Source organism: Variovorax gracilis (assembly GCF_030317115.1).
GTDB lineage: Bacteria > Pseudomonadota > Gammaproteobacteria > Burkholderiales > Burkholderiaceae_C > Variovorax > Variovorax gracilis.
Genome location: NZ_JASZYF010000003.1, coordinates 334,675 through 390,226, shown reverse-complemented (window position 1 = coordinate 390,226; position 55,552 = coordinate 334,675). Strand labels below are relative to the sequence as shown.

Annotated in this window: 54 protein-coding genes, 1 tRNA gene and 1 riboswitch (2 of these 56 running past the window's edge); of the genes, 34 read left to right on the top strand and 21 right to left on the bottom strand. The window is 66.3% G+C overall.

The window, feature by feature from the left end; translation table 11 throughout:
* On the bottom strand, positions 1 to 1,245 hold the 5' portion of the coding sequence (locus tag QTH97_RS09795; RefSeq protein ID WP_286567924.1) for a peptide chain release factor 3. Its footprint begins 384 nt before the window's first position; 1,245 of the gene's 1,629 nt are visible here — the first part of the coding sequence; its start codon is at positions 1,243 to 1,245; its stop codon lies off the left edge, out of view.
* A gap of 101 nt (positions 1,246 to 1,346) precedes the next feature.
* A complete protein-coding gene (locus tag QTH97_RS09790) occupies positions 1,347 to 1,994 on the bottom strand; it encodes a hypothetical protein (RefSeq protein WP_286567923.1) in 648 nt (215 codons plus the stop codon).
* A gap of 102 nt (positions 1,995 to 2,096) precedes the next feature.
* A riboswitch (S-adenosyl-L-homocysteine riboswitch) is annotated at positions 2,097 to 2,166 on the top strand.
* A 63-nt stretch (positions 2,167 to 2,229) separates the two neighbouring features.
* Here QTH97_RS09790 and ahcY point away from each other — a divergent pair.
* Genes ahcY through QTH97_RS09770 form a run of 4 tightly spaced genes read left to right on the top strand, consistent with a single transcriptional unit; the run spans position 2,230 to position 5,967 of the window.
* Positions 2,230 to 3,666 carry an adenosylhomocysteinase gene (ahcY, locus tag QTH97_RS09785; protein WP_286567922.1) on the top strand — a complete coding sequence of 479 codons (1,437 nt, stop codon included), beginning with the start codon at positions 2,230 to 2,232 and terminating at the stop codon, positions 3,664 to 3,666.
* An 18-nt stretch (positions 3,667 to 3,684) separates the two neighbouring features.
* Complete coding sequence (locus tag QTH97_RS09780) at positions 3,685 to 4,482, top strand: TlyA family RNA methyltransferase (protein ID WP_286567921.1); 798 nt, start codon at positions 3,685 to 3,687, stop codon at positions 4,480 to 4,482.
* Entirely contained in the window at positions 4,460 to 5,293 is an 834-nt protein-coding gene (gene metF / locus QTH97_RS09775) for a methylenetetrahydrofolate reductase [NAD(P)H] (RefSeq protein ID WP_286567920.1), read from the top strand. Before QTH97_RS09780 ends, metF begins: the two co-directional genes overlap by 23 nt.
* Positions 5,290 to 5,967, top strand: a complete 678-nt coding sequence (locus tag QTH97_RS09770) for a septal ring lytic transglycosylase RlpA family protein (RefSeq protein WP_286567919.1) — start codon at positions 5,290 to 5,292, stop codon at positions 5,965 to 5,967. Before metF ends, QTH97_RS09770 begins: the two co-directional genes overlap by 4 nt.
* A 132-nt stretch (positions 5,968 to 6,099) precedes the next feature.
* Here the strand turns inward: QTH97_RS09770 and QTH97_RS09765 are convergent, their stop codons facing one another.
* Positions 6,100 to 7,056: a 23S rRNA (adenine(2030)-N(6))-methyltransferase RlmJ gene (locus QTH97_RS09765; protein WP_286567918.1), complete on the bottom strand. Its 957-nt coding sequence runs from the start codon at positions 7,054 to 7,056 to the stop codon at positions 6,100 to 6,102.
* 194 nt (positions 7,057 to 7,250) lie between these two features.
* Between QTH97_RS09765 and rplM the strand changes: the two genes are divergently transcribed.
* The 4 genes from rplM to mdtD all read left to right on the top strand — a co-directional run bounded on the left by rplM (position 7,251) and on the right by mdtD (position 10,063).
* The gene (rplM, locus tag QTH97_RS09760; RefSeq protein ID WP_028249522.1) at positions 7,251 to 7,682 is read left to right on the top strand and encodes a 50S ribosomal protein L13; all 432 of its coding nucleotides are present in this window, start codon (positions 7,251 to 7,253) and stop codon (positions 7,680 to 7,682) included.
* A 12-nt stretch (positions 7,683 to 7,694) separates the two neighbouring features.
* The gene (gene rpsI, locus QTH97_RS09755) at positions 7,695 to 8,087 is read left to right on the top strand and encodes a 30S ribosomal protein S9 (RefSeq protein WP_093109516.1); all 393 of its coding nucleotides are present in this window, start codon (positions 7,695 to 7,697) and stop codon (positions 8,085 to 8,087) included.
* Positions 8,088 to 8,203: 116 nt separating this feature from the next.
* Positions 8,204 to 8,569 (top strand): iron-sulfur cluster insertion protein ErpA, encoded by a 366-nt coding sequence (gene erpA, locus QTH97_RS09750; RefSeq protein WP_007827949.1) that lies wholly within the window; start codon positions 8,204 to 8,206, stop codon positions 8,567 to 8,569.
* A 75-nt stretch (positions 8,570 to 8,644) separates the two neighbouring features.
* The gene (gene mdtD, locus QTH97_RS09745) at positions 8,645 to 10,063 is read left to right on the top strand and encodes a multidrug transporter subunit MdtD (protein ID WP_286567917.1); all 1,419 of its coding nucleotides are present in this window, start codon (positions 8,645 to 8,647) and stop codon (positions 10,061 to 10,063) included.
* A 36-nt stretch (positions 10,064 to 10,099) separates the two neighbouring features.
* Here the strand turns inward: mdtD and QTH97_RS09740 are convergent, their stop codons facing one another.
* Positions 10,100 to 11,212, bottom strand: coding sequence for an anhydro-N-acetylmuramic acid kinase (locus QTH97_RS09740; protein WP_286567916.1), 1,113 nt, complete (start codon positions 11,210 to 11,212; stop codon positions 10,100 to 10,102).
* 46 nt (positions 11,213 to 11,258) lie between these two features.
* Entirely contained in the window at positions 11,259 to 12,608 is a 1,350-nt protein-coding gene (locus QTH97_RS09735; protein WP_286567915.1) for a M23 family metallopeptidase, read from the bottom strand.
* Positions 12,609 to 12,767: 159 nt separating this feature from the next.
* On the opposite strand from QTH97_RS09735, the gene tyrS reads away from it, so the two are divergent.
* Positions 12,768 to 14,000: a tyrosine--tRNA ligase gene (tyrS, locus tag QTH97_RS09730; RefSeq protein ID WP_286567914.1), complete on the top strand. Its 1,233-nt coding sequence runs from the start codon at positions 12,768 to 12,770 to the stop codon at positions 13,998 to 14,000.
* A gap of 62 nt (positions 14,001 to 14,062) precedes the next feature.
* Here the strand turns inward: tyrS and QTH97_RS09725 are convergent, their stop codons facing one another.
* Both QTH97_RS09725 and QTH97_RS09720 read right to left on the bottom strand, forming a co-directional pair.
* A complete protein-coding gene (locus tag QTH97_RS09725) occupies positions 14,063 to 14,668 on the bottom strand; it encodes an OmpA family protein (RefSeq protein ID WP_286567969.1) in 606 nt (201 codons plus the stop codon).
* On the bottom strand, positions 14,668 to 15,162 hold the full coding sequence (locus tag QTH97_RS09720) for a FecR family protein (protein WP_286567913.1): 495 nt from the start codon (positions 15,160 to 15,162) through the stop codon (positions 14,668 to 14,670). Before QTH97_RS09720 ends, QTH97_RS09725 begins: the two co-directional genes overlap by 1 nt.
* Before the next feature lie 134 nt (positions 15,163 to 15,296).
* On the opposite strand from QTH97_RS09720, the gene QTH97_RS09715 reads away from it, so the two are divergent.
* Positions 15,297 to 16,217 (top strand): cation diffusion facilitator family transporter, encoded by a 921-nt coding sequence (locus QTH97_RS09715; RefSeq protein WP_286567912.1) that lies wholly within the window; start codon positions 15,297 to 15,299, stop codon positions 16,215 to 16,217.
* Entirely contained in the window at positions 16,214 to 16,657 is a 444-nt protein-coding gene (gene dtd / locus QTH97_RS09710) for a D-aminoacyl-tRNA deacylase (protein WP_286567911.1), read from the top strand. The genes QTH97_RS09715 and dtd overlap by 4 nt, the downstream gene beginning before the upstream one ends.
* A 12-nt stretch (positions 16,658 to 16,669) precedes the next feature.
* On the opposite strand, the gene ybeY is transcribed toward dtd, so the two are convergent.
* Both ybeY and QTH97_RS09700 read right to left on the bottom strand, forming a co-directional pair.
* Positions 16,670 to 17,122: an rRNA maturation RNase YbeY gene (ybeY, locus tag QTH97_RS09705; RefSeq protein WP_286567910.1), complete on the bottom strand. Its 453-nt coding sequence runs from the start codon at positions 17,120 to 17,122 to the stop codon at positions 16,670 to 16,672.
* 102 nt (positions 17,123 to 17,224) lie between these two features.
* Positions 17,225 to 18,166 (bottom strand): PhoH family protein, encoded by a 942-nt coding sequence (locus tag QTH97_RS09700; RefSeq protein WP_286567909.1) that lies wholly within the window; start codon positions 18,164 to 18,166, stop codon positions 17,225 to 17,227.
* Between the two features lie 33 nt (positions 18,167 to 18,199).
* Between QTH97_RS09700 and ruvA the strand changes: the two genes are divergently transcribed.
* Positions 18,200 to 18,772, top strand: a complete 573-nt coding sequence (gene ruvA / locus QTH97_RS09695; protein WP_286567908.1) for a Holliday junction branch migration protein RuvA — start codon at positions 18,200 to 18,202, stop codon at positions 18,770 to 18,772.
* Positions 18,773 to 18,782: 10 nt separating this feature from the next.
* Here ruvA and QTH97_RS09690 read toward each other — a convergent pair whose 3' ends face one another.
* Positions 18,783 to 19,217: a hypothetical protein gene (locus QTH97_RS09690; RefSeq protein WP_286567907.1), complete on the bottom strand. Its 435-nt coding sequence runs from the start codon at positions 19,215 to 19,217 to the stop codon at positions 18,783 to 18,785.
* 89 nt (positions 19,218 to 19,306) lie between these two features.
* Between QTH97_RS09690 and ruvB the strand changes: the two genes are divergently transcribed.
* On the top strand, positions 19,307 to 20,362 hold the full coding sequence (gene ruvB / locus QTH97_RS09685; RefSeq protein ID WP_286567906.1) for a Holliday junction branch migration DNA helicase RuvB: 1,056 nt from the start codon (positions 19,307 to 19,309) through the stop codon (positions 20,360 to 20,362).
* On the opposite strand, the gene QTH97_RS09680 is transcribed toward ruvB, so the two are convergent.
* Entirely contained in the window at positions 20,359 to 22,086 is a 1,728-nt protein-coding gene (locus tag QTH97_RS09680) for a lysoplasmalogenase family protein (protein WP_286567905.1), read from the bottom strand. The two genes, ruvB and QTH97_RS09680, sit on opposite strands and share 4 nt — an antisense overlap.
* A gap of 137 nt (positions 22,087 to 22,223) precedes the next feature.
* Between QTH97_RS09680 and QTH97_RS09675 the strand changes: the two genes are divergently transcribed.
* From QTH97_RS09675 to QTH97_RS09665, 3 genes are all read left to right on the top strand, one after another.
* The gene (locus QTH97_RS09675; protein WP_286567904.1) at positions 22,224 to 23,102 is read left to right on the top strand and encodes a UDP-2,3-diacylglucosamine diphosphatase; all 879 of its coding nucleotides are present in this window, start codon (positions 22,224 to 22,226) and stop codon (positions 23,100 to 23,102) included.
* On the top strand, positions 23,099 to 24,304 hold the full coding sequence (locus QTH97_RS09670; protein WP_286567903.1) for a glycosyltransferase: 1,206 nt from the start codon (positions 23,099 to 23,101) through the stop codon (positions 24,302 to 24,304). Before QTH97_RS09675 ends, QTH97_RS09670 begins: the two co-directional genes overlap by 4 nt.
* 107 nt (positions 24,305 to 24,411) lie before the next feature.
* Complete coding sequence (locus QTH97_RS09665) at positions 24,412 to 24,618, top strand: hypothetical protein (RefSeq protein ID WP_286567902.1); 207 nt, start codon at positions 24,412 to 24,414, stop codon at positions 24,616 to 24,618.
* 64 nt (positions 24,619 to 24,682) lie between these two features.
* Here the strand turns inward: QTH97_RS09665 and QTH97_RS09660 are convergent.
* A tRNA-Met gene (locus QTH97_RS09660) sits at positions 24,683 to 24,759 on the bottom strand.
* A gap of 169 nt (positions 24,760 to 24,928) precedes the next feature.
* On the opposite strand from QTH97_RS09660, the gene QTH97_RS09655 reads away from it, so the two are divergent.
* The gene (locus QTH97_RS09655; RefSeq protein ID WP_286567901.1) at positions 24,929 to 26,815 is read left to right on the top strand and encodes an RNA polymerase sigma factor; all 1,887 of its coding nucleotides are present in this window, start codon (positions 24,929 to 24,931) and stop codon (positions 26,813 to 26,815) included.
* Between the two features lie 16 nt (positions 26,816 to 26,831).
* Here the strand turns inward: QTH97_RS09655 and QTH97_RS09650 are convergent, their stop codons facing one another.
* Genes QTH97_RS09650 through QTH97_RS09635 form a run of 4 tightly spaced genes read right to left on the bottom strand, consistent with a single transcriptional unit; the run spans position 26,832 to position 31,331 of the window.
* Positions 26,832 to 27,611 (bottom strand): enoyl-CoA hydratase, encoded by a 780-nt coding sequence (locus QTH97_RS09650; RefSeq protein ID WP_286567900.1) that lies wholly within the window; start codon positions 27,609 to 27,611, stop codon positions 26,832 to 26,834.
* Positions 27,612 to 27,652: 41 nt separating this feature from the next.
* Positions 27,653 to 29,446, bottom strand: a complete 1,794-nt coding sequence (locus QTH97_RS09645) for a M61 family metallopeptidase (RefSeq protein WP_286567899.1) — start codon at positions 29,444 to 29,446, stop codon at positions 27,653 to 27,655.
* The gene (locus QTH97_RS09640) at positions 29,446 to 30,168 is read right to left on the bottom strand and encodes a DsbC family protein (RefSeq protein ID WP_286567898.1); all 723 of its coding nucleotides are present in this window, start codon (positions 30,166 to 30,168) and stop codon (positions 29,446 to 29,448) included. The genes QTH97_RS09645 and QTH97_RS09640 overlap by 1 nt, the downstream gene beginning before the upstream one ends.
* Positions 30,169 to 30,185: 17 nt before the next feature.
* A complete protein-coding gene (locus QTH97_RS09635; protein WP_286567897.1) occupies positions 30,186 to 31,331 on the bottom strand; it encodes an FAD-dependent monooxygenase in 1,146 nt (381 codons plus the stop codon).
* A gap of 74 nt (positions 31,332 to 31,405) precedes the next feature.
* Between QTH97_RS09635 and QTH97_RS09630 the strand changes: the two genes are divergently transcribed.
* From QTH97_RS09630 to QTH97_RS09620, 3 genes are all read left to right on the top strand, one after another.
* Positions 31,406 to 32,287 carry an MOSC domain-containing protein gene (locus QTH97_RS09630; protein WP_286567896.1) on the top strand — a complete coding sequence of 294 codons (882 nt, stop codon included), beginning with the start codon at positions 31,406 to 31,408 and terminating at the stop codon, positions 32,285 to 32,287.
* A gap of 81 nt (positions 32,288 to 32,368) precedes the next feature.
* Positions 32,369 to 33,460, top strand: coding sequence for a redox-regulated ATPase YchF (ychF, locus tag QTH97_RS09625; protein ID WP_286567895.1), 1,092 nt, complete (start codon positions 32,369 to 32,371; stop codon positions 33,458 to 33,460).
* A gap of 22 nt (positions 33,461 to 33,482) precedes the next feature.
* Positions 33,483 to 34,157, top strand: a complete 675-nt coding sequence (locus QTH97_RS09620) for a glutathione S-transferase (protein ID WP_286567894.1) — start codon at positions 33,483 to 33,485, stop codon at positions 34,155 to 34,157.
* Positions 34,158 to 34,163: 6 nt separating this feature from the next.
* Here QTH97_RS09620 and QTH97_RS09615 read toward each other — a convergent pair whose 3' ends face one another.
* Complete coding sequence (locus tag QTH97_RS09615; RefSeq protein WP_286567893.1) at positions 34,164 to 34,637, bottom strand: YqaA family protein; 474 nt, start codon at positions 34,635 to 34,637, stop codon at positions 34,164 to 34,166.
* A 181-nt stretch (positions 34,638 to 34,818) separates the two neighbouring features.
* On the opposite strand from QTH97_RS09615, the gene dusB reads away from it, so the two are divergent.
* The 3 genes from dusB to purH are packed head-to-tail and all read left to right on the top strand — an operon-like array spanning position 34,819 to position 37,723.
* Positions 34,819 to 35,874, top strand: a complete 1,056-nt coding sequence (gene dusB, locus QTH97_RS09610; RefSeq protein WP_286567892.1) for a tRNA dihydrouridine synthase DusB — start codon at positions 34,819 to 34,821, stop codon at positions 35,872 to 35,874.
* A gap of 34 nt (positions 35,875 to 35,908) precedes the next feature.
* Positions 35,909 to 36,145 (top strand): Fis family transcriptional regulator, encoded by a 237-nt coding sequence (locus QTH97_RS09605; protein ID WP_068683508.1) that lies wholly within the window; start codon positions 35,909 to 35,911, stop codon positions 36,143 to 36,145.
* Positions 36,146 to 36,151: 6 nt separating this feature from the next.
* Positions 36,152 to 37,723: a bifunctional phosphoribosylaminoimidazolecarboxamide formyltransferase/IMP cyclohydrolase gene (purH, locus tag QTH97_RS09600; RefSeq protein WP_286567891.1), complete on the top strand. Its 1,572-nt coding sequence runs from the start codon at positions 36,152 to 36,154 to the stop codon at positions 37,721 to 37,723.
* Between the two features lie 124 nt (positions 37,724 to 37,847).
* Here the strand turns inward: purH and QTH97_RS09595 are convergent, their stop codons facing one another.
* The 3 genes from QTH97_RS09595 to thiD form a co-directional block, all read right to left on the bottom strand.
* Positions 37,848 to 38,318: a hypothetical protein gene (locus QTH97_RS09595; RefSeq protein ID WP_286567890.1), complete on the bottom strand. Its 471-nt coding sequence runs from the start codon at positions 38,316 to 38,318 to the stop codon at positions 37,848 to 37,850.
* Between the two features lie 5 nt (positions 38,319 to 38,323).
* Entirely contained in the window at positions 38,324 to 39,613 is a 1,290-nt protein-coding gene (gene hemL / locus QTH97_RS09590) for a glutamate-1-semialdehyde 2,1-aminomutase (protein WP_286567889.1), read from the bottom strand.
* A 123-nt stretch (positions 39,614 to 39,736) separates the two neighbouring features.
* Positions 39,737 to 40,699, bottom strand: a complete 963-nt coding sequence (gene thiD / locus QTH97_RS09585) for a bifunctional hydroxymethylpyrimidine kinase/phosphomethylpyrimidine kinase (protein WP_286567968.1) — start codon at positions 40,697 to 40,699, stop codon at positions 39,737 to 39,739.
* 110 nt (positions 40,700 to 40,809) lie between these two features.
* On the opposite strand from thiD, the gene QTH97_RS09580 reads away from it, so the two are divergent.
* The 6 genes from QTH97_RS09580 to QTH97_RS09555 all read left to right on the top strand — a co-directional run bounded on the left by QTH97_RS09580 (position 40,810) and on the right by QTH97_RS09555 (position 50,943).
* Entirely contained in the window at positions 40,810 to 40,980 is a 171-nt protein-coding gene (locus QTH97_RS09580; protein WP_081781356.1) for a rubredoxin, read from the top strand.
* Between the two features lie 78 nt (positions 40,981 to 41,058).
* Complete coding sequence (locus tag QTH97_RS09575) at positions 41,059 to 41,454, top strand: response regulator (protein ID WP_286567888.1); 396 nt, start codon at positions 41,059 to 41,061, stop codon at positions 41,452 to 41,454.
* Positions 41,455 to 41,820 (top strand): response regulator transcription factor, encoded by a 366-nt coding sequence (locus QTH97_RS09570; protein ID WP_286567887.1) that lies wholly within the window; start codon positions 41,455 to 41,457, stop codon positions 41,818 to 41,820.
* A gap of 22 nt (positions 41,821 to 41,842) precedes the next feature.
* A complete protein-coding gene (locus QTH97_RS09565) occupies positions 41,843 to 42,376 on the top strand; it encodes a chemotaxis protein CheW (RefSeq protein WP_286567886.1) in 534 nt (177 codons plus the stop codon).
* Between the two features lie 172 nt (positions 42,377 to 42,548).
* Positions 42,549 to 44,750, top strand: coding sequence for a methyl-accepting chemotaxis protein (locus tag QTH97_RS09560; protein WP_444813410.1), 2,202 nt, complete (start codon positions 42,549 to 42,551; stop codon positions 44,748 to 44,750).
* A 16-nt stretch (positions 44,751 to 44,766) separates the two neighbouring features.
* A complete protein-coding gene (locus QTH97_RS09555) occupies positions 44,767 to 50,943 on the top strand; it encodes a hybrid sensor histidine kinase/response regulator (RefSeq protein ID WP_286567884.1) in 6,177 nt (2,058 codons plus the stop codon).
* A gap of 47 nt (positions 50,944 to 50,990) precedes the next feature.
* Here QTH97_RS09555 and QTH97_RS09550 read toward each other — a convergent pair whose 3' ends face one another.
* A complete protein-coding gene (locus tag QTH97_RS09550; RefSeq protein ID WP_286567883.1) occupies positions 50,991 to 52,475 on the bottom strand; it encodes a cryptochrome/photolyase family protein in 1,485 nt (494 codons plus the stop codon).
* On the opposite strand from QTH97_RS09550, the gene QTH97_RS09545 reads away from it, so the two are divergent.
* The 5 genes from QTH97_RS09545 to QTH97_RS09525 form a co-directional block, all read left to right on the top strand.
* Complete coding sequence (locus QTH97_RS09545; RefSeq protein ID WP_286567882.1) at positions 52,474 to 53,073, top strand: YqgE/AlgH family protein; 600 nt, start codon at positions 52,474 to 52,476, stop codon at positions 53,071 to 53,073. The genes QTH97_RS09550 and QTH97_RS09545 overlap by 2 nt on opposite strands.
* Positions 53,070 to 53,504 (top strand): Holliday junction resolvase RuvX, encoded by a 435-nt coding sequence (ruvX, locus tag QTH97_RS09540; protein ID WP_286567881.1) that lies wholly within the window; start codon positions 53,070 to 53,072, stop codon positions 53,502 to 53,504. Before QTH97_RS09545 ends, ruvX begins: the two co-directional genes overlap by 4 nt.
* A complete protein-coding gene (gene pyrR / locus QTH97_RS09535) occupies positions 53,501 to 53,998 on the top strand; it encodes a bifunctional pyr operon transcriptional regulator/uracil phosphoribosyltransferase PyrR (protein ID WP_286567880.1) in 498 nt (165 codons plus the stop codon). The genes ruvX and pyrR overlap by 4 nt, the downstream gene beginning before the upstream one ends.
* Positions 53,999 to 54,083: 85 nt before the next feature.
* Positions 54,084 to 55,046: an aspartate carbamoyltransferase catalytic subunit gene (locus QTH97_RS09530; protein WP_286567879.1), complete on the top strand. Its 963-nt coding sequence runs from the start codon at positions 54,084 to 54,086 to the stop codon at positions 55,044 to 55,046.
* A protein-coding gene (locus QTH97_RS09525; RefSeq protein ID WP_286567878.1) for a dihydroorotase crosses the window boundary here: on the top strand, positions 55,043 to 55,552 show its beginning. It continues 765 nt past the right edge of the window; only the first 510 of its 1,275 coding nucleotides appear in the window; its start codon is at positions 55,043 to 55,045; the stop codon falls past the right edge of the window. The genes QTH97_RS09530 and QTH97_RS09525 overlap by 4 nt, the downstream gene beginning before the upstream one ends.

Sequence of the window (55,552 nt, the reverse complement as noted above, 5' to 3'; positions counted from 1 at the left end):
TTGCTTGGTGCGCAGCGGATTCTTGAGGATCACCGTCATGAACAGCTCGGGCGCGAAGAAAGGCAGGCCGGTAAATTGCAGCGACGCACCGTCCGTGATGGTGTCGCCCAGTTGGACGCCGCCGTGTGTGGTGAAGCCGACGATATCGCCCGCATAGGCTTCCTCCACCGCTTCGCGGCGCTGGCTCATGAAGGTCACCACGCTGGTCGGGCGCAGTTCCTTGGCCGTGCGCTGCACCTTGAGCCTCATGCCCGGCGTGTAGCGGCCGGAGGCCATGCGCACGAAGGCGATGCGGTCGCGGTGGTTGGCGTCCATGTTGGCCTGCACCTTGAACACCACGCCAGCGAAGTCCTTGTCGTCGGGCTGGATTTCCCTGACCACCGGCTGCCGGTTGACCAGCGTGGTGCTGACGCGCGGCTGCGGCGGCGGGGCGAGGTCGACCAGCGCGTCGAGCACTTCCATCACCCCGAAGTTGTTGACGCCCGAGCCGAAGAACACGGGCGTCTGCTTGCCGGCGAGGAATGCCTCGCGGTCCCACGTCGGGGATGCGCCGGTGGCGAGCTCCATGCTCTCCATCGCGGTGTCGAATTCACGGCCGAAGCGTTTCTGCAGCGTGTCGCTGTCGGCGAGCGGAATGGTCTCGAAATCCTGCGGCAGGCGTTCACTGCCCGATTCGAAGACCGTCATCGCCTGCGTGCGCAGGTTCACGATGCCGCCGAAGGTCTTGCCCTGGCCTACGGGCCAGGTCATCGGCACGCAGGGCATGCCCAGCTCGCGCTCGATCTCGTCGAGCAGTTCGAGCGGCTCGCGCACTTCGCGGTCCATCTTGTTGACGAAGGTGATGATCGGCGTGTCGCGCTGGCGGCAGACCTCGATCAGGCGGCGCGTCTGGGCTTCGACACCGTTGGCCGCGTCGATCACCATGAGCGCGGAGTCGACCGCGGTGAGCACGCGGTAGGTGTCTTCGGAGAAGTCCTTGTGGCCGGGCGTGTCGAGCAGGTTGATGACGTGGTCGCGGTAGACCATCTGCATCACCGAGGAGGCGACCGAGATGCCGCGCTGCTTTTCGATTTCCATCCAGTCGGAAGTCGCGTGGCGCGAGGCCTTGCGCGCCTTGACCGAGCCGGCGATCTGGATCGCGCCGGAGAACAGGAGCAGTTTTTCCGTCAGCGTGGTCTTGCCTGCGTCAGGGTGGGAAATGATCGCGAAAGTGCGGCGGCGGCGGGTTTCGGAGGCGAATGTCATGGGGGTGAACGCGGTGCGCGCTCACGGGCGCGGGCTGCTGGAGGCAAAACCCACGATTTTAGCGTTTTGCCCCTTCCGAGTGGGCCGCGCGACCTTCTCGCTCACATGGGCGGGGTGAATCCGTTGCGGCCGACCAGCAGGCTCGAAGCGGTGGGCCTGCCGTCCTTGAGCTGTGCGGTGACGACGACTTTCGCACCCTGGACCACCAGCGCCGACTGGTCGTCATTGCCGGGCTTGAAGGTGACGATCGGCGTGCCGCGCGGGACGATCACCGTCTTTTCGCCGTCCTTGTACTTGAGCACCAGCTTCTGGCCGCCCGGCACCGAGGCCGGCGCCGCAGACAGTGCGGAGACCGTGGCGTTGGTCATCGTGCCGTTGGGCATGTAGTCCCAGGGTCGGAAGCCCTCGCCGGTGCCGCGCATGGCTTCGGGAAACACCAGGACTTCGACCGCGCGCTGGGTGCCGTCGGGCTGCGGCATCGAGCCGGCGCCGACGAAGCTGTTGGGCTTGATGGCCGCGACGGTCACCGGGAGCACCTCGATGACGCGCATGTCGGCGGGGCGCACCAGGGTGACGACTTCCCCGCTGCGGTCCTTGACGGTCAGCGACTTTGCATCGGCGTGCACGATGACGCCGCGCACGCGCACGTTCTGGGCCGCCGGGGCGGCCGGGGTCTGCGCGGGGACGGCCATCGGCAAGACGGCCGACGCGATCACGAGGGATGTGGCAAGGGCTCTGGCTTTGAACATGTCGTAACGCCTTGACGGGCGGTGTTGGAGTGAGCGTTGCAGTCTAGGGCGAGAGGAGAAAGGCTGTTGGCGACATGCATGCCGTCCGGCGCTAAAATCCGGGGTTCCGAGGAGCGTTGCAGCGCCGACAGGCGTGAGGCTCGGACCACCATCGCAACCACGCTCACCCGCTGTTCTCGCGGTGAGTCCCTTCCCCGAACGCAGTGGCATCTTTCAAACTTGCTTTGGAGCCAACATGAGCGCTGTTCTCAAATCCCCCGTTTCCACCGCCGACCAGGCCATCGCCGACCTGACCCTTGCCGCCTGGGGCCGCAAGGAAATCCGCATTGCCGAAACCGAAATGCCCGGCCTGATGGCGATCCGCGAGGAATTCGCCAAGAGCCAGCCGCTCAAGGGCGCGCGCATCACCGGCTCGCTGCACATGACGATCCAGACGGCGGTGCTGATCGAGACGCTGCAGGCGCTGGGCGCCACCGTGCGCTGGGCCTCGTGCAACATCTTCTCGACCCAGGACCATGCTGCCGCCGCCATCGCCGCGGCCGGAACGCCCGTGTTCGCAATCAAGGGCGAGTCGCTGGAAGACTACTGGGACTACACCCACCGCATCTTCGACTTCGGCGCCAAGGGCTCGGCCGGCGAAGGCCCGAACATGATCCTGGACGACGGCGGCGATGCCACGCTGCTGATGCACCTGGGGCAGCGCGCCGAGAAGGACCAGAGCGTCCTCGCCAACCCGACCAGCGATGAAGAGCGCATCCTGTACGCCGCGATCAAGGCCAAGCTGGCCGTCGACGCGACCTGGTACACCCGCAAGTCGGCCGAGATCATCGGCGTGACCGAAGAAACCACCACCGGCGTGCACCGCCTGAACGAAATGAGCGCCAAGGGAACGCTGCTGTTCCGCGCCATCAACGTCAACGACTCGGTCACCAAGAGCAAGTTCGACAACCTGTACGGCTGCCGCGAATCGCTGGTGGATGGCATCAAGCGCGCCACCGACGTCATGATCGCCGGCAAGGTCGCGTGCGTGGCCGGCTACGGCGACGTGGGCAAGGGCTCGGCCCAGGCCCTGCGCGCACTGAGCGCCCAGGTGTGGGTCACCGAGATCGACCCCATCAATGCCCTGCAGGCCGCGATGGAAGGCTACAAGGTCGTGACCATGGAATACGCCGCGGACAAGGCCGACATCTTCGTGACCACCACCGGCAACCGCGATGTCATCCGCCACGAGCACATGGCCGCGATGAAGGACCAGGCCATCGTCTGCAACATCGGTCACTTCGACAACGAGATCGCGGTCGCCTCGATCGAGAAGTACGAATGGGAAGAGATCAAGCCGCAGGTCGACCACATCACCTTCCCGGACGGCAAGAAGATCATCCTGCTGGCCAAGGGCCGTCTCGTGAACCTGGGCTGCGGCACGGGCCATCCGAGCTTCGTGATGTCGTCTTCCTTCGCGAACCAGACCATCGCCCAGATCGAGCTGTTCACCAAGCCCGATGCCTACCAGGCCGGCAAGGTCTACGTGCTGCCCAAGCACCTCGACGAGAAGGTCGCTCGCCTGCACCTGAAGAAGGTCGGCGCCATGCTGACCGAGCTGACCGACGCCCAGGCCGCCTACATCGGCGTGGACAAGAACGGCCCGTACAAGCCGGACACCTACCGCTACTGATGGCGCGGGCGTAGCGTCTTGCGCGCCGATCAATTGCTTGTCGAACGCGGCCTCGCTGCGTCGCGCTCGCAAGCCGTCCGGCTGATTGCCGGCGGTTTGCGTTGGCGCGACGGAACGGCCTGGCGCGTGGTCAACAAGAACCGCGACGAGGTGCCGGAAACGGCCGAACTGGAATTGCTCGACGCTGCCGAGGCGCGCTTTGTCTCGCGGGGCGGGCTCAAGCTCGAAGGTGCGCTGGCCGCGGTCGGGGTCGACCCGCGCGGGCGGCGATGCCTCGACGTGGGCCAGTCGACCGGCGGCTTTACCGATTGCCTGCTGCAGCAGGGCGCCGAGCACGTGGTCGGCGTCGACGTGGGCCACGGCCAGTTGCATCAGCGCGTGCGCGACGATGCGCGCGTGACCGCCGTCGAGGGCGTCAACGCCCGCACGCTGAGTCCCGATGCCTGGGCAGACCAGTCGCCGGACGACTTGGATTTCGGGTTGATCGTGGGCGATCTCTCGTTCATTTCGCTCACGCTGGTGCTGCCGGCGCTGGTGCCTTTGCTGGCGCCGGGCGGCGACCTGCTGATGCTGGTCAAGCCGCAGTTCGAGTTGCAGCCCGGGCAGGTCGGCAAGGGCGGCATCGTGCGCGACCCCGCGTTGTACGCGGTCGTCGAGCAGCGGCTGCGTGACGCCTGCGCGGCGCTCGGACTGGGTGTGCAGCGCTGGCTCGACAGCCCGATCGCGGGTGGCGATGGCAACCGCGAGTTTTTCATTCATGCCGTTCATGGGGACGGCGAACCAGGAGCCGGCCGTGCGCCTACCGCTCAGCTTTGAATTCTTTCCGCCCAAGACGCCCGAAGGCGCGTCCAAGCTGCGTGCCGTGCGGCAGCAGCTCTATGCGCAAGTCCCCGAGTTCTGCTCGGTGACCTACGGCGCAGGGGGCTCGACGCATGACGGCACCTTTGGCACCGTTCGCGAGATCCTGGGCGAAGGAGTCGCCGCCGCCTGCCACTTCTCGTGCATCGGCGCGACCAGGGCAACGGTGCGCGAACAACTCGCCGAACTGAAGGCCATGGGTGTCGATCGCCTCGTCGCGTTGCGGGGTGATCTGCCGAGCGGCTATGGGATCGGCGGCGAATTCCTTTACGCCAGCGATCTTGTCGGCTTCATCCGCCAGGAGACCGGCCGCGATTTCCATATCGAGGTGGCCTGCTATCCCGAAGTGCATCCGCAGGCGCGCTCGCCCGAGGCCGACTTGCAGGCCTTTGCCGCCAAGGTGCGCGCCGGTGCCGATTCGGCCATCACGCAGTATTTCTTCAGCCCCGAGGCCTACTTCCGCTTCGTCGACGAGGCGCGCGCCACGGGTCTCGACATTCCGATCGTGCCGGGCATCATGCCGATCACGAGTTCGACCCAACTGATGCGCTTCTCCGACGCATGCGGTGCCGAGATCCCGCGCTGGGTCCGCCTGCGGCTGCAGAGCTTCGGCGACGACACCGCGTCGATCAGGGCCTTCGGCCTCGACGTGGTCACCGACCTGTGCGAACGCCTGTGCGCCGGCGGTGCGCCGGCGCTTCACTTCTACACGATGAATCAGTCGGTGGCGACGCTCGGCGTGCTGCAGCGGCTCGGCTGGAGTGCATGAGTTTGGTTAGGCGGCTCGCCGGCAGCTTGTCCGCGCTCGTCGCGGTGGCATGGCTGGCAGCGTGTACCACGCAGCCATCGGTGGGCGATGGCGCCGAGGGCGCGGCGCAGGTCAGGCTGCGTCCCCTCGTCAAGCAGTTGGCGGTCCCGCCCGGCGCGCCGCCGCGTTCCCAGGTGCCGTCCGTGCGCTATGACCTCGCGGTGTCCGGCACAGGCGAGGATGCCCCGGACGACGGCCTGCCGGGCGACGACGGGCCGCGCGAGATCTTCGAGCGAGGGGGCGCTTCCTGGTACGGCATCCAGTTCCATCAACGCAAGACGGCGAGCGGCGAGCGCTTCGACATGACTGAATTCACGGCCGCCCACAAGACGCTGCCGTTCAATACGCGCGTGTGCGTTCGCAGCCTCGTGAACGGGCGGGAAGTGCTCGTTCGGATCAATGATCGCGGCCCCTACACGGCGGGCCGGATCATCGACCTGAGCCGCGCCGCCGCCGAGTCGATCGGCCTGCTGGGGCTCGGCATCAAGCAGGTTGCGCTGCATATCGTGGACAAGGACACGGACCGTTGCGGCGGAACGGTCATCGGAGCCGCTGAGGCGCCAGCAGCGGCGGCAGAGCCGACGCTCAAGGTCAACGCCAAACCCGCGCGCAAGCTGATACCCCTCAAGAAATGAAGCTGCTCGCGCCCGGGCTTGCTTGCTCACAGCGTGCGGCCAGCCCCTGCAGGAGGCTGCACTTGTGGCCCGGAGAGGCCGATTCCGCGGTCTTTCGCCAGCGACCGGCGGCTGCGCCGGCCGGCGTTGCGTCTATCCACCGCTGTCCAGGGAGAAGGCGGCGTTGCGGTCTTGGCCGAGACGGTCGGCCATTTGCGGCAGGGCGGCTGCGAGCAGCGGTTTGAGGGTGTAGGGCGGATTGATCAGGAACATGCCGCTGGCGGGCAGGCCCGGGCGGTGCGTAGCGCCCGTCGAGTCGGTGGTGATCTTGCTCGACTTGACCGTCAGCGTGGCATGCAGCCATGGCTTGCCGGCCTTGGTGGCCATGGTCTTGAGGCGGCGAGGGAGGTCGTGCGCCTCCGGGCGCGGAATGATCGGATACCACACGGCATAGGTGCCGGTCGCGAAACGCTTGAGCGCCTCGGCGACGAAATCCAGCACGCGGGCGTAGTCGCTCTTGATCTCGTAGCTCGGATCGCACAGCACGAGGGCGCGACGCGATGGCGGCGGCAGGAACTTGGTAGCGCTGCCGAACCCGTCGTCACGCTGCACGCTGATCTGGCGGCCTGCTTCGAGTTGTGCGATGTTCGCGTCGAGCGTGCGGGCGTCGGTCGGGTGCAGCTCGAACAGCTTGAGCTTGTCGTGATCGCGCAGCAGGTGGTGGGCGATGAAGGGCGAGCCCGGATAGATGCGCGCGCCGCCCTTCGGATTGAAGTCGCGGATGACCTCGAGGTAGCGCGAGAGGGCGTCCGCAAGGGGCTCGGGTGGCTTTTCCGCTGTCTTTTTTGCCGATCCCCTGGCGGGGCTGGCCGTGGTTTCGGCCGGGGCGGGCTTGGGATCGGACAGCAGGCGCAGCACGCCGTCCGCCGCTTCGCCGCTGGTGCCGGCGTAGTCGCCGTCGAGCCGGTAGAGGCCGGCACCCGCGTGGGTGTCGACTACCGTCAGGGCGGCGTCTTTTTCGAGCAGGTAGTCGAGGGTGGCAATCAGCACCGTGTGCTTGAGCACGTCGGCGTGGTTGCCGGCGTGGAAGGCGTGGCGGTAACTGAACATGGCCCCGATGGTAACCGCCGGCCCCCGGAAACGGCGCTGGATTGCCTCTTGAGCCCGATTCTTCGTATAATCGAGGGCTTCGCAGCGCTTTTGTGGCCCCGCGGCGAAGGAATTGACCCCACCTAAGAGATTCCCGCCAGAGGAACGCCGACCGTGGAAAAGGGCCCGCCAAACCCTCTTCAAAGAGAAAACTCATGACCAAAACGTTCAGCGCCAAGCCCGCTGACGTGACGCACGAGTGGTTTGTGATTGACGCGACCGACAAGGTCCTCGGACGAGTAGCCAGCGAAGTTGCTCTCCGTTTGCGCGGCAAACACAAGGCCATTTACACGCCTCACGTCGATACCGGTGACTTCATCGTCATCATCAACGCAGCCCAGCTGCGCGTCACCGGCGCCAAGCCGCTTGACAAGGTGTACTACCGCCACTCGGGCTATCCGGGCGGCATCACGGCCACCAACTTCCGCGACATGCAAGCCAAGCACCCGGGCCGCGCCCTGGAAAAGGCCGTCAAGGGCATGCTGCCCAAGGGTCCGCTCGGCTACGCGATGATCAAGAAACTCAAGGTGTACGGTGGCGCAGAGCACCCGCATACCGCCCAACAGCCCAAAGTGCTGGAACTGTAAGGAGCCTTGAGAATGATTGGTGAATGGAACAACGGCACCGGCCGTCGCAAATCGAGCGTCGCCCGCGTGTTTCTGAAAAAAGGCACCGGCAAGATCACGGTCAACGGCAAGGACATCCAGGATTTCTTTGGCCGCGAAACGTCGATCATGATCGCCAAGCAACCGCTTTTCTTGACCAACAACGTCGAAACCTTCGACATCATGGTCAATGTGGCGGGTGGCGGTGAATCGGGCCAGGCCGGCGCGACGCGCCACGGCATCACCCGCGCTCTGATCGACTACGACGCGACGCTCAAGCCGGTGTTGAGCCAGGCTGGCTTCGTGACGCGCGATGCGCGTGAAGTCGAACGCAAGAAGGTCGGTCTGCACTCCGCACGCCGCCGCAAGCAGTTCTCCAAGCGCTGATCGCCCCATTGGGCTTATCGCTTGCACTGTCAAAAAGCCGCCTTCGGGCGGTTTTTTGCTGTTTGAAGTAGCATTCATCGATCGGCCGCACGTTCGGCCCCAAAGGAGTCCCCCTAATGAGCGCCGTTGCAGAAAACATCCAGACCCAGATGCCCGAGCCCATCGTCTTCACGGACAGCGCGGCAGCCAAGGTCGCCGACCTGATCGCCGAGGAAGGCAATCCTGACCTCAAGCTGCGCGTGTTCGTGCAAGGTGGCGGCTGCTCCGGCTTCCAGTACGGTTTCACCTTCGACGAAATCACGAACGAAGACGACACCACGATGACCAAGAATGGCGTGTCCCTGCTGATCGACGCCATGAGCTACCAGTACCTGGTCGGCGCCGAGATCGACTACAAGGAAGACCTGCAAGGCGCCCAGTTCGTGATCAAGAATCCCAACGCGACCAGCACCTGCGGCTGCGGATCGAGCTTCTCGGCCTGATGTGCTGAGCGTCTCCGCGTTCTATCAAGAAGCCGCCTCCGGGCGGCTTTTTGCTGCACGCCGGTTTTCGTGTTCATGACTTCATCGAGTTCTCCGCGCGAGAGCCTGCTGTGGCTGGTTGCCATCGGCTTCTTCATGCAGACGCTCGACGCGACGATCATCAATACTGCGTTGCCCGCCATGGCGGCCAGCCTGGGCGAGAGCCCCTTGCGCATGCAGTCGGTGGTGGTGGCCTATTCGCTCACCATGGCGATGCTGATCCCAGCATCCGGCTGGATCGCGGATCGCTTCGGAACGCGGCGGATCTTCTTCGCCGCCATCGTGCTGTTTGTGCTCGGCTCGGTCCTGTGTGCCCTGTCGCGCGGCATCGGGCAACTGGTCGCGGCGCGCGTCATCCAGGGGATGGGCGGCGCGCTTCTGTTGCCCGTCGGGCGCCTCGCACTCCTTCGCACCGTGCCGCGAGCCGAGTTCCTGGCGGCCATGAGCTTCGTCGCGATTCCGGGGCTGATCGGGCCGCTGCTCGGTCCAACGCTCGGCGGGTGGCTGGTCCAGTACGCGTCGTGGCACTGGATCTTCCTGATCAACGTGCCCGTGGGCCTCGTCGGGTGCTTCGTCACCTTGCGAGTCATGCCAGATTTGCGCGCGGATCTGTTGCACCGCTTCGACGCGGTCGGCTATGCGTTGCTGGCGTTCGGCATGGTGTCGATCTCGCTCGCCATCGACGGTGTTTCCGGATTGGGATTGCGCCAGGTCGGCGTGCTCGTGCTGCTGATCTTCGGCTTCGCCAGCATCACGGCGTACTGGCTGCACGCGGTGCGCCGTCCCTATCCGCTTTTCGAGCCGGCCCTTTTCGGCATCCCGACCCTGAGCATCGGCCTGCTGGGCAATCTTTTCTCGCGGCTTGGCAGCGGCTGCATGCCTTTCCTGATTCCGCTGCTGCTCCAGGTGTCGATGGGCTACTCGCCGCTGAAGGCGGGGCTCATGATGCTGCCGATCGCGCTGGCCGGCATGGCCATGAAGCGCTTCGCCACGCCGCTGATCCAGCGGTACGGCTACAGGCGGGTGCTGGTCGTCAACACCGCGCTGGTGGGGCTGACGATGGCGAGCTTCGGCCTGACCACGCCTGACCAGCTGGTGGCGCTGCATATCGTCCAGTTGCTCGTGTTCGGCGCGGTCAATTCGCTGCAGTTCACCGCCATGAACACGATCACGCTGAAGGACCTGGACGGCAGCATGGCGAGCGCGGGCAACAGCCTCCTGTCGATGGTGCAGATGCTCGCGATGAGCCTGGGCGTGGCTGCGGCGAGCGCGGTTCTTGCGGGCTACACGGGGATCTTCGGCAGCGAGACGCCGCTGGAGACGCTGCATGCGTTCGAGGCGACCTTCGCGAGCATGGGCCTCATCACACTGGCCTCGGCGCTGATCTTCTGGCATCTGCCGCCGGAGGCGCGTGCGGTCCAGCCGGCGCAGCCGGAGGTGTCGGGTCAGGGATGACGCGGATCGGCGATGGAGCCGATCGAGCGGGACGAATCAAGCGGGATAAATGGCGCCAAGAACGCGCGCGCCGCGTGCGCCGGTCACGCTGGCGAGGTTGCCCGCCTGGCCGAGCATGGTGCTGCGCGCCAGCCATGCAAATGCAGCGGCTTCGACTTCCTGCGGCGGCAAGCCGCGTTCGGCGGAGGAGACCACTTCCACGGACGGCAGCAATGCGCGCAGGCGCGACAAGAGATGGAGATTGAGTGCGCCGCCGCCGCAGACGATCAGCCAGCGGCTGTCGGCTCCGTAGCGCGTCAGATGGGTTGCGCAGACCTGGGCGGTCAGCTCCGTCAAGGTGGCCTGGACATCGGCGGGCTTGGCGCTGGACGTGCCCATGTGCGAGGCGAGCCAGTTCGGGTTGAACAGGTCGCGACCGGTGCTCTTGGGCGGCGCCTTGGCGAAATACGCATCGCCCAGCAACCGCGACAGGAGTTCGGGCAGCACCTGTCCGGTGGCGGCCCATTGGCCGGCCGCATCGAAGGGCTGGCCGATGTGCGTCTGGCACCAGTGGTCGATCAGCGCATTGCCGGGCCCGCAATCGAAGCCCAGCACCGTTCCGCTGCCGGCTGGCAGCAGGCTGAGATTGGAGATGCCGCCGATGTTCAGAACGGCCACCGCCTCGTCGTCCCGTGCGAACAGCGCCCGGTGGAAGCCCGGCACCAGGGGAGCGCCCTGACCGCCCGCTGCGAGATCGCGGCTGCGGAAGTCCGCCACCACGGGAATGCCGGTCAGTTCGGCCAGCAGGGAGGGGTTGTTGATCTGCAGCGTGTACCCGACTTCGTCGAATTCCCCCGGGCGGTGGCGCACCGTCTGTCCGTGCGCGCCGATCGCGGTCACGGTATCGCCGGGGATGCCGGCATCGGCCAACAACTGCTGCGCTACGCGCGCATATACCCGCGCCAGACCGTTGCCGGCCAGGGCGGCGCGGTGCAGTTCGTTGTCGCCGCCGGGGGAGTTGAGCGCCATCAGCTCGGCGCGCAGGCTCACCGGAAACGGTGCGGCCGCAAAGCCCTGTACGGCGATGCGCCCGTCCGAGAAATCGGCCAACACGCCGTCGACGCCGTCCAGCGAGGTGCCCGACATGAGGCCGATGAAGAGTTCAGCCATGGTTCGGGAAGGTCCTGTGCTCACTCGGGCCGCCGGGGCCCGTCGCTCAATCCGCGCTGGCTTGCACCACCGAGAAGGCGGCCGACAACTCGGCGCGCGTCGCGAGGGCAAGGCGTTCGAACGCAGGACGTGCCGCCGCGGTGATCGGAACGCCGCCTTCCTGTTGCGCGATGGTCGAGGGATCGTGGTATTCGCCGTTCACCCGGAACTCAAAGTGAAGGTGCGGGCCCGTGGCCCAGCCGGAAGAACCGACGGCGCCGAGGGTCTGGCTCTGGCTGATGCTCTGGCCGGTCTTGACGTCGATGCGGCTCAGGTGCGCATACGCCGTTTCCTGGTTGTTGCGGTGCTTGACGATCACGATGTTGCCGTAACCGCTTTGCGTGCCCGCGAACTCGACCGTGCCATCGCCGACCGCGCGTACGGGCGTACCCGTGGGCGCCGCGAAGTCGATGCCGTGGTGCTGGCGCCAGCTGTTGAGGATCGGATGCAGGCGCATGGCAAAGCCGCTCGATACCCGAGTGAACTCGACGGGCGAGCTCAGGTAGGCGCGGCGCAGGCTGTCACCGTTGGGGCGGTAGTAGCCGCCTTTCTGGCCGGGTTCCTGGAACCACAGCGCCTGGTGCAGCTTGCCATTGCTTTCGAATTCGGCCGAGAGCACGCGGCCGCTGCGCAGCGACTGGCCATCGGCGTCAAAGGTCTCGTAGACGACGGCAAAGCGGTCGCCCTTGCGCAGCGAGCGGAAGTCCACATCGCCGGAGAACACGTCGGCCAACTGGCTTGCCACGGAATCGGGAATGCCCGCGTCATCCGTTGCCGCAAAAAGCGAGGTGCGAACGACGCCGCTGGCGAGACGGGTGCCGGGCGTCAGCGCATCGGATTCGGTGCGGGCGATGAACCCGTTGCCCTTTTTCTCGACCACGAGGCGCTTGAAGGCGCCGTCACTGTCGGGAATCCAGCGTGCGCTCAGCTTTTGCAGCGTATTTTCCTGCGTGGCTTCGGCGGTGACGGTGCGGCCGGGTCGGCTGAGCAGGGCGGTGCGCGCATCGGGGTTGGACCGCACGAAAGCGGCCGCCGCCGGGTCGGCAATACCCAGACGGCGCAACAGCGCCTCGGCGGTATCGCTCGAACGGGTGGTTTCGTTGCGGAACAGCGTGAAGCTGTGGGTGTCAAGCGCTTCGACCTGCTCGGCGAACGACAGCGGCTTGACCGCTTCGAACACTTGCCTGACGGGGAGGTCGGCCGCATCGGGGCCGAGCGAGGCGACTGCAAAGGCACCGCCACCCGCGGACAGCAGCACCGCGGCGATCGCCGCCGTGATCTGCTTCGGATACGTCCGGAATGTGTGGGCCACGCGCGAAGCAATCAGCTCCTCGGCGGCCAGAATGCCGTTGATCAAACTTAGAAATTCCAACTCAGGTTCAGCAGATCCGTGCTGCGAAAGCCGTGTCGAACGGGCGGCAGGACGGTGCGGACATACAGCGCCGCTTAGAATCCGGCGCTTGAAAAGTCCGGCTGAGTATAGCTTCGGCCATAGAAAAATCAGCCAAAAAGCCCAATGAACCCCGGTTTTGTTACATCCGCAAGTCTGTCCGAAGGTGTAGGACGAGCTCTCGAAATTTCACTCCGTGGAACCGACGAGTTGCTTCCCCAGGATGAATGGGTGCGCAAGCTCCAGCGATCCGAGGCCACCGGGACGCCCCTGCGCATCAAGTTGGGCCTGGACCCGACCGCGCCGGACATTCACATCGGTCATACGGTGGTGCTCAACAAGATGCGCCAGCTGCAGGATCTCGGGCACACCGTGATCTTCCTGATCGGCGACTTCACCACCACGATCGGCGACCCGTCGGGCCGCAACAGCACCCGTCCTCCGCTGACGCGCGAGCAAATAGAGGCCAATGCCCAAACGTACTATCGGCAGGCCAGCCTGGTGCTCGACCCCTCGAAAACCGAGATTCGTTACAACTCGGAATGGAGCGACCCGCTCGGCGCCCGCGGAATGATTCAGCTGGCGGCCAAGTACACCGTGGCGCGGATGATGGAGCGCGACGACTTCAGCAAGCGCTTCAAGGCCGGTCAGTCGATCTCGGTGCATGAGTTTCTCTACCCGCTGATGCAGGGCTACGACTCGGTCGCCCTCAAGTCCGACCTCGAACTCGGCGGCACCGACCAGAAATTCAACCTGCTGGTCGGCCGTCATCTCCAGCAGGAATACGGCCAGGAGCCGCAGTGCATACTCACTATGCCGCTCCTGGAGGGACTCGACGGCGTCGAAAAGATGTCGAAGAGCAAGAACAACTACATCGGCATCAGCGAGGACGCGAACACCATGTTCGCCAAGGTGCTGTCTATCTCCGACACCCTGATGTGGCGGTGGTACACGCTCCTGAGCTTCAAGTCCCTGGCCGAGATCGCAGCCCTCAAGGCCGAGATCGACGCTGGCCGCAACCCGAAGGACGCCAAGGTCGCCCTGGCAAAGGAAATCACGGCGCGTTTCCACAGTCTGGCCGCAGCCGAAGCCGCCGAGCAGGATTTCATCCATCGCAGCAAGGGCGGCGTGCCAGACGAAATCCCGGAAGTCGCCCTGAGCGGCGCGCCCCTCGGCATCGCCCAACTGCTCAAGCAGGCCGGCTTGGCCGCGTCGACCTCCGAAGGCAACCGCCTCATCGACGGGGGCGGCGTCCGCATCGATTCCACGGTGATCAGCGACAAGGCACTCAAACTCCCGGCAGGCAGTTACGTCGTGCAGGTCGGCAAACGCAAGTTCGCCCGAGTCACCCTGGCTTGAGCTGACCCCACCCCGGCAGGGGGAGGCGGCCAGACGAAGTGCGCAGGCCCGGGGCGCAGCAGCTATCGGACTTCGATCGTCACCCGCCGATTCCGCGGCTCGTTGACTTCATCGGCTGTCGGGATCGCCAGCTCGCGTTCGCCGCGACCGACCGCTTCGACGCGGGTCGACGGAAAGTCGCGCGCCACGAAAAGTTGCCGAACCAGCAGCGCCCGGCTGTGCGACAGCTCGTCGTTGCCTGCGACGGCGCCGACGGTGTCCGTATGCCCGGTGACCACGATCTCGCCGCCGCTGCGGGCGAGCGCGACGGCCAGGGCCTCGCTCATCACCGCCAGGGATTCAGGTGTGAGAACGGTGCCGCCCGCCTCGAAATACAGAGTGAAGCGCTTCGCCGGTGGAGGCATCAGTTCGAACAGCGCCTTGTTGTCCGCCCTCAATCTTTCGGGGTCGGCCTTGTCGATGATGGGTGCGCCTCGCGTTCCGACGGCGGCCGTCGCGCGCTCGTAGGGTTCGGAAAGCGTCTGTGCGCCGTCTTCGGTGCTCACCATCACAGCCGATGGCTTGCCGTCGGACTGCGGCAGCAGCACGACACGCGTACCGGGTGTGGAACAGGCCGTGAGCAGCGTGAGCGACAGCAGGATGGATGGTTGGGAGAAGCGACGAAGCATCACGGCTGGCCGTCCACCTGCACGATGAAATCCGTCCCTCGAATACCGATGACCGCCGTTTGCGTCTCGACCCGCACGGCGTCGGGGTGGGTCTTGCCGATCAGGCCGGTGATCATCCGCAGTGACCCGCGCAGCAGCGATACGAGCATGCCGCCATCTTGCGTGGTCGCATCGAAATGGAACTGCTTGAGGTCGAGCCGCGACGATGGACCCACGACCATCGAAGTGCCGTCGCGGAGCACCACGCTCGCGCCGGAGTCGGCGCCGGTCACGATGCGGTCGATGGGCGCGACTGCGTCGCCGGGCCCGGCGGCGCGCGCGGCACCATCGGCGCTGAGCAACCGAACGTCGCCGCGCACGGACTTCAAGGTGCCGGCCCGCGCTTCGCTCGTCGCCGCCGTCTCCGAAGCCACGGCCGGGGCTGTCTGGGCCAACGCACAGGTATTGGCGGCAAGAAAGAGGCCGCTCAGGGTGATGGCAATACGCTTATTCACGAACGCTTCCGCAATAGTCTTGGGATGTCAGGCGATAGTACGCGAGAGAAGATTCACTATCGTGCCTCGATAATTCGCCACAATTTTTCAGCTTTGCTCGAAATCGTTTCTCTCTTTCGCCCGTTGAATTGATTTTGAATCTCGCCGCACTGAGCCCCAAGCAGTTGCTCCGCGTCTCGATCGCGGTCGCACTGATCACCATCGTGCTCAAGGGCGCGGCCGGGTATATCACCAATTCAATGGGGCTGATCTCGGACGCCATGGAATCGTTCGTGAACCTCGCGAGCGCGACCTTTGCATTGGCGATGGTCACGGTCGCCGCGAGGCCGGCCGATGAAGATCATCCCTACGGGCACCACAAGGCCGAATATTTCTCCTCGGGTTTCGAGGGCATCTTGATCATCGGTGCGGCCATTGCCATCCTGTGGGTGTCGGTGGCGCGCCTGTTGTCGCCGCAGCCGCTCGAACAACTCGGGTGGGGCCTCGCGTTGTCCGTCCTCAGTTCGGGCTTCAACGGCGCATTGGCTTTCGTGCTCTTCCGCGCCGCCCGCGCCCATCGGTCCATCGCGCTGGAGGCGGATGCGCGTCATCTGTTGACCGACGTCTGGACATCCGGAGCCGTCGTGATCGGCATCGTGGCGGTCGGCCTGACCGGCTGGCTCTGGCTCGACCCGCTGCTTGCCATCGGCGTGGCGTTGAACATCGTGCGCGAAGGCGTGAAGCTGGTCTGGCGTTCGTCGCAGGGCCTGATGGACGAAGCGCTCGATCCCGAATCCCTCGAAGCACTGGACGCGACGCTGGAGCGCTTCGCCGCCAGCGTGCCGGAAGGCGCCCAGCTGCGATTCGACGACATTGTCACGCGCCGTGCCGGCCAGCGGCGCTTTGCCGATCTGCACATGCACGTGCCGGGCGCGTGGTCGCTCGAACGCGCCGCCGGCTTGCGCGACGGCCTCGAACAGGACCTGATGGATGCGGTGCCCGGGCTGCGCGTGACCATCCAGTTGCTGCCACTGGGCATGGAAGCGCGCGCGACCCAGAAGGAGCCCATGGCATGAAGGCACTGCTCCAGCGTGTGGCCAGCGCAAGGGTCGACATCGCCGGCAAAGCCGTCGGCGCCATCGATGCGGGCCTGCTTGTGCTTTTGTGCGCCGAGCGCGGCGACAGTGATGCGCTGGCCGACCGCATGCTCGCGAAGATCCTGAAGCTCCGGATCTTCTCGGACGAGGCCGGCAAGATGAACCGAAGCGTGCAGGACATCGGCGGTGGCCTCCTGGTCGTGAGCCAGTTCACGCTCGCGGCCGACGTGAGCGGAGGCAACCGCCCCAGCTTCACGCAGGCCGCGCCGCCCGACGAAGGCCGGCGCCTCTACGACTACTTCGTGTCCCAGGCGCGCGCCGCGCATCCGGTGGTGGCGACGGGCGAATTCGCGGCGGACATGCAGGTGCATCTGGTCAACGACGGCCCCGTGACCATCCCGCTGCAGATGTCGGCCTGAGGTATCTCGCGCTCAGTAGGGGTTGCGGATGCCGAGCCCCGAGAGAATCTCGATCTCGCGCGCCTCCATGGCCTCGGCGTCTTCCTCGCCGGTCTCATGATCCCAGCCCTGCGCATGCAAAGTGCCGTGCACCAGCAGGTGCGCGTAATGCGCGGCCAGCGTCTTGCGTTGCTCTTTCGCTTCCATGGCAACCACCGGCCCGCAAAGAACCAGGTCTGCCATCACGACTGGCGCCTGCGCGTAGTCGAAGGTGAGCACATTGGTCGCGTAGTCCTTCCCGCGAAATTCCCGATTGAGCTGCTGCCCCTCTTCGGCATCCACGATGCGCACGGTCAGTTCGCCGTCGACGTCCAGTGCATGGCGAATCCAGCGCACGACGCTGTGACGGGGAAGTGCCGCCCGATGCCGCTCAACCCCCTTGAAGCGCGCGAACTGCAGTGACAGAGACAACGAAGCCAGCGCCATCTCACGCTCCCAAGCCCGAAAATGCCGCGAAACCTGCTCCGCCGGGCCGCCGGCAGGCGATTGGCGAGGCGACACGAAGTGCGCGAAGACTGGGGGGGAGCATCATCGTGTTCGCTTGCGCGCGTTGTCGTAGGCATCCACGATGCGGGCGACCAACGGGTGCCGCACCACGTCGGCACTGGTGAAGTGCGTGATGGCGATGCCGTTGACCCGCTTGAGCACCCGCTCCGCGTCGATGAGCCCGCTCAATTGCGCCTTCGGCAGGTCGATCTGGCTCACGTCGCCGGTGACCACCGCCTTGGCGCCGAAGCCGATGCGAGTCAGGAACATCTTCATCTGCTCGGGCGTGGTGTTCTGAGCCTCGTCGAGGATCACGAAAGCGTTGTTCAGCGTGCGGCCGCGCATGAAGGCCAGCGGGGCGATCTCCAGCGCATTGCGCTCGAAAGCCTTCTGTACGCGGTCGAAGCCCATCAGGTCATAGAGCGCGTCGTACAGCGGCCGCAGGTAGGGGTCGACCTTCTGCGTCAGGTCCCCGGGAAGGAAGCCGAGGCGCTCGCCGGCCTCCACCGCGGGGCGGGTCAGCACGATGCGCTGCACGGCGCTGCGTTCGAGCGCATCCACCGCGCACGCCACGGCCAGGTAGGTCTTGCCCGTGCCTGCGGGGCCGATGCCGAGGGTGATGTCGTGGTTCGCGATGTTGTGCAGGTACACGCTCTGGTTCGGCGTACGGGCGCGCAGGTCGGTGCGTCGCGTGGCGAGCACCACGGCGCCGTCCTCGGCCTCCGTCATCGAGCCATCGCCCGCCAGCGTGAGCTGGACGACCGCGGCATCGATCGGGCGCTGGGCGATCTCGTAGAGCGCCTGCAGCACTTCCATGGCGCGTTGCGCGTTGACCTTGGGCCCGTCGATCTTGAACTGCTCGTGCCGGTGCGCGATCTTGACGTTGAGTGCTTCCTCGATGCGCCGCAGGTTCGCGTCGAGCGGTCCGCAGAGGTGTCCCAGGCGCGTGTTGTTGGGCGGGGCGAAGGTGTGTCGCAGAATCACGCGGATTTCATTTTCAAAGCGAGAAGGGCACCCATGATAGGCAAACTCACCGGCATCCTGGCTGAACGCAATCCGCCGCAGGTAGTGGTGGACTGCAACGGCGTCGGCTACGAGGTCGATGTGCCCATGAGCACCTTCTACAACCTGCCGGGCGCCGGCGAGCGGGTGTCGCTGCTCACGCACTTCGTGGTGCGCGAGGACGCGCAGATTCTCTACGGCTTCGGCACTGCCGCCGAGCGCGCGGCCTTTCGCCAGCTCATCAAGATCTCCGGGGTCGGGCCGCGGACGGCGCTGGGCGTGCTCAGCGGCATGAGCGTGAGCGAGCTCGCGCAGGCCATCACCTTGCAGGAGGCCGGGCGCCTGGTGAAGATCCCCGGCATCGGCAAGAAGACGGCCGAGCGGCTGTTGCTCGAACTCAAAGGCAAGCTCGGCGCCGACATCGCACTGCCGGCGCATGCGGCGAGCGACGCGCAGGCCGACATCCTGCAGGCGCTGGTCGCGCTCGGCTACAGCGACAAGGAGGCCGCCGCGGCGCTCAAGGCGCTGCCGAAGGACATCGCGGTGGGCGAAGGGATCAAGCTGGCGCTGCGCGCGTTGGCGAAGTAGGCCCGGCAGCTCAGCGCGAGTCCTGCATCGCGAGCGCCAACGCGAACAGGATGGTCTGCACCACGACGACGATGCCGTGCCGCTGCATCAGCTTGCGGGCCTCCAGGACGCGATCGGCCAGTTGGCGCGATCCATCGGAGCCGCGGCGCAGGCCGAGTTTTTCCAGTCCGTTCTCCAGAGCGGACGTCGAGGCGATCGCGCCTTGCACCAGCCCTTCGAACAGCGAGGCGGTGAGCGCGAGGCGCAGCGCCAGATAGCGTTCGGGCAATCCGATCAGCCCGACCATCGCGTAGATGAACCAGGCCGCCGATGGCAACGAGCGCCCCGTGAGGGCGAGCACCAGCCCGGCGATGAAGGCGAGCGCGAGCCCCCAGAGCGCCAGGGCGCCGCTGGCACGCAGCAGGCCAGCAGTGGCGGCGCACAGTGCGCGGTCGTTGTCATTCATGAGGTGATTCGGCCCCTTCCCGGTGGCGCATTCTGCCGCAGAGGAGCTGCCAACAGGCCCTAAACTGCGCCCCTCAGCCCACTGCCCTCATGACCATCCAGACCGACGATTTCGCCCCGGCCCCGCAACGCGTGGTGTCCGCTGCGCCCGCCTCGCCCAACGAAGAAGCCATCGAACGTGCGTTGCGGCCCAAGTTGCTCGACGAGTACGTCGGCCAGGCGAAGGTGCGCGAGCAACTCGAGATCTTCATCGGCGCGGCGCGCCATCGCGCGGAGGCGCTCGACCACGTCCTGTTGTTCGGCCCGCCGGGGCTGGGCAAGACCACGCTCTCGCACATCATCGCGGCCGAACTCGGCGTGAACCTGCGCCAGACCTCCGGCCCGGTGCTGGAGAAGCCCAAGGATCTCGCGGCACTGCTCACCAACCTCGAGCGCAACGACGTGCTCTTCATCGACGAGATCCACCGCCTCTCGCCCGTGGTCGAGGAAATCCTCTACCCCGCCCTGGAGGACTACCAGATCGACATCATGATCGGCGAGGGGCCGGCGGCGCGCAGCATCAAGCTCGACCTGCAGCCCTTCACGCTGGTGGGCGCGACCACCCGGGCGGGAATGCTGACGAATCCGCTGCGCGACCGCTTCGGCATCGTTGCGCGGCTGGAGTTCTACACGGCCGAAGAACTGGCCCGCATCGTGCGCCGCAGCGCGGGCTTGCTGGCCGTGCCGATGGACGACGACGGCGGTCTCGAGATCGCGCGCCGTTCGCGCGGCACGCCCCGCATCGCCAATCGGCTGCTGCGGCGTGTGCGCGACTACGCGCAGGTCAAGAGCGACGGACGGATCACCGTCGACGTGGCGCACAAGGCGCTCGCGATGCTCGACGTCGATCCGCAGGGCTTCGACCTGATGGACCGCAAGCTGCTCGAAGCCGTCATCCACCGTTTCGACGGCGGGCCGGTCGGGCTGGACAACATCGCCGCCAGCATCGGCGAGGAGTCCGGCACGATCGAGGACGTGATCGAGCCCTATCTGATCCAGCAGGGCTACCTGCAGCGCACGCCGCGCGGCCGCATAGCGACGCTGGCCGCGTACCGGCATCTGGGCGTTGCAGCGCCGCAGCGTGACGGGGATATGTTCGGGAGCTAGGTTCTCGGCATCAACGCATTCGAGGCGATGAACCACTGCGCCGCGTAATAGCTGGCCAGCACCCACAACGAGGCCACTGGCAGCGGCGAGACGAAGCGGTTCGTTGCCAACAAGGCATCGCTCAGCATGAAGAGGCAGGCACCCACGGCGACCCGTCGCGCCGATGCATCGCCAAGAACCGCCGCCCGCCCGAGCGCCTGGGCTGCCATGCAGGCGATCACCAAGACATAGATCCCCACGGGCACCCTCAGGCCCGATGGCATCCCGCCCCACCACAGGAAAACGTACATCAGCAAGCCGATGGCCAGCGTGGCGGCGAGGGCGCGCCGCCGAGGAAACAGGCCGGCTCCCGAGGCGAAGAGGGCGATGTACGCCAGGTGTGCCAGCAAGAAGCAGATGAGTCCCGGCACGAAGAATTGCGGCCACATCAGGAGAACGTCGCCGGCCAGGGAAGCCACGAGACCGGCCACCAGCAGGAGGACGAAGCGGCCGGGCGATTTCAGTGAGCGGGCGCGCATCAGCGCAAAGGCGATGAGGATCATCAGCGCGAGCGGCTTGAAGACCAGGTGAAGGCCGGCAATGCTCAATGCGCCACTGGAAGTGGCCAGCGCCGCCGCATCGACGAACAGAACCTCGATCACCGACAGCCGGCCCTGCAGTACCGCACCGGTCGCCCAAAGTCCGGCCGTCAGCGCGGCGAGCCACACCAGCGAGGAGGCGAAGGGGAGCGTGTCCGCGTACCAGAGGAAGGCGGTAGCACCGCCCAGCAGCGCCATGAACTGCACGGCTGCAAAGACCTGCACACCGCGGGAAGCCGGCGGTTCGTAGCGGCGCACCTGGCTGATGTCGAAAGGCGGTTTCGGGTCCAGCGCCTCCACGTCGGCCGGCCGCCAGCCCGGTGGCTTCAGCCAGATGCGCAGCTTGTCGCTCCAGCGCCGCGTCCGCCATGCGTCGCGCGCGAGCGACCAATAGACCTCGGCGTTGGCCCAGACCGGATCCCAACTCTGTAGCGGACTGCGCGTTCCGTAGACGCAGGGCTCGTCCTCTTCCTTGAAGGTGCCGAAGAGCCGGTCCCACACGATCAGCACGCCGCCGTAGTTCCGGTCGATGTAGCCGTCGTTCACGGCGTGATGCACGCGATGGTTTGACGGCGAGCAGAACCAGCGGTCGAACCAGCCCAGCCTGCCGACCTGCTCGGTGTGCACCCAGAACTGGTAGAGCAGGTCGATCAGCGCGACCGCGCCGAAAACCAGAGGCGGCACGCCCGCGAGCGCCATCGGGAGGTAGAAGATCCAGCCCAGCAGCACGCCGCTGGAGGTCTGGCGCAGCGCGGTGGACAGGTTGTAGTGCTGGCTCTGGTGATGCACCACGTGCGCGGCCCACAGCACAGCGCTTTCGTGGCCGAAGCGATGCAGCCAGTAGTAGCAGAAGTCGTAGAAAACGAGCGCCAGCACCCATCCGTACCACTGCATCCAGAACTCGTCGTTGCGGAACAGGGCGAAGGCCGACCAGATCGCGGCGTAGATGCCGATGCGCAGGAGCCCGGTGATCGCCGCGCTGATCTGGCTCAGCATGCCCAGGCCGATGCTGTTGAGCGTGTCCGGCAGGCGGTAGGTGTCCTGGCCGGTCCCGCGCCGGGCGCGCAGGCGTCCCACGAAGAATTCGATCCCGATGAGGAGGAAGAAGACGGGGGTTGCAAGAACGATGATCTGGCCGGGTCGCATGCGTCGAATTCTCCGGTGCGCACGGTGTGACTTCGCCGCGGCTTTGTCATGGTTTGCCCGAAGAGACTCGCCGGTGTCATCAGGAGGTCACGCATGTGCCTTGGCCCCGTCACGGGTCGAAGCGATCGTGTCGGTCCATGCAACGCGACGACGCCTTTCTTCGCGCATGGCGCGATTCCGCCCCCCAGCTTCCCGAGCCGGAAGACGGGGATGCCCTGCGCCCGCCGCAGAAGTACCGCACGCTCTGGATCTCCGACCTGCACCTGGGGACGCCCGGCTGCCAGGCCCGCGCACTGCTGGACTTCCTCAAGCACACCGAGTGCGAGACGCTGTTCCTCGTGGGCGACATCATCGACGGCTGGCAACTGCGCCGTCACTGGTACTGGCCGCAGGCGCACAACGACGTGATCCAGAAGCTGCTGCGCAAGGCGCGCAAGGGTACGCGCGTGATCTTCATCCCGGGCAATCACGACGAGTTCGCGCGCAAGTACCTGCACCACAACTTCGGCGGCATCGACGTCGCGGAGGAGTGGATCCACGAGACCGCGGACGGCCGCAAGCTGTGGGTCATGCATGGCGATCTGTTCGACGGCGTGATCCAGTGCGCAAAGTGGCTGGCGCACGTCGGCGACTCGCTCTATGAATTCACGCTGAAGCTGAACCGCCATCTCAACTCCCTTCGTGCGCGCATGGGCTTGCCCTACTGGTCGTTGTCGAAGTACTTGAAGCTGAAGGTCAAGCGCGCGGTCAGCTACGTGGGCGATTTCGAAAGCGCAGTGGCGCGCGAAGCGCGCAGGCGGGGCGTGCAAGGCGTCGTGTGCGGCCATATCCATCACGCGGAACTGCGCGACATCGACGGCATCCTCTACGCCAACGACGGCGACTGGGTCGAGAGCCTGACCGCACTGGCGGAGCATGCGGACGGGTCGTTGGAGATCCTGCACTGGGCGGAGCACATGCCCGTCGAGGCCCGGGCCGGGCATGCGGCTTCGCGGCGCGAGCCGGCGCACGCATGAAGCCCGCGGCCCTGCTTCCTCCTTGCCGCCCGGCCCGGACCGTCGACCTCGTCTACTTCAACGCCGGCGGCGGCCACCGTGCCTCGGCGCTGGCGCTCGAAGCCGCCATCCGGCGGGCGGGCCTTCCGTGGACCGTGAGACTGGTCAACCTGCGCGAAGTGCTCGACCCCAGGGACAGCTTCCGAAAGATCACGGGCATGGATCCCGAGGACGTCTACAACAAGCGCCTGGCACGTGGGTGGACGCTCGGCCTGGCGCAGGAGCTGAAGCTGCTCCAGGGAATGATCCGCTGGGGGCATTCGACGCTGTTGCGGCAACTGCAGCAGCATTGGCTCGCGACCGAGCCCGACATGGTCGTGTCACTGATTCCCAACTTCAACCGTGCGATGTGCGAGGCGCTCGCGTCCACGTTGCCCGGTGTTCCGTATGTGACCGTGCTGACCGATCTGGCGGATCACCCGCCGAACTTCTGGATCGAAAAAGGTTTGGACCAGCACTTCGTTTGCGGAAGTCCCAGGGCCGTGCAGCAGGCGCGCGAGGCCGGGTATTCGGATGATCGGACCCACGCGACTTCCGGCATGCTCATGCGCTCGGCATTCCACGACGCGAAGCCGGTCGACCGTGCAGCAGCGCGGGCTTCGATGGGGCTCGACCCCGATCGCCCGACCGGCATCGTGCTGTTCGGCGGGCAGGGCTCCAAGGCGATGCTCGGCATCGCGAAGCGGCTGCGCGATACGCAGCTCATCCTCGCTTGCGGCCACAACGCGAAGCTGGCTCGCGACCTGCGCGCCTCGTCTTCGCGGGCGCCGCGGCTCGTGCTGGAGTTCACGCCCGACATAGCCCACTACATGCAACTCGCCGATTTCTTCATCGGAAAGCCCGGACCCGGCAGCCTCAGCGAGGCGGTGCAGATGCACCTGCCCGTGATCGTCGTGCGCAATCGCTGGACGCTGCCGCAGGAACGCTACAACGCCCAGTGGGTGCGCGAGCAGGGCGTGGGTGTGGTCTGCGCGAGCTTTGCCAAGGTGGCGGAGGCGGTCGAGGAGCTGACCTCGCAGATGGACCGCTATCGGGCAGCCACGCGCGGCATTCGCAACGAGGCGATCGTCGAGCTGCCGCGCATTCTTCGGGGCATCCTCGAAGACTCGCAGGCATCGACCTCGATGCCGCACCTTGAAAAGTCAACGCAACAGTGCATTTAGTGCCGCCAAGCCTAGAAATAGAACTTTGGAGTTACATCTCTGTTACACTCAGCGCATCCGTACAACCCAGCCAGGGTTGCACGCGGCAGAACAACCGAGGAGTCGCTGTGAAGAATTCATCCTGGTACGTGGCGGCAGGCCTGACGGCTGCGGCGGCATGTCTTGCCGGCTGCGAAGGCGCGGGCAGGGAAGCCGCGATAGGCGCCAGTGCTGCATCGACGGCTCCCTCAGCCTCATCCCCGGTCGTGGTCACGTGGCAGCCGCCGGACAAGCCGGCCGAGTTCCTCAGCGCCTGGCGGCGTCCCAAGGAATAAGTAGGCAACCAACGGCCCAAAGCAAAAAAGCCTGCTATCGAAGTGATAGCAGGCTTTTCTTGTTTGGTGGCTCTTCACGGACTCGAACCGCGGACCTGTGGATTATGATTCCATCGCTCTAACCGACTGAGCTAAAGAGCCGAGCCAGAGATTATAGCGCGGCTCCGGGCCACTTTCAGCACCTGTCGGAAGTTTCCCGATGCCCTTGCGGGCGGCCTCCAAATCCTGCGGCTCGACCGCCCCGACGGAATGCACGTCGCCACTCCCGGACGGCGGTGCATGCCGCGGAACGAGAGGTCAAAATCGCCCGATGCGCGAGCCCACTGCAATTCCCAGTCTCGATGACGCCCTGCCGGACGACGAGTTGATGCTCGCCTACGCCGGCGGGGAGCCTTCCGCCTTCGACGCGCTCTATGCCCGCAACGAGCGCGCGCTCTACCGCTTCGTTCGGCGTTTGCTCGGCATCCGATTCGCAGGCGAAGTCGACGAGGTGTTCCAGGAAATCTGGATGCGGGTGAGCGTCGCGCGCGACAGCTTTTCGCCGCAGGATGTTCCATGGCGCGTCTGGGCCTTCACCATTGCACACAACCTCGCCATGGACAGGCTGCGGCTGAGCGGCCGCGAGGTGGCGTTCTATGCGCATGACGAAGACGGCGACGGGCTCGAAGCTGCGCAGATCTTCAGTCGCGGACTGCTTAGTGACCACGGTGGCGCGGCCAACGACGCCGCGCGCCCGTCGGAGGAAGAACTCGCCTTCTGGCGCGCCGCGGGCCGCCGGCTGCTGGCCTGCCTCGACGAACTGCCGATTGAACAGCGCGCCGCCTTCCTGCTGCACCACGAGGATGGTTTTACCGTCGAGGCGCTGACCGGCGCGCTCGACGTCGGCTCGGAAACCGTCCGCAAGCGGTTGCGCTCCGGCCTGAAGAAGTTGCGCGGCTGCATGGAGCGGTACCTGTCGGTCCTGGAGCAGGGCATCGAGCCGTCGGAGGACAGTCCGGACGATCTGAGCGACGCCCATTTGTGGCAGGCGCTGGAATACGCGCCGGACCAGAACACGGCACCGGACTGGCGGCTTCGCAAGGCGATGCTGAAAAGGGCGAGCGAAGCCGTTGGCGCGGCAGATCCGGAAGAGGCTGAAGCGGAACTGGAACTGGCGGCGCGGCCATGGTGGCGGCGCATCGGCCCGTCGGACGGAAAGCGTTCGCGCGTGCCGTTGATCGCGGGGTTGGCCACGGTGCTGGTCGCAACGCTGGTGTCGCTGCTTTGGCGGCGTGAACCGGTGATTCCTCCACAGATCGATTCGAGGCCGCAAGCTTCCGCGCCAGTGCCGCAAGCCGTGGAGTCGACTGCGTCGCAGCGTCCGGGCCCGGGCAATCCCGCGCCGTCGCGGGATGCGTCTTCGGCGTCACAGGCATCCGCGCCGCCTCCGGCATCGCCGGAGCCACAGGCTCCGCCTGTGGCGGAATCGAATCCGCCTGCCACGCCCGTCGCACCGGCTCCGCCGCCAATGGCGAAAGTGCAGAAGACGCCTCCGGCCACTTCGCCGCAGCCTCCGCCGCCAAGACGCGAGAGTGCGGACGTTGCGAAATCTGCGCCGCCTGTCGCCCCGGCGCCGCCGTCGGCCGGCGCGTCTTCGCGCCCAACGCCGCCAGAGTCACCGGGCGCCCGACCGCGCAAGGAGGACGACGCCATGTTGGCGCAACGCTCCGACAACGCGGCCCGCCCCCAAGCACCTGGCGCACCCGCTGCCGGCGCGCCTGCCGCCGCACGCGTTGCCCCCCCTTCTTCCCGGCGCACGGAGGCGACGGAGCCGCCGACTTTCGCAGCGTTGTCCCAGTGGAGCCGCATCACCATCACGCGGCGCGGTGGAGAAAGCCGCACGTTTCAGCGCGCCGAGGCGCGCGACCTGAATGCCTTGCTGGGTTCGGCCGCGATCTCTGCTGTCGGAGCGCAGCCGCTGTCCGGCACGCCGGAATATCGGGTCACTCTGGAGCGCGATCGCGAAGTACTTGCGGTGTTCGAGGTTGCGCCGACCCAGGTTCGCTGGCGTGAGGGAAAAACACCGTCCGCCACCGGGGTGCCATCGGCACCAGCGCTGGCGGCGTTGCGCGCAGCACTGCGGGACGCCGTTCAGGAACCGTTGGTGACGCCTGTTCCGGGGACTGCGCCGGTTGCGGCGCCCCCACGAAGTCCCTGACGCCCCTGGCGCCGCCTCACTGGTGCTTGAAGTCCGCGGCGCGCTTGTTCAGGAAGGCGTCCATGCCTTCCTTCTGGTCAGCCGTGGCAAACAGCGCATGGAACAGCCGGCGCTCGAACATCACGCCGTCGGACAGCCCGCTCTCGAAGGCGCGATTGACGGATTCCTTGGCCGCCATCACGGAGATCTGCGAGAAGTTGGCGATCACGAGCGCGGCACCCAGCGCCTCGTCGGCCAGCTTTTCGTAGGGAACGACACGGCTCACCAGACCGGCGCGCTCGGCTTCGGCCGCGTCCATCATGCGGGCGGTCAGCACCATGTCCATCGCCTTGGACTTGCCCACCGCACGCGGCAGGCGTTGCGTGCCGCCGGCGCCGGGGATCACGCCGATCTTGATCTCGGGCTGGCCGAACTTGGCGTTGTCCGCCGCGATGATGAAGTCGCACATCATCGCCAGCTCGCAACCGCCGCCCAGCGCGAAGCCGCTCACGGCCGCGATCACCGGCTTGCGGATCTGGCGGATGGTCTCCCAGTTGCGGGTGATGAAGTCGCCCTTGTAGGCATCCAGGAAGCTGTACTTGGCCATGGCCGCGATGTCGGCGCCCGCCGCGAAGGCACGCTCGCTGCCGGTGACGATGATGCAGCCGATGGCCGGATCGGCGTCGAAGGCCTTCAGGGCCTGGCCCAGTTCGGTCATCAGCGCGTCGTTGAGCGCATTGAGCGCCTTCGGCCGGTTGAGCGTGACGATGCCGACCTTTTCGGCCTCGACGCGGACTTCGATGTTTTCGTAGCTCATGCGTGTCTCCTTGATACCAACAATCCTCAGCCCGGCGCGGGCTACGGCCGACTCAGCCATTTCGCGAGCTTCGCCGGGTCTTGCGCGAACAGCCGCCACGTGGTGACGCCGGTGGGCAGTGTCAGCGGCAGGCGCAGCAGGCGCCGATCCCGCGCAACCAGCGCGGTGGCCTTCTTCAGCGGGCCCAGGTAGAGAGCGAGATCGTCCAGCCGTGCAAGGCGCCAGCCCTGGGCCGGCCGGCCTTTCGCCGCTGGCAGCTCGATGCCGATCCATTCGTCATTTGCCGAAAAGCCCGCCTGCTCGGCGGCGCCGCCGCGCAGCACCACCTTGACCTGCACGCTGCCGCCCGCCTCGGCCACGCGAAGGCCGAGCTCCTGGGCGCGCTGCGCCGGATCGTCGAGCGCGGCGACGCCGTGCGCGCGCAGCAAGTCGGACAGGGGCAGTTCATCGGTCGAATGGACCCAGGTGGCGATTTCTTTTGCGAAGGAGCGTCCGGATACGGCTTCCAGTGCGGCGGCGAAATCCGCCTCGTCGATGGGACCGCCTTCACTCTTCTTCCAGAGCAGCCGCATCACATCGTCGAGCGAGCCCTCGCCTTCGGCGCGCAGCGTGAGGTCGAAGCACATCGCGACGAGCGCGCCCTTGGTGTAGTAGCTCACCGTGGAGTTCGGTGTCTGCTCGTCCTGGCGGTAGTACTTGATCCAGGCGTCGAAGCTCGCTTGGGCCACGGATTGCACCAAGCGGCCCGGCGTCTGCTGCACCTGGTTGATGGTCTTGTTGACGAGCTTCAGGTAGGTCGCGTCGTCGATGCGGCTGGCGCGGCGCAGCAGGAGATCGTCGTAGTAGCTGGTGAAGCCCTCGAACAGCCAGAGCAGTTGCGTGTAGTTCTCCCGCGCGTAGTCGTAGCGCGCGAACTCGGCGGGCCGCAGCCGCTTCACGTTCCAGGTGTGGAAATATTCGTGGCTGATCAGGCCGAGCAGCGTGACGTAGCCATCGGTCTGCTTCCGGGCGCCGATCTGGGGCAGATCGCGACGCGTGCAGATGAGCACGGTCGAATGGCGATGCTCCAGCCCGCCGTAGCCATCGTCCACGGCGTTGAGCATGAACACATAGCGGTCGTGCGGCGGCTTGGGGCCGTTGCGCTTGCCGACCTTGTCCCCGTGCCAGAAGCGCATCTGCTCCTCGCAAATGGCGCGGGTGTCGGCAATCAGGCGCTCGCCATCGAAGGATGCAGGCGCACCCGCGATCACGAAGCGGTGCGGCACGCCGCAGGCCTCGAACTCCGCGCTCCAGAAGGCACCCATCTCGACCGGGCTGTCGGCCAGTTCGTCGTAGCCGCCGGCGATGTAGCTGCCGAAACCGTGACGGTCGACCTTCGCCGGTGTCAGCGCCGTGGCGCATGACCACCGGACGCCATCCTCCGGCGTTGGCGGCGCCAGCACCTCGATCGCGTGCGGCACATCGAGCTGGCCTTCGACCTGGAGGCACAAGCTCGTGCCGTTGAAGAAGCCGCGATCGGCGTCCAGCCAGGCAGTGCGCACCGAGTTGTCATACGCGCAGACTTCGTAGCGCAGCACCAGCGCCTTGCCGGGCGTGCATTCGATCTGCCAGGTGCACTTGTCGAGTTGCCCTGCTGCCAGCTTGCGCCGGCCCTGCGTTGCGCGCAGGTGCTGCAGGTTCTTCGAGAACTCGCGCACGAGGTAGCTGCCCGGAATCCACACCGGCAGCGTCACGCGCTGCAGCGCCGCCGGCCGGTCGATGGTCAGGGTGACGGCGAACAGGTGCGCCCTGCGATCCGCGCATTCGACGCGGTAGTGAACGGCCGGCGCGGCCATCAACTGCGAGCGGCGAGTTGCTTTTCGACCTGCGCCGCCGGCAACGCTCCCGGCGCGCGCGAGCCGTCGCTGAAGATCAGCGTGGGGGTGCCGGTGATGTTGTACTTCTGGCCGAACTCGCGATTGCGGGTGAGCGCGGCCGTGTCGCACTCGTTGGTGTCGGGCGTGACGCCGCGCTGCATCCAGTCGTTCCAGGCCTTGGCCTTGTCCTTGGCGCACCAGATGTTGCGTGACTTGACGACCGAGTCGGGACCCAGCACCGGGTAGAGGAAGAGATGGATCGTGACGTTGTCGACCTTCGTCATGTCGCGCTCGAATTGCTTGCAGTAGCCGCAGTTCGGATCGGCGAACACCGCCAGTTGGCGCTTGCCGTTTCCGCGAACGATCTTGAAGGCATCCTTGACGGGCAGCTTGTTGAAGGCGACCTCGCTGAGCTTCTCGACCCGCTCTTCGGTGAGGTTCTTGCGCTCCTTCACGTCGATCAGGTTGCCTTGCAGCAGGTAGTTGCCCTGGTCGTCGGTATAGAAGATCTCGAAGCCGTTGATGCGGACTTCGTAGATGCCCGGCATCGGCGACTTGGTGACCTCATCGATCTTCGCGAATTGCGGAATGCGTGCGGCCAGATTCTTGCGAATCTCGGCTTCGCCGGCGATTGCGTCCAGGGTGTAGCCCAGCGTCAGCGCCGTCATCGCGGCAAGGAGGGAGCGGGTGAGTTTCTTCATGGTGTGTTTCCCGGAATTCATTGCAAGCCCATCGCCTGCCGGGCGATCCAGTTCTTGACGAGCCGTGTGCGGTCGAAGCCGCGCATGCCCCAGTTGCGCAGCGCCGGCAGGGGATCGGCGCTGTGTGCGAAAAGTTGTTGCAGACCGTCGGTGGCGAGGCTCATCGACAGCACGTCGGTGCGGCGCGCCCGTTCGTAGCGCCGCAGCAGGCGGGCATCGCCGACGCTGCGCCAGTAGTCGCGCGACTTGATGACATCGGCCAGGGCCGCGGCGTCGGCCAGGCCCAGGTTGAGGCCTTGGCCCGCGAGGGGATGCACGGTGTGCGCCGCGTCGCCGGCGAGGGCCCAGGCGGAGCCGTCCTCGAACTGCCCCGTCCAGCGGTTGGCGATGGCACGCTGCAGCGGCCAGGCCGCGCGCTCGCTGGTCAGCTTGAGGGCGCCGAGCGCATGGTGGGTGGCCTCGGTCAGCACGGCATTGAATTCGTCCGCGCCTTGCGCGAGGAGGTCGGGAGCGCGAAGCTGGTCGACCGACCACACGAGCGCGAGTGAACGGTCGAGCTCGGCAGGTGCGTCCGCGGGCCGATTCACGTCGGCGAGCGGCAGCAGCGCCAGCACCTCGCCCTTGTCGCTGAACCACTGGCGGGCCGTCCCGTCGTGCGGCGTCCCGGCTTCGACCCGCGCGGCGATCGCATGCTGCGGGTAGCGGGTGACTTCGTAGCTCACGCCCAGCGCTTCGCGGGTGACGCTCATGCGGCCTTCGCACACCACGGTCAGCGGTGCCGGAACGGGATCGTTCACGACTTCGACGCGGGGCTGGAAGCGAACGGCGTCGCTCAACTGCTGCTCTAGCGCCGGCACATCGACGATCCAGGCCAGCGCATCGACCTTCTGTCGCGCGGCGTTGAATTGCACCCGGCCGCCCTCGTCGCCATGCACCAGCATCTCGCGCACGGGCGTGGCGTGCGCCGCATCGGGCCAGGCGCGCAGGGATTCGAGCAGCGCCTTGGAAGCGGCGTTGAGCGCGTACGCCCGGACGTCCTGCCCGTTCGGCGTGCCGGCGGGCGCCACCAGCGCCACGCGCACGCGCTCGCGCGCCAGCAGCAGTGCCAGCGTGCGTCCGACGATGCCGGCACCGCGAATGCAAACCTCGGGGGGAAGAGCCATCGCGGCATTGTAGGAGGAGCCTTCGCCGCCCGCGGTGTGCTGGACAATCGCGGTTCTTGAAAAGGAACCGATCCGTGAATGCTCCCGATTTCGACCTCCAGGCGACGATCGCGCGCCTGTTCGTCTACCCGATCAAATCATGCGCCGGCGTCGAGGTGAACGAGACGCTCCTCATCGAAACCGGTCTGGAATTCGACCGCGCCTGGATGGTGGTCGACAGCGCGGGCGAATTCGTCTCCCAGCGCGAACTGCCCCGCATGGCGCTGATTCGGCCGCAACTCAAGCATTCCGAGATGATTCTTCGCGCGCCGGGCATGCTGGCGCTGCACATCGCCTTCGATCGCGTCGAGGAGCCCGTGCGCGTGCGCGTCTGGAAAGACGAGGTGGCCGCCTACGACATGGGCAACATCGCGGCGCAATGGTTCAGCGACTTCCTCTCGGAGCCCGGGAAGCCGTGCCAGCTCCGGCTGGTGCGCTTCGACCCCGAACAGCAACGCCTGTCGAGCCTGAAGTGGACCGACGGCATCGAAGCGCCGAACCAGTTTGCCGACGGGTTCCCGCTGCTGGTGGCCAGCGAGGGCTCGCTGGCCGAACTCAACGCCAGGCTGGTGGCGGCCGGCCATGAGGCCGTCGGCATCGAGCGCTTCAGGCCCAACGTGGTGCTCGCCGGCATCGAGGCGCACGACGAGGACCGTGTCGACACGCTGCACATCACGACCGCCGAGGGCGAGGTCAGCCTGCGGCCGGTCAAGCCCTGCGCGCGCTGCCCGATTCCCGACATCGATCCCGCGACCGGCACGAGTAGCCCCGAAGTCGGCGACATGTTGCGCACCTATCGCTCCGATCCGCGCGTCAACGGCGCCATCACCTTCGGCATGAACGCGATCGTGCTGGAGGGCGTCGAGCATGCGCTCAGGGTGGGGCAGCCGGTCGGTGCCAACCTGCGCTTCGAATGAGGCAGTAGCCCCCGGATCAGGGCGCGAAAGGCCGGGCGCCTAAAATGACCGGTTCCCCCAAGATTTCTGAAAGCACCCGCCATGAGCCTCCAGTGCGGCATCGTCGGCCTGCCCAACGTCGGCAAGTCCACCCTCTTCAACGCGTTGACCAAGGCAGGCATCGCGGCCGAGAACTATCCCTTCTGCACGATCGAGCCGAATGTCGGCGTGGTCGAGGTGCCCGACCCGCGCCTGGCGGAGCTGGCCGAGATCGTGAAGCCGGAGCGCGTGGTGCCGGCCATCGTCGAGTTCGTCGACATTGCCGGCCTGGTGGCCGGGGCCAGCCAGGGTGAAGGATTGGGCAACCAATTCCTCGCGCACATCCGGGAGACGGACGCGATCGTGAACGTGGTGCGCTGCTTCGAGGACGACAACGTCATCCACGTGGCCGGCAAGGTCGATCCGATCTCCGACATCGAAGTGATCCAGACCGAACTGTGCCTGGCCGACCTCTCGACGGTCGAGAAGGCTTTGCATCGCCACACCAAGACGGCGCGTTCCGGCGACAAGGAAGCGATCAAGCTGGTCGCTCTGCTCGAGAAATGCCAGGCCGCGTTGAACGAGAACAAGCCGGTGCGCGCCATCGAGTTCAGCAAGGAAGACAAGCCGCTGGTCAAGCAGTTCTCGCTGATCACCGCCAAGCCGGCCATGTTCGTCGGCAACGTCGCGGAAGACGGGTTCGAAAACAATCCCTTCCTCGATCGCCTGCGCGAATACGCCTCGGCGCAGAACGCGCCCGTGGTCGCCATCTGCGCCAAGATCGAGGCCGAACTGGCCGACATGGACGATGAAGACCGGAAGATGTTCCTGGCCGAGATCGGCCAGGAAGAGCCGGGCCTGAATCGGCTGATCCGCGCGGCCTACACGCTGCTGGGCCTGCAGACGTACTTCACCGCCGGCGTCAAGGAAGTGCGCGCCTGGACCATCCACATCGGCGACACCGGCCCGCAGGCGGCCGGCGTGATCCACACCGATTTCGAGAAGGGCTACATCCGCGCCCAGACCATCGCCTTCAACGACTTCATTGCGTACAAGGGCGAGCAGGGCGCGAAGGATGCCGGCAAGATGCGGGCGGAAGGCAAGGAATACGTCGTCAAGGATGGCGACGTGATGAACTTCCTGTTCAGCTCCTGAGCCCCCGATCGCACAGGCATCAATGATCACCGTCCACCATCTGAACAACTCCCGCTCGCAACGCGTGCTCTGGCTGCTCGAAGAACTCGAGATGCCTTACGAGATCGTGCATTACCAGCGCGATCCGAAGACGATGCTGGCGCCGACTTCGCTTCGTGCGGTGCATCCGTTGGGCAAGTCGCCGGTGGTGACGACCGACGACGGGCTCACCCTCGCCGAGTCGGGCGCGATCCTGGAGACGGTGATCGAGCGCTACGGCAATGGCCGTCTTGCACCTGCGCCAGGATCGCCTGAAGCCTTGCGCTATCGCTACTGGCTTCACTATGCAGAAGGATCGGCCATGCCGCCGCTGCTGCTGAAGCTGATGTTCGACCGGATCGAGAAGTCGAAGATGCCTTTCTTCGCCAAGCCGATCGCCCGGTCCATCGCGGCCAAGGCCAAGGCGGGATTCGTCACGCCGAACATCACGAGCCATCTCGACTTCATGGAAGGTGAACTTGGCAAGAGCGAATGGTTTGCGGGCGACGCGTTCACCGGCGCCGACATCCAGATGAGCTTTCCGGTGGAGGCCGCCGCGGTGCGCGGCGGGCTCGACGCCTCGCGGCCGAGACTGATGGCGTACCTCGAGCGTATCCATGCGCGTCCGGCCTACCGGCGTGCGCTGGAGCGCGGTGGTCCCTACGGGCTGTTGAAGTGATCCGGCCTAGCTGTTAGGCCATATATATAAGAGCGCGACCGTCATCGTCACGTAGCGCGCGAACTTCCCGATGGCCATGTAGAACAAGCAGCGCCAGAACGGCAGTTGCAGCCAGCCGGCCACTGCACAGAGCGGATCGCCGACGACGGGCAGCCAGGCCAGCAGGCAGGCCTTGGGCCCGAGACGTTCGAGCCAGGTCAGCACGCGCAGATGGTGCTTGGAATGCGAATACTTGTCGGCCACCTTGTGGGCGCCGTAGCCCATCCACCAGTCGACCGCACCGCCCAAGGTGTTGCCGGCTGTAGCCACGAACACGGCGGGCCAGAACATCTCGGGGTTGAGCTTGAGCAGCCCGAACAGCACGGGCTCGGACCCGACAGGAAGCAAGGTCGCGGACACGAAGGCGGCGATGAATAGCGTGCTCAGCCCGTATTGCGGCAGCGCGAGAAGCGCGAGAAGTGAGTCGAGCCAAGCTTGCATGTGCGCTGGAGTATAGAAAGGCATCCGCCCCCTGGCGTGTAGGTGCAAGTACGGGCTTCAGGTGTCGCGAACCTGCCTATCGCGTGTGGGCCGGGTGCAAATCGTTGCAGCCGACACATCGCGGCGCCGGTACAATCGTGCCTCATTTTTCAGCAGCCCAGCGCTCGCCCCCTTTCTCTCCATGACCCTGCAAATCGGCAACATAGCGCTGGAAAACCGCCTGTTCGTCGCGCCCATGGCTGGCGTCACGGACCGGCCTTTCCGCATGCTCTGCCGTGAACTCGGCGCGGGCTATGCGGTCAGCGAGATGGTCACGTCGCGCAAGGAACTGTGGGGCACGCTCAAGACGTCGCGCCGCGCCAATCACGATGGCGAGCCCGGCCCCATTTCGGTGCAGATCGCCGGGACCGACGCGGACATGATGTCCGAGGCCGCGCAATACAACATCGAGCGCGGCGCGCAGATCATCGACATCAACATGGGTTGCCCGGCCAAGAAGGTTTGCAACAAGTGGGCGGGATCGGCGCTGATGCGCGACGAGCCGCTGGCGCTCGAGATCGTGGAGGCGGTGGTCAAGGCGGCGGCGCCGCACGACGTTCCGGTGACGCTCAAGATGCGCACCGGCTGGAGCGAGGACCATCGCAACGCCGTCACTCTCGCGCGGCGCTTCGAGCAGGCCGGCGTGCAGATGCTCACCGTCCACGGACGCACGCGCGAGCAGGGCTACAAGGGCTTTGCCGAATACGACACCATCGCCGCCGTGAAGGCTGCGGTGCGAATCCCGGTGGTCGCCAACGGCGACATCACCTCACCCGAGAAAGCGCGCGATGTGTTGGCGCTCACTGGCGCCGACGCGGTCATGGTGGGCCGCGCCGCGCAAGGGAGGCCATGGATCTTTCGCGAAATCGCGCACTTTCTCGCCACAGGCACGCATCTGGCCCCGCCCCTGGTGGTCGAGGTGCGGCGCCTGATGCTCGACCATCTGCGAGAGCACTACGCCCTTTACGGCGACTACAGCGGCGTGCGCACGGCGCGCAAGCACATCGGCTGGTACGTGCGCGCATTGCCCGGCGGCGAAGCGTTCCGTGGCGCCATGAACGCCATCGAGGACTGCGACGAGCAATTGCGCGCAGTGGCCGGGTTCTTCGACACGCTGGCGACGCGAATGGACCGCATTCCGAATGCTTCGGATGCGGTCGAACCGTCAGACGAACAGGCCGCCGACGCGATGGCGTAGAGAGAGCAGAACAAGAGGAGAAGAAGAGAAGGCCATGAGCAAGAAACACATCGAAGACTGCGTACGCAGCAGCCTGGACAGTTATTTCCGCGACCTCCGCGGGACCGAGCCCGACGGCATGTACGACATGCTCGTGCGCGTCGTCGAGAAACCGCTGCTCGACGTCGTGATGACGCGCGCCGAGGGCAATCAATCCAAGGCCGCGCAATGGCTCGGCCTGAACCGCAACACGCTGCGCAAGAAGCTGGTCGAACACAAACTGCTGAAGTAACCCCTGATGAACGCACTGATCTCCGTTTCCGACAAGACCGGCATCCTCGAATTCGCGCAGGCACTGCATGCGCTGGGCATCAAGCTGCTCTCCACCGGCGGCACCGCCAAGCTGCTGGCCGACGCCGGCCTGCCGGTGACCGAAGTCGCCGAACTCACCGGCTTCCCCGAGATGCTCGACGGCCGCGTCAAGACGCTGCATCCCAAGGTGCATGGCGGCCTCCTGGCGCGCCGTGACCTGCCGGCCCACATGGCCGCGTTGAAGGAGCACGGCATCGACACCATCGACCTGCTGGTGGTGAATCTCTATCCCTTCGAAGCCACGGTCGCCAAGCCTGGCTGCACGCTGGAAGACGCCATCGAGAACATCGACATCGGCGGCCCCGCCATGGTGCGCAGCGCAGCGAAAAACTGGAAGGACGTCGGCGTGTTGACCGACGCCGCACAGTACCCGCAGGCACTCGCCGAACTGAAGGCCGAGGGCAAGCTCAGCGACAAGACCAAGTTCGCCTTCTCGGTCGCCGCGTTCAACCGCATCAGCCAGTACGACGGCGCGATCAGCGATTACCTCTCCCGCATCCAGGAAGACGGTGCGCACGCGCTGTTCCCGGCGCAGAGCAACGGCCGCTTCGTCAAGCTGCAGGACCTGCGCTACGGCGAGAACCCGCACCAGCAGGCCGCGTTCTATCGCGACCTGTACCCGGCGCCCGGTTCTCTGGTGACGGCGACGCAGCTCCAGGGCAAGGAACTCAGCTACAACAACATCGCCGATGCGGACGCGGCCTGGGAATGCGTGAAGAGCTTCGACACGGCCGCCTGCGTGATAGTGAAGCATGCCAACCCCTGTGGCGTCGCGACCGGCAAGGACGCCTTGGAGGCCTACAGCAAGGCTTTCAAGACCGATCCCACCTCGGCCTTCGGCGGCATCATCGCCTTCAACCGTCCGCTGGACCGCGCGGCGGCTGAAGCGGTGAGCAAGCAGTTCGTCGAAGTGCTGATGGCGCCCGGTTACGCGCCCGAAGCGCTCGAAGTGTTCAAGAGCAAGGTCAACGTGCGCATCCTGCAGATCGCTCTGCCGCCCGGCGGCAGGACCGATTGGGACAACGGCCGCAATGCGGTGGACGTCAAGCGCATCGGATCGGGCCTGCTCATGCAGACGGCCGACAACCGCGAGCTGTCGATCGACGAGCTCAAGATCGTCAGCAAGAAGCAGCCGACGCCGCAGCAATTGCAGGATCTTCTGTTCGCATGGAAGGTCGCGAAGTTCGTCAAGAGCAACGCGATCGTGTTCTGTGCGGACGGCATGACGATGGGTGTCGGGGCCGGCCAGATGAGCCGGCTCGATTCGGCTCGCATCGCGAGCATCAAGGCGCAGCACGCAGGCTTGTCGCTGTCGGGCACCGCAGTCGCGAGCGACGCGTTCTTCCCGTTCCGCGACGGGCTGGACGTGGTGGTCGATGCCGGCGCCACGTCGGTGATCCAGCCGGGTGGCTCGATGCGCGACCAGGAAGTGATCGACGCCGCCGACGAACGCGGTGTAGTGATGGTCCTGTCAGGCGTCCGTCACTTCAGGCATTGATTGTTGCTCGCCCCCAGGCTTGCCCACTTCGTGTGGCCGCCTACCCCCTGCCGGGGGCAACACCGGCGGACCGGCGGAGCCGGTCCGCGGTGTTTCTGGAATAGGGCGGGCTATTGGCTATTGGCTATTGGCCGTCGGAGAAGCGGTATTTCAGCTGGAAGCTGATGGCGCCGTAGAGGCGATTCTTGATGCTGGGGATGATCGCGATGTTCAGTCCCCAGTTCCTTCCTTCGATCGCCGCAGTCGGGATCAGGGCCGGGAACCAGCCTCCGTTGTTGCTCATCTGGTAGCCGTCGAAGCCGCCCACGACGGCGCCGAGCTTCACGCCGTGGAACTCGAAGGGCATCACGTAGAGGCCGATGTAGTGCGAGCGGTCGCGGTCGCTGTTGCGGAACGCGCCGGCCGTGAGCGAGAAAGTCTTGTCGATCGGCCACTCGATGCCGATGCCGGGATTGAAGTCTTCCAGCCCCTTGTTGCGATCGAAGTGCAGCGAATAGAAGCCCGGGTTGATCCAGACCTGGCTGATATCGACCTGTGCCGAGGCCAAGGCGGGCAGGAGCAGGCTCGCGCCTGCCAGGAGCGATGGCAGCTTCATGGCGGCTAGAGCGTCTTGAAGATCTGGCGGGCCGCTTCGATCGTCGCTGCGATGTCTTCCTCGCTGTGGGCTGCGCTCACGAAGCCCGCTTCATACAGCGCTGGCGCGATGTAGACCCCGCGGTCCAGCAGGCCGTGGAACAGGCTGTTGAACTTCGCGCCGTCGCTCTTCATCACCGCTGTGTAGTTCTGCGGCAGCGCGTCGAGCAGGAAGAAGCCGAACATGCCGCCTTCGCTGTCGGAGCTGAAGGGAACGCCTTCTGCGGCCGCCGCGGCCTTCAATCCCTCGGCGAGTGAGCGTGTCTTCGTCGAAAGCGCCTCGAAGAAGCCGGGCTTCGCGATCTCCTTCAAGGTCGCGAGGCCGCAGGCGGTCGCCACCGGATTGCCCGACAGCGTGCCGGCCTGGTACACCGGCCCTTGCGGCGCGAGCTGCTCCATGATCGCGCGCGGTCCGCCGAAGGCTGCAAGCGGCATGCCGCCACCGATCACCTTGCCCAGCACCGTGAGGTCCGGCGTGATGCCCAGCACCCCCTGCGCGCCGCGCAGGCCGACGCGGAACCCGGTCATGACCTCGTCGAAAACCAGCAGCGCGCCGTGCTGCGTGCAAAGTTCCCGGCAGCGCTTGGCGAAAGCGGCGCTCGCGCGCACGAAGTTCATGTTGCCCGCGATCGCCTCGATCATCAGGCAGGCGATTTCGTGTCCATGCAGCGCGAACGCTTCCTCGAGCTGCGCCAGGTTGTTGTATTCGAGCACCAGCGTGTGCTGCACGACTTCCGGCGGCACGCCGGCCGACGTCGGATTGCCGAAGGTCGCGAGCCCCGAGCCGGCCTTGACCAGCAGCGCGTCTGCATGCCCGTGGTAGCAGCCTTCGAACTTGATGATGTACTTGCGTCCGGTCGCGCCGCGCGCGAGGCGCAGTGCGCTCATCGCCGCTTCGGTTCCGGAACTCACGAGCCGCACCATCTCCATCGACGGGACCAGCGCGAGGATGGCCTCGGCAAGTTCGATCTCGCGCTCAGTCGGCGCGCCGAACGAAAAGCCCTCGGTGACCGCACGCTGCACCGCCTCCACGACGGCAGGATGCCCATGGCCAAGAATCATCGGCCCCCACGAGCCGATGTAGTCGATGTATCGCTTGTCCGCCGCGTCCCAGAAATAGGCACCTTGCGCCCGCTTCACGAAGCGCGGTGTCCCTCCCACGGCCTTGAAGGCGCGAACGGGCGAGTTGACGCCCCCGGGGATCACAGCGCGTGCGCGTTCGAAAAGAATGTCGTTCGGGTCGATAGGGATGGTCATTGCGTCGAGGGTGTCGGTATTCAGTTGGGGAGGGCCGCCGCGCCCGGCCGCCCGTAGCGGCCGGCCTTCCCCCCGTAGGGGGTAGGCGAAGCGACACGCAGTGCGCGCAGCCTGGGGGCGAGCCTAGTGCCTGGTGTCGTGCGGCGGCAAGGCGAAGTCGGTCGGAGAAGCGTCTCCATTGTCCTCGTCCTCGTCGTCATCCGGCTGCGCCCAGAACAGGCGGTCGGGCAGCACGTGGCCCATGCCCGGGCGAAAGCCCGCGTCGAGGCAGCGGTCCATATAGCTCAGCGCCTCGCTGGTCGCGGCGGCAAGATCGGTGCCGCTCGCGAGCAGGGCGGCCAGTGCGGCGGACAGCGTGTCGCCGGCGCCCGCGAACACCGCGTCGAGCCGTTCGTACTTCTCGCTCGCCAACACCGACTGCGGCGATGCCAGCACGTTGTCGATGAACTGGTCGGGCAGCACCAGTCCGGTGACCAGCGTGTAGGGCACGCCGAACTCGCCCGCGGCCTTCGCGATGTCGCGTGCGGTGGGAGGGCGCTCGCCGCTCCAGTCGGGCAGCAGCCAGCGCCACAGCGTGCTGTGGTTGCCGACCAGCACGGTGGTCTGGGGCAGCACCAGCTCGCGAAACGCGTCGTGGTAGGCCTCGATCTGGCTGTCTTCCCACCATGAGAGGTTGGGCATGTACGCGACGACAGGCACTTCCGGGTAGTCGGTCGCAGTCTCGGCCACGGTGCTCAGGATTTCCGGGGAGCCCACGAAGCCGATCTTGATGAGCTGGACTTCCACGTCTTCGAGGATGGAGCGTGCCTGCTCGGCGACGGCTTCCTCGTCGAAAGCGAAGTGATCGAAGATTTCAGCGGTGTCGCGCGCGTACGCGCCGGTTACGACCGCCAGCATGTGGGCGCCGACCGAGGCCATGGCCAGCGCATCGCCGCCCAGTCCGCCGGCCCCGCTCGGGTCGCTGGCATTGAAGACCAGCACGCAGGGTGGATTCGAATCTCCTTCTGCAGTGTCTTCGTCGCTCGAGGGGTCGTTAAGATCGCTCACTTTGTGATCGTGCTCTGTTGGTAGTAAAGAAGTGTTCATAGCCAATCAGGGCTCACCAGATGGTGGCATATCTGAGACGATTCTCACGGGATTTTGAGATACGTTTAGATACGATCGTTGCATTTGATGAACAGGGACTTTAAGCTGCGATGAATACGAAAACCTGGATGTGCCTGATTTGTGGGTGGATCTATGACGAATCGGTGGGCGTGCCTGAAGATGGTATTGCTGCCGGGACGGCATGGGCTGATGTTCCGATGAACTGGACCTGCCCCGAGTGTGGAGCGCGCAAGGAAGACTTCGAAATGGTTGAGATCTGAAGCATGGCATAGGGCCGCGCTTCCTGCGTTCCCGAGAGGAGCGCAGCGGTCGTCAAGGTGTCACAAGGAGCGGTGCGAATGAGCGCGAATGGATCCGGTTACAAGGTGCTTGTCATTGACGACAGCAACACCATCAGGCGCAGCGCCGAGATCTTCCTGAAGCAGGGCGGCCATGAAGTCCTGCTGGCCGAGGACGGCTTCGATGCGTTGTCCAAGGTCAACGACCACAAGCCGCATCTGATTTTTTGCGACATCCTGATGCCTCGCCTCGACGGCTATCAGACCTGCGCGATCATCAAGCGCAACTCTCATTTTTCCAATGTGCCTGTCGTGATGCTCTCGTCCAAGGATGGGGTGTTCGACAAGGCGCGCGGCCGCATGGTCGGTTCGCAGGACTACCTCACCAAACCTTTCACCAAAGACCAGCTGCTCCACGCCGTGCAGCAGTTCGGCATCGTTCAGGAAGCGCAGTAAATGGCTATTCGCAAAGTGCTCGTGGTCGACGACTCGAAGACCGAACTGGTCTTCCTGACGGACCTCCTCCAGAAGAACGGCTTCTCGGTGAGAACCGCCGAGAACGCTGACGATGCCATGCGTCGTCTCGAGGAAGAGCAACCCGATCTCATCCTGATGGATGTCGTGATGCCCGGCCAGAACGGCTTCCAGCTCACGCGCGCCATCGCGCGCCATCCGCAGTACGCGGCGGTGCCGATCATCCTGTGCACGAGCAAGAACCAGGAAACCGATCGCGTCTGGGGCATGCGTCAAGGTGCCCGCGACTACATCGTCAAGCCCGTCAACACGGCCGAGCTGATGGCAAAGATCAGCGCCCTGGCCTGATCGCGCAAGTCGTTCTCCGCTCATGGCCAACCGCGACGCTCTCCGCGCCTTCCAGTCCCGGCTCGCCAGTCGCCTTCAGGCGGCGCGCACCTCGGGCGTTTCCGCATCGTGGCTTGCCGTGGAGGCGGGCGAGTCGAACTACCTGTTCCCGCTCGGACACGCGGGCGAGATCTTTCCCTGGATGCCTCCGCAGCCTGTGCCTTACACCGAGCCCTGGTTCCTCGGTGTGGCGAACTTGCGCGGCGGGCTGTACGGCGTCGTGCAGCTCTCGACCTTCGCCTCCGGCGCGGCAACACCACCCGCGGTGAGCGAGGCGGCGCGCGCGCAGTCCCGACTGGTCGCGCTCAACGAAATGCTCGAAGTCAACTGCGCATTGCTGATCGACCGGCTGGTCGGCCTGCGCGGCGTGGACGCCTTCGTTGCATCGCAGGCCCCGGCCAGCGATGCGCCGGCGTGGTACGGACACGCCTACACCGACGCGGCTGGAGGGCGCTGGCAGGAGATCAACCTGCAGGCGCTTTCGCAGCAACCCCAATTTTTGAGCATCGGCGCCTGAGCAGGCTGCCTTGCACCGACCACAACCTGAAGGACCGACCGTGAGCTCGATCGCCGACAAGTTCAAGAAATTCCTGCCCGTGAGCGGCAGCAGCGTGTCAGTGAGCGCCGACAGCGCCGCGGCCCTCACGCTGGACAATGTCGAAACCTTGCAGACTTCCGAGGAGAAGACCGTGCTCATACGTAGGGATGCGCCACCCGAGCCGACTGGCCCGTCGGCCGATGCCGATGCGGCCGACGCTGCTGCGGGTCAGGCGCCGGAGCAAGCCGTCCAGGCCGAGGCGTCCAGCCCGGCGACGGATTCGGCGCGCGCCAGCCGCACGCGACGCTCGCAGCGCTCGAACCCTGCACGCCAGCAGCGGATCCTGGCGATGGCGCTGGCAGGCGTGGTGCTCTTGCTGCTGTTGGTCGCCGGCTCCGCCATCCTGCGCGCCGAACGGCTCGCGCAACAGGTGGCTGCCACCGGCCAGTCGCTCATGCAGTCGCAACGGCTCGCCAAGTCGGTGTCGCAGGCACTGGTCGGCAACGTCGCGGCCTTCGCCGAAGTCAAGGACAGCTCGGATGACCTGACGCGTCGCGTGCAAGGCCTCGCGAACGGTGACGACGCGCTCAAGCTGGAGCGTGTGGGCAGCCAGTACGACATCGAACTCGGCAAGATCACTCCGCTGGTCGAGCGCGCCGACAAGAGCGCCAAGGCCGTGCTGGCCCAGCAGCAGATCCTGACGCAGGTCGGCAACGCGCTGCGCGACATCAACCGCCAGTCTTCGGACCTGCTCGAAATGACCGAGACCGTGGCCTCGCTCAAGATGCAGCAGAACGCCACCCTGCCCGAGATCTCCGCCGCCGGCCAGCTGGTGATGCTGACGCAGCGCATCGGCAAGTCGGCCAACGAGTTCCTCACGGTCGAAGGCGTGAGCCCCGACGCGGTGTTCCTGCTCGGCAAGGACCTGAATACCTTCCAGGAAGTGACCCGCGGCCTGCTCGACGGCAGCGGCCAGCAACGCCTGCCGGGTACCCGCGACGCCCAGACGCGCCAGCAACTCGAAGCCATCCTGAAGACCTACGAACAGACGCGCACGCAAGCCGGCGCCATCCTGGGCAACCTCCAGGGCCTGGTTGCCGCCCGTGAAGCGCAAGCTGCCATCCTGGCCGACAGCGAACCGCTGCGCACCTCCCTCGGCGACCTGCAGGAAAAGCTCTCTGCACGCACCGGCCTGGGTGCCGGCACGGTGGTGATGCTGTTCGTGCTGTCGCTGGCCGCCCTGGCACTGGCCGGCGCGATCGGTTTCGTGCAAGTGCGCGAAGGCCGCGAACGTGCCGCCGCCGCCGAACGTGATCGCATCGAAGCCGAGCGCGTCTCCGAGGACGCCAGCCGCGTCAACTCCGCGAACCAGGCCGCGATCTTGCGCCTGATGAACGAACTGCAGACCGTCGCTGAAGGCGACCTGACGCAGGAAGCCACCGTGACCGAGGACATCACCGGCGCCATCGCCGACTCGGTGAACTACACGGTGGAAGAACTTCGCCTGCTGGTGGGCAACGTGCAGAACACGGCCACCCGCGTGGCCCAGACGACGTCGCAGGTGGAAAGCACCTCGACGGAACTGCTGGCAGCATCGACCGAGCAACTCCGCGAGATTCGGGAAACCGGCCAATCGGTGCTGACGATGGCCGAGCGAATCAACGGCGTGTCCTCGCAAGCGCAGGAATCGGCCACGGTGGCGCGCCAGTCGCTGCAAGCCGCTTCGTCCGGCCTGCAGGCCGTGCAGAACGCGATCGGCGGCATGAACTCCATCCGCGACCAGATCCAGGAAACCTCCAAGCGGATCAAGCGTCTCGGCGAATCCTCGCAGGAAATCGGCGAAATCACCGAGCTGATCTCGGACATTACCGAACAGACCAACGTGCTGGCGCTCAACGCCGCCATTCAGGCGGCATCCGCTGGCGAAGCCGGTCGCGGCTTCTCGGTGGTGGCGGAAGAAGTGCAGCGTCTGGCCGAACGTTCCGCAGACGCCACGCGCCAGATCTCGGCACTCGTGAAGGCGATTCAGACCGACACGCAGGATGCAGTCGGCGCCATGGAGCGTTCCACGCAGGGTGTGGTCGAGGGGGCCAAGCTCTCCGACAACGCCGGTACCGCGCTGTCCGAGATCGACCGCGTGTCGCGCCGCCTTGCCGAGCTGATCGAGCAGATCTCGCAATCTGCCTCCCGCGAAGCCGATTCGGCCAACGTCGTGGCGGCCAACATCCAGCACATCTTTGCCGTGACCGAGCAGACCGGGGAAGGTACGCGCACCACCGCGCAGCAGGTCCGCGAGCTCTCGCACATGGCCGAGGAACTCCGTCAGTCCGTGTCTCGTTTCAAGATTGCCTGAACGCCGAGCGCCCAACGTGTCGATTCAAAGCCCTGCCACCGCCCATACCGCCGGCAACGCGCCGGCGACCGAGGATCTTGGGCCGCTGGCCTGGGTGCTCGGAGAAATCCAGAAATCGCTCGACGGTGTGGGCAAGACGTTGCGGCGCTTTGCCCGCGACGCGGCCGCCGCCGCACCGGGCTCCGAGATCGACACCCAGCCGCTGCGCCTTGCGCGGCAGCAACTGCATCAAGCCGTGGGCGCGCTGCAGATGGTGGGCCATACGGCACCCGCACTCGTGCTGGGCGCCATGGAGTTCGCGGTCCAGAGCTTCGTCACGGAGCCGCTGCGCTGCACCGACTCGGCGGTCCAGAAGATCGACCGCGCGGGATTTGCCGTCGCCGACTTCCTGAATGCGCTGATCGCGGGCAAGGTCGTCTCGTCGGTCGCGCTCTTCCCGCAGTACCGCGAGGTGCTCGAGCTGGTCGGCAACGAACGGGTGCACCCCGCCGACCTGTGGAGCATGACCTGGCGCTGGGTCGAGATCAAACCCGCGCCCACCCAGACCGCGCTGGTGTACGACCCCGCCGTCCGCTCCAAGCTCGACCGCGAAGTGCTCAAGGTCGTCAAGAGTGGCGATGACCACGCCGCCCGCCGCCTGCAGGCGCTGTGCCTGGGGCTGGGCCGTGGCGCATCGGTGCCGCGCGTCGCCAGTTTCTGGACGCTGGCCGCCGGGTTCTTCGAGGCACTCGCCCTGGCGCTGATTCCGACCGACGCGCACGTGAAGCGCGCCGCCTCGCGCGTGCTGCTGCAGTACGCGACGCTGGCGCGCGGCGACAACACCGTGTCCGACCGTCTCGGCCAGGATCTGCTGTTCTTCTGCGCGCAGGCCGTTCCCGGCTCGCGCGACGAGGCTGCCACGCTGCGCGCGGTGCGCGTCGCGTGGGGCGTCGCGAACGAGCAGACCGTCGACTACACGATCGAGCAGTTCGGCCGTTTCGACCCGGTGGTGCTCGCGCAGGCGCGCAAGCGCATCGAGGCCGCGAAGGAGATGTGGTCGGCGCTCTCGGGCGGCGACGTGAACCGCACGCGGCAGGTGGCCGATACCTTCGCCCAACTCGGCGAGTCCCTGCAGAAGCTGCATCCGCCGAGCCTGCCGATGGTGCAGGCGTTGAACAACGCGGTGGACGCGTCGCTGCGCTCCGGCAAGCCGCCGGCGACCGAGCTCGCGATGGAAGTCGCGACCTCCGTCCTCTATCTGGAGGCGGCTTTCGAGGACCTCGATCCGCATGACCGCCAACTGACAGCCCGGACCGTGCAGCTTGCCGGCCGCATCGAGCGCGCCCGGGAAGGCGGCCGCTCGGAGCCGCTCGAGCCTTGGATGGAGGAGCTCTACCGCCGCGTGAGCGATCGCCAGACCATGGGCACCGTGGTCGGCGAACTGCGCAGCCACCTGAGCGAACTCGAAAAATCGCTCGACCAGTTCTTCCGCCGGCCCTCCGAAAAGGGCTTGCTGCGCACCGTGCCGAGCCAGTTGCTGCAAATGCGCGGCGTGTTCTCGGTCCTCGGATTGGACCAGGCCGCCCAGACCGTGCAGCGCATGCGCGAGAACGTCGACCAGCTCCTGGCCGAAGAGTCGCCCGCCGACGAGATCCAGGCTTTCGATTCGCTCGGCAACAACCTGGGCGCGCTGGGCTTCCTGATCGACATGCTCAGCTACCAGCCTGCGCTGGCCAAGAGGCTGTTCGTGTTCGACGCCGAGCTCGGCGAGCTCAAGCCTCTCATGGGTCGCCAGGCCAGCGATGCGAGCTTGCCCGAGGCGGTCGCTCCGGTGTCGTTCGCGTCGTCGTCCGGGCCTGTCGCGGTCACGGACACGGTGCTGAGCGTCGAGGAAGTCGATGCGCAGATCGCGGCCAAGCTCGCCGCACTGGCAGGTCCGGGCACGCGCAAGACGCCGCCGTCGCCGATCGAGGAATTCAGCCGAGCCACGGCGAGCTGGACTGCGAAGATCACCGGCCCGGCGCCGCTGGAAGCCTTGCCCGACACCGAGGTCACGGAGCTGGAGGAAGACGACCTCCAGAACATCTTCCTGGACGAGGCACGCGAGGTGCTGCACAACGGCCTTGCCGCCGTGTCCGCGCTCGGGTCGCGGCCGGACGACAGCGGTGAACTCACCGTGCTGCGCCGTGCGTTCCACACGCTCAAGGGAAGTGCCCGCATGGTCGGGCTCATGGACTTCGGCGAAGCTGCCTGGTCTTTCGAGCAGGTGCTGAACACCTGGCTTGCCGACCAGCGCCCCGCCACACCCGAATTGCTCGCAGGCACGCGCACGTCGCTGCAGGACTTCGCGAAATGGGTCGAAGCCATTGCCTCCGGCGAGCCGCACACCTGGCAATCGGCGCCGTTCCGCGCCATCGCCGAGGCCCTGCGTACCGGTGAACCGCTCGCTCCCGCGCCAGCCCCCGTCGCCGACGCCGACACCCTGGTCGCCGCAGCCCGTCGCATCGCCGCGGAATCGGCGGTCGAAGCGCCGCCTGCGCCGGTCGAACCGCTGCCGTTGCCGGAGATGCCCGATCTGCCCGATCTGGATCTGGATTCCGAGCCTGTCGCATTCGAAGAGCCTGCCGAGGAGGCGAAGCCCGCTGCATCGCAGGCCGAGGAAACGACCGTGTGGTTGGGCGTCGACCAGCCTGGCGCCCGTCGGGAAGCCGAGCCGGAAGGCCGGCACGAAGAAGAACCCGGAAGCGATGACGGCTTTGCATCGACCGACTTCCTCGATTTCGACGCCAAGCCCGCCGCTCCGCCGGAAGATCCGGAAGTCCTGGATGAACTCGAGGACGTCGATTTCCTGGAGACGGTGCACACCTCGCTCGAGCCTGCGCTCGCGGCACGTGCCGTGCAGCCGCAACCGGAGACCACGCCCGAGCCCGCACACGCGACGGACGCCGAGATCGAGGCCATGTTCGCGGTGCCCGCACCCGCGCCGGCCGAGCTTCCGACGCCCGTCGAAGATCTCGCCTTCGAACTGACGCTGGCGCCAGAGAGCCCGGTCGAGCCGGAAGCTGCCGCCGAGCCTGCGCCTGCTGCCGTCGAACCTGAGCCGGAGCCCGAAGTCGTGCCCGAACCCGAGGCACTGGCACCAGCCGCGGAAGCGATGGAAGAAGCGCCGGCCGAACCCGTCGTGGAAGCCATCGAGCCTCCGGCTGCGGCCGCGCCGGTCGAAGTCGCAGCCGTAACCGAAGCCGAAACCGAAGTCGAAGCCGAAGCCGAAGCCGAAGCCGAAGCCGAGCGTCCGGCAGCGGCAGCGCTGAGCGCCGAAGAGCAGGTCAAGGTGATCGGCCCGCTGCGCATCGGCATCGCGCTCTACAACGTCTACCTGAACGAAGCCGACGAGTGGTCGAGGCAGCTCGCCACCGAAGTCGGCGAATGGGCGCTCGAATCGCACGAGCGGGTTCCCGACTCGATGATCGGCTTGGCCCACTCGCTGGCGGGCAGCTCGGCGACGGTCGGCTTCCAGAGCCTGTCGAACATGGCGCGCCTGTTCGAAGCCGCGCTGCAGCATCTGCAGATGCAGGGCCGCGGAACGCCGGAGCAGGGCGTCGTGCTGGTCGTGGCGGCCGAGGAGCTGCGACGGCTGCTGCATCAGTTCGCCGCCGGCTTCCTGCGCGAGCCCGCCGAGGAAACACTGCAGGCACTGCGTGAAGTCGCTGCCTCGCAACTGCCTGTCGAGCCGGTCGAAGGCCGGCTGGTGACCTTCCATGTGCCGCGCGACGCCATGGCCGACGTGGCGCTCGACGACTCCGAGGACGCGGTCGATGTGACCGACGCGGTTGACGTCGACCTGTTCCCGATCTTCGAGGAAGAGGCGGCCGAACTGCTGCCGCAACTCGGTGCCGCGCTGCGCGAGTGGTCGCAGCATCCGGAAGACACAAGCCCGCGCGCCTCCACGCTGCGCACGCTGCACACGCTCAAGGGCAGTGCGCGCCTCGCCGGCGCGATGCGCCTCGGCGAACGCGCGCACCGCATGGAGTCCGACATCGAGGCGCTGGGCTCGGAGGGTGCCGACCGGCAGTCGATCGAACAGCTGCTCACGCGCTTCGACGCACTGCAAGCCACCTTCGACGCGCTGCGTGCCGCCGATGACGCGGTCCAGACCGAACTGGTGCAGCGTGCCACTGCCGCAGCGCCTGCACCCAAGCCGGTGGAGCTGCCCACGGCCGTCGAAGCACCGGCCGCCAGCGAGAAGGAAGAAGCCGCTCCTGCCGACGAGCCGGTGGTGGAACGCAGCGCGGTCGCCTTGCCTTCGCCGTCGGCTCTCACGCCGCTGCGCGCCATTTCGAACCAGGCCGTGCGCATCCGCACCCACCTGCTCGACCGCCTGGTCGCGCAGGCCGGCGAGGTGATCATCACGCGCTCGCGGCTCGAAGCCGAACTGGGCCAGCTGCGCAGTTCGCTCGGCGACCTGACCGGCAACCTGGATCGGCTGCGCCAGCAGCTGCGCGATATCGAAGTCCAGGCGGAAAGCCAGATGCAGTCCCGCCTGGCCCAGGCGAAGGATTCGCAGCAAGGCTTCGACCCGCTCGAGTTCGACCGCTTCACGCGCGTGCAGGAACTCACGCGGATGATGGCCGAGTCGGTCAACGACGTGGCAACCGTGCAGCGCACCCTCCAGAAGACGGTGCAGGCGACGGAAGACGACTTGAGCGCCCAGGCCCGCCAGACCCGCGAATTGCAGCGCGGCCTGCTGCGCACGCGCATGGTGGAGTTCGAGGGAATCTCGGATCGCCTGTACCGCGTCGTGCGCCAGGCCTCGAAAGAAACCGGCAAGCAGGTCCGGCTGGACATCACCGGCGGCTCCATTGAAATGGACCGCGGCGTGCTGGACCGCATGACGCCCGCCTTCGAGCACCTGCTGCGCAACTGCGTGGCGCATGGCATCGAGGACGCAGCGGTGCGTGAAAAAGCCGGCAAGGATTCGAGCGGCCTGATCGTCATCGAGCTGCATCACGAAGGCAACGACGTCTCGGTCAGCTTCCGTGACGACGGCGCCGGGCTCAACTTCGAACGCATTGCTGCGCGGGCGCTGACGCTCGGCCTGATCCCCGAAGGCAAGCAGCTCAGCCCCGCCGAAGCCGCCGAGCTGATCTTCCAGCCCGGCTTCTCCACGGCGGAGCAGGTTTCCGAACTGGCCGGCCGCGGCATCGGCATGGACGTGGTGCGCGCGGAAGTCGCAGCGCTCGGCGGCCGGATCGAGACAAACAGCCAGCCCGGACAAGGCACCGTCTTCAAGCTGGTGCTGCCGCTGACGACCGCCGTGACGCACGTGGTCATGCTGCGCGCGGGCGCCGTGTCGGTCGGTGTGCCTTCCAACGTGGTCGAGCTGGTGTTGCGCGCCGGGGCGTCCGATCTCGAATCGGCCTACCTCAACCAGCGCTACGCCTTCGGCGGCGAGCAGGTTCCGTTCTACTGGGCCGGCGCATTGCTCCAGTCCTCCGCAGGCAGCGAGCGCGCGCCCGGCAAGGCCAACACCATCGTCATCGTGCGAAGCGCTGCACAGCGCGTCGCGCTGCACGTCGATGAAGTCCTGGGCAACCAGGAAGTCGTGGTCAAGAACCTGGGGCCGCAGCTCTCCCGCCTGCCAGGCATGGCCGCCATCTCGGTGCTGGCGTCCGGCGCGGTCGCGCTGATCTACAACCCGGTCGCCCTGGCCGCCGTGCATGGCGAAAAGGCGCGCGAGCTGCAGGCAACGCGCACCCGCCAGGCCGCGGCGAAGGACATCGGCGGCTCAGAGCCGACCAGGCAGGTGCCGCAATCGGTGCCGCAGGTTCCGCTGGTGCTGGTGGTGGACGACTCGATCACGGTGCGGCGCGTCACGCAGCGCCTGCTGCAACGCGAAGGCTACCGCGTGGCGTTGGCGGCCGACGGCCTGCAGGCGCTCGAGCGGCTCCAGCAGGAGCGCCCGGCCGTCGTGCTGTCGGACATCGAGATGCCGCGCATGGACGGCTTCGATCTCGCCCGCAACATTCGTGCGGACGAGACGCTGGCCGACCTGCCGATCATCATGATCACCTCGCGCATCGCCGAGAAGCACCACGACCATGCGCGTGCGCTGGGCGTCAACCACTACCTTGGCAAGCCGTATTCGGAAGAGGAACTGCTGCGGTTGGTGCGGAGCTACACGGGCGTCGAGGTGCCTGTTGCGCTGGTGGCCTGACGAGCGCACCTCCGAGGCGTTGAGCTCGAGCAACCCACAGGCTCGGGCTATTTTTTGACGATCGCGTAGCGCTGCAGCGTGCGATCACGCGCCTCGGCGTGATCGACGATCGGCTTGGGATAGGTCTCACCCAGCTTGATGCCGGCCGCCACGAGTTCCACCGGCTTGGCGGTCCATGGCGCATGGATCTCAGCGTTGGGCAGCTTGGCCAGCTGCGGCAGGTAGCGGCGGATGAACTTGCCTTCCGGATCGAAGCGCTCGCTCTGCGTCACCGGATTGAAGATCCGGAAATAGGGCTGCGCATCGCAGCCGCTCGAACTCGCCCATTGCCAGCCGCCGTTGTTCGACGACAGCTCGAAGTCGTTGAGGTGCTCCGCGAAGTAGCGCTCGCCGCGCCGCCAGTCGATCCCCAGGTCCTTGCAGAGAAAGCTCGCGACCACCATGCGCAGGCGGTTGTGCATGTAGCCGGTCTGGTTGATTTGCGCCATGGCCGCGTCGACGAGCGGGTAGCCGGTCTGGCCTTTGCACCAGGCGTCGAAGAGCATGTCGGCGTGCTTGCCGTGATGCCACTGGATCTTGTCGTATTCGGGCCTGAAGCTTTTCGATTCACCGCCCGCCGCCACGTGCGGATGGTGCGCCAGGATCTGGAAATAGAAATCGCGCCAGATCAGTTCGCTGAGCCAGGTTGCCGCGCCCTGGTCACCCTGCAGCGAGAGCTGGTGCGCGATGCCCGCCAACTGCCGGATCGAGACGGTGCCGAAGCGCAGGTGCACGCCGAGGTAGCTGGGCCCGCGCACGGACGGAAAGTCGCGCGTCTGGTGATAGCGGTCGATGCGCTGGAAGAAGTCGTCGAAGAGCGCGGCGCCGCCCTGGCTGCCGGTGGGGATTTCCAATTGGTCGAGGTTGCTCTTTTCGAAGCCGATCTCCGCCAGCGGCGGCACCGGGGCCTTGAACTTCTCCGGCACGGGCGCCAGCGCGTCTGCATGGCTGCGCACGGGGTAGGGCTTCAGGTAGAAGTCATCCACCTTGGAAAGCCAGGCTCGCTTGTAGGGCGTGAAGACGGTGTAGGGCTGTCCCGCCTGGGTCAGCACCTCGTCGCGCTCGAAGACGGAATGGTCCTTGTAGGTATGGAAAGCGACGCCGGCGTTCGCCAGGGCGCCGAGCACCTTGGCGTCGCGCGCAAGCGCATCGGGCTCGTCGTCGCGGTTGGCAAAGACGGCCTGCACGTCCAGCGTGCGTGCGAGTTGCCCTATTTCGTCCTCCGCCACGGCGTGGCGAACGATCAGCCCGCCGCCCAGCGACCGCAATTCGGCGTCCAGCTCGACCAGCGATTCCCGGATGAACTCGACGCGCCGGTCCGCGCGGGGGAGCGGATCGAGGATCGCGCGATCGAAAACGAACACGCACACCACCTGCCGGCACGCGCGCAGGGCCTGGTAGAGCGCCGCGTTGTCGTCCACGCGCAGGTCGCGCCGAAACCACATCAGGCCCTTGGGATAAGTTTTGTCGACGGCCAGTAAAATCGGCGGCATGGCCTCCGATTCTGCCCCGATGAACCTTACGCATCATTTCCTGATTGCGATGCCGGGTCTGGAAGACAAGGCCTTCAGCCGCAGCGTGGTCTACCTCTGCGAGCACAGCGAGCGCGGTGCGCTCGGCCTTGTCATCAACAAACCCAGCGATATCAATCTCAAGGTGCTGTTCGAGAAGATCGAACTCCACCTCTCCAGCCCCGAGCTCGGAAAGGCGCCCGTGTTCCAGGGCGGGCCGGTTCAGACCGAGCGCGGCTTCGTGCTGCATGAGCCGGTTTTCGCGCAAGCGGACAAGCCGAACGAGTCGGTCTACGCGTCGACCATGACGATTCCCGGCGGCCTCGAAATGACGACCTCCAAGGACGTCCTGGAAGCGCTGGCGACGGGTGCCGGTCCGCGCAAGGTGCTGGTTTCGCTGGGCTATGCGGCCTGGGGAGAGGGCCAGCTCGAATCCGAACTGGCAGAGAACAGCTGGCTGACGGTCGGCGCCGATCCCGCGGTGATCTTCGACACGCCGATCGAGCAGCGCTACGACAAGGCGCTGTCGCTGCTCGGCCTGGAGGCGTGGACCCTGTCGCCCGACGCGGGGCACGCATGAGCGTTACGGCGATGCCCGACGCTACCCCTCCGGTTTCCGTTCCCTCCCATTTCCAAAGTTTCCTGGCCTTCGACTTCGGCCAGAAGCGCACCGGCGTCGCGAGCGGCAATCGTTTGCTGAGGACCGCAACGCCGCAAGCCACCATCAAGGCCGAAGGCGATGCGCGCTTTGCGCAGGTGGAGGCCCGAATCCGCGAGTGGCAACCCGACGCGCTGGTCGTCGGCGTGCCCTGTCACCCCGACGGCGCGCCGCACGACAACACCCGCGCTGCACAACGCTTTGCCCGGCAACTGCACGGCCGCTTCAAGCTGCCCGTGTACGAGGTCGACGAGCGCTACAGCACGACCGAGGCGCTCGCCTCGGGCGCGCGCGATGCCGACGCCGCGTCGGCCTGCATCATCCTTGAACAGTTCCTGAGGAGCCTTCCGTGAACTCCATCCCTGACGCCGAAGCGCTCTACGTCGAGCTGCTGCGCGGCGTGAAATCCCTGATGCGCCAGGACACGCGCCTGGTCGGCATCACCTCCGGCGGCGCGTGGCTGGTCGAGCGGCTGCAGAAAGACCTGGGCCTGCCCGGTACGCCGGGCATCATTTCGTCGGCCATGCACCGGGACGACTTTGCTCGGCGCGGGCTGTCAGCGAGCGCGCAGACGACGCTGCCCTTCGATGTCAACGGCGCCGACGTGCTGTTGCTCGACGACGTGCTCTACACGGGCCGCACCATCCGCGCGGTGCTCAACGAACTGTTCGATTTCGGTCGGCCGGCCTGCGTGCGGCTGGCGGTGCTGATCGACCGCGGCGGCCGCGAACTGCCGGTGGCGGCGGACTTTTCGGCCCAGCGCCTCGAGCTGCCGGCAACGCAGCTGCTCGCGCTGGCACGCAGCGACGCCGGCGCGTTCAGCTTCAAGGTAGAGGAAAACGCCTGATGAACCCCCACGCTCATCACTTTGTGTATTCGCTGCCCCCCGAGGGGGCGCAGGCCTCCCTTGGGGCGGCTCGGCGGGAGGCCTGATGCTCTACAAACGAAACCCCCAACTCAACAAGCACGGCGAGCTGATCCACCTGCTCTCGATCGAGGGCCTGCCGAAGGACATCGTCACCCACATCCTCGACACCGCCGCCAACTTCACCAGCGTGAGCGACCGCGAGGTGAAGAAGGTGCCGCTGCTGCGCGGCAAGAGCGTGTTCAACCTGTTCTTCGAGAACTCGACGCGCACGCGCACCACCTTCGAGATCGCGGCCAAGCGGCTGTCGGCGGACGTGATCAACCTCGACATCGCGCGCTCGTCGGCGACCAAGGGCGAGTCCCTGCTCGACACCATTGCCAACCTGAGCGCGATGGCCGCCGACCTGTTCGTCGTGCGGCACAGCGAATCGGGCGCGCCCTACCTGATCGCGCAGCACGTTGCGCCGCACGTGCACGTGGTGAATGCAGGCGACGGGCGCCACGCGCACCCGACGCAGGGGCTGCTCGACATGTACACGATCCGCCACTACAAGAAGGACTTCGCGAACCTCACGGTCGCGATCGTCGGCGACGTGCTGCATTCGCGCGTGGCGCGCTCCGACATCCATGCGCTCACCACCCTCGGCTGCGCCGAGGTGCGCGTGGTCGGTCCCAAGACACTGGTGCCCACCGACATGGCGCAGATGGGCGTGCGGGTGTGCCACACGCTGGAAGAGGGAATCAAGGACTGCGACGTCATCATCATGCTGCGCCTACAGAACGAGCGCATGAGCGGCGCGCTGCTGCCGTCGTCGCAGGAATTCTTCAAGACCTTCGGCCTCACGCCCGAGAAGCTGCAACTGGCCAAGTCCGATGCCATCGTGATGCACCCGGGGCCGATCAACCGCGGCGTCGAGATCGACTCGGCCGTGGTGGACGGCCGGCAAAGCGTGATCCTGCCGCAGGTCACTTTCGGCATCGCCGTGCGAATGGCGGTCATGAGCATCGTCGCGGGTAACGAAGCATGAGCAACATCCTGATCACCAACGGTCGCGTCGTCGACCCCGCATCCGGCCTGGACCGGAAGGCCGACGTGGCGGTTGCCGACGGCAAGGTCTTCGCCATCGGCGAGATTTCCAGTGAATTCCGCGCGGAGCGCACGCTGGACGCGCAGGGATGCCTCGTCGTGCCCGGCCTGGTCGATCTTGCCGCCAGATTGCGCGAGCCCGGCTACGAGCACGAGGGCATGCTGGAGAGCGAAATGGGCGCGGCTGTCGCGGGCGGCGTCACCAGCCTGGTCTGCCCGCCCGACACCGACCCGGTGCTCGACGAGCCCGGCCTGGTCGAGATGCTCAAGTTCCGCGCCGAGAAGATGCAGCGCGCGCGGCTGTTCCCGCTCGGCGCGCTCACGCGCAGCCTCGCGGGCGAGGTGCTGACCGAAATGGCCGAGCTCACCGAGGCCGGCTGCATCGGCTTCGGCCAGGCCGACATTCCGCTGGGCAACACGCAGGTACTGCAGCGTGCGCTCCAGTAC

Bases quoted from the DNA above. Each gene is read 5' to 3' on its own strand.
- dtd (WP_286567911.1), top strand. From the start codon at position 16,214: ATGAAGGCACTGCTCCAGCGTGTGGCCAGCGCAAGGGTCGACATCGCC.
- QTH97_RS09740 (WP_286567916.1), bottom strand. From the start codon at position 11,212: ATGGCTGAACTCTTCATCGGCCTCATGTCGGGCACCTCGCTGGACGGC.
- QTH97_RS09550 (WP_286567883.1), bottom strand. From the start codon at position 52,475: ATGCCGCCGATTTTACTGGCCGTCGACAAAACTTATCCCAAGGGCCTG.
- QTH97_RS09670 (WP_286567903.1), top strand. From the start codon at position 23,099: ATGAAGCCCGCGGCCCTGCTTCCTCCTTGCCGCCCGGCCCGGACCGTC.
- QTH97_RS09640 (WP_286567898.1), bottom strand. From the start codon at position 30,168: ATGAAGAAACTCACCCGCTCCCTCCTTGCCGCGATGACGGCGCTGACG.
- tyrS (WP_286567914.1), top strand. From the start codon at position 12,768: ATGAACCCCGGTTTTGTTACATCCGCAAGTCTGTCCGAAGGTGTAGGA.
- erpA (WP_007827949.1), top strand. From the start codon at position 8,204: ATGAGCGCCGTTGCAGAAAACATCCAGACCCAGATGCCCGAGCCCATC.
- QTH97_RS09615 (WP_286567893.1), bottom strand. From the start codon at position 34,637: ATGCAAGCTTGGCTCGACTCACTTCTCGCGCTTCTCGCGCTGCCGCAA.
- QTH97_RS09530 (WP_286567879.1), top strand. From the start codon at position 54,084: ATGCTCTACAAACGAAACCCCCAACTCAACAAGCACGGCGAGCTGATC.
- QTH97_RS09690 (WP_286567907.1), bottom strand. From the start codon at position 19,217: ATGAATGACAACGACCGCGCACTGTGCGCCGCCACTGCTGGCCTGCTG.
- QTH97_RS09620 (WP_286567894.1), top strand. From the start codon at position 33,483: ATGATCACCGTCCACCATCTGAACAACTCCCGCTCGCAACGCGTGCTC.
- mdtD (WP_286567917.1), top strand. From the start codon at position 8,645: ATGACTTCATCGAGTTCTCCGCGCGAGAGCCTGCTGTGGCTGGTTGCC.
- hemL (WP_286567889.1), bottom strand. From the start codon at position 39,613: ATGACCATCCCTATCGACCCGAACGACATTCTTTTCGAACGCGCACGC.
- QTH97_RS09635 (WP_286567897.1), bottom strand. From the start codon at position 31,331: ATGGCTCTTCCCCCCGAGGTTTGCATTCGCGGTGCCGGCATCGTCGGA.
- QTH97_RS09725 (WP_286567969.1), bottom strand. From the start codon at position 14,668: ATGCTTCGTCGCTTCTCCCAACCATCCATCCTGCTGTCGCTCACGCTG.
- QTH97_RS09580 (WP_081781356.1), top strand. From the start codon at position 40,810: ATGAATACGAAAACCTGGATGTGCCTGATTTGTGGGTGGATCTATGAC.
- QTH97_RS09790 (WP_286567923.1), bottom strand. From the start codon at position 1,994: ATGTTCAAAGCCAGAGCCCTTGCCACATCCCTCGTGATCGCGTCGGCC.
- QTH97_RS09645 (WP_286567899.1), bottom strand. From the start codon at position 29,446: ATGGCCGCGCCGGCCGTTCACTACCGCGTCGAATGCGCGGATCGCAGG.
- QTH97_RS09765 (WP_286567918.1), bottom strand. From the start codon at position 7,056: ATGTTCAGTTACCGCCACGCCTTCCACGCCGGCAACCACGCCGACGTG.
- QTH97_RS09545 (WP_286567882.1), top strand. From the start codon at position 52,474: ATGGCCTCCGATTCTGCCCCGATGAACCTTACGCATCATTTCCTGATT.
- QTH97_RS09650 (WP_286567900.1), bottom strand. From the start codon at position 27,611: ATGAGCTACGAAAACATCGAAGTCCGCGTCGAGGCCGAAAAGGTCGGC.
- QTH97_RS09570 (WP_286567887.1), top strand. From the start codon at position 41,455: ATGGCTATTCGCAAAGTGCTCGTGGTCGACGACTCGAAGACCGAACTG.
- QTH97_RS09680 (WP_286567905.1), bottom strand. From the start codon at position 22,086: ATGCGACCCGGCCAGATCATCGTTCTTGCAACCCCCGTCTTCTTCCTC.
- QTH97_RS09675 (WP_286567904.1), top strand. From the start codon at position 22,224: ATGCAACGCGACGACGCCTTTCTTCGCGCATGGCGCGATTCCGCCCCC.
- dusB (WP_286567892.1), top strand. From the start codon at position 34,819: ATGACCCTGCAAATCGGCAACATAGCGCTGGAAAACCGCCTGTTCGTC.
- QTH97_RS09605 (WP_068683508.1), top strand. From the start codon at position 35,909: ATGAGCAAGAAACACATCGAAGACTGCGTACGCAGCAGCCTGGACAGT.
- QTH97_RS09770 (WP_286567919.1), top strand. From the start codon at position 5,290: ATGAGTTTGGTTAGGCGGCTCGCCGGCAGCTTGTCCGCGCTCGTCGCG.
- rpsI (WP_093109516.1), top strand. From the start codon at position 7,695: ATGATTGGTGAATGGAACAACGGCACCGGCCGTCGCAAATCGAGCGTC.
- QTH97_RS09575 (WP_286567888.1), top strand. From the start codon at position 41,059: ATGAGCGCGAATGGATCCGGTTACAAGGTGCTTGTCATTGACGACAGC.
- QTH97_RS09565 (WP_286567886.1), top strand. From the start codon at position 41,843: ATGGCCAACCGCGACGCTCTCCGCGCCTTCCAGTCCCGGCTCGCCAGT.
- QTH97_RS09595 (WP_286567890.1), bottom strand. From the start codon at position 38,318: ATGAAGCTGCCATCGCTCCTGGCAGGCGCGAGCCTGCTCCTGCCCGCC.
- thiD (WP_286567968.1), bottom strand. From the start codon at position 40,699: ATGAACACTTCTTTACTACCAACAGAGCACGATCACAAAGTGAGCGAT.
- ahcY (WP_286567922.1), top strand. From the start codon at position 2,230: ATGAGCGCTGTTCTCAAATCCCCCGTTTCCACCGCCGACCAGGCCATC.
- ruvA (WP_286567908.1), top strand. From the start codon at position 18,200: ATGATAGGCAAACTCACCGGCATCCTGGCTGAACGCAATCCGCCGCAG.
- QTH97_RS09655 (WP_286567901.1), top strand. From the start codon at position 24,929: ATGCGCGAGCCCACTGCAATTCCCAGTCTCGATGACGCCCTGCCGGAC.
- ychF (WP_286567895.1), top strand. From the start codon at position 32,369: ATGAGCCTCCAGTGCGGCATCGTCGGCCTGCCCAACGTCGGCAAGTCC.
- rplM (WP_028249522.1), top strand. From the start codon at position 7,251: ATGACCAAAACGTTCAGCGCCAAGCCCGCTGACGTGACGCACGAGTGG.
- ybeY (WP_286567910.1), bottom strand. From the start codon at position 17,122: ATGGCGCTGGCTTCGTTGTCTCTGTCACTGCAGTTCGCGCGCTTCAAG.
- purH (WP_286567891.1), top strand. From the start codon at position 36,152: ATGAACGCACTGATCTCCGTTTCCGACAAGACCGGCATCCTCGAATTC.
- ruvB (WP_286567906.1), top strand. From the start codon at position 19,307: ATGACCATCCAGACCGACGATTTCGCCCCGGCCCCGCAACGCGTGGTG.
- ruvX (WP_286567881.1), top strand. From the start codon at position 53,070: ATGAGCGTTACGGCGATGCCCGACGCTACCCCTCCGGTTTCCGTTCCC.